This window comes from Pseudooceanicola profundi (assembly GCF_050897955.1).
Taxonomy (GTDB): Bacteria; Pseudomonadota; Alphaproteobacteria; order Rhodobacterales; family Rhodobacteraceae; genus Pseudooceanicola.
This window is the reverse complement of sequence record NZ_JBPAXZ010000001.1, coordinates 1-55,701: the sequence shown is the minus strand read 5'-3', so window position 1 is coordinate 55,701 and position 55,701 is coordinate 1. Positions and strand designations below refer to the sequence as shown.

At 62.6% G+C, this 55,701-nt stretch carries 58 protein-coding genes, 2 tRNA genes and 1 pseudogene (1 of these 61 only partly in view); 40 read left to right on the top strand and 21 right to left on the bottom strand.

Annotation, left to right across the window (positions count from 1 at the left end; genetic code table 11):
• The 4 genes from ACRARG_RS00305 to ACRARG_RS00290 all read left to right on the top strand — a co-directional run.
• A protein-coding gene (locus tag ACRARG_RS00305; protein ID WP_432687984.1) for an ABC transporter ATP-binding protein crosses the window boundary here: on the top strand, positions 1–862 show its 3' portion. Its footprint begins 209 nt before the window's first position; 862 of the gene's 1,071 nt are visible here — the last part of the coding sequence; its start codon lies beyond the left edge, outside the window; the stop codon is at positions 860–862.
• On the top strand, positions 859–1,725 hold the full coding sequence (locus ACRARG_RS00300; protein WP_432687983.1) for an ABC transporter permease: 867 nt from the start codon (positions 859–861) through the stop codon (positions 1,723–1,725). The genes ACRARG_RS00305 and ACRARG_RS00300 overlap by 4 nt, the downstream gene beginning before the upstream one ends.
• 4 nt (positions 1,726–1,729) lie before the next feature.
• Entirely contained in the window at positions 1,730–2,581 is an 852-nt protein-coding gene (locus tag ACRARG_RS00295; RefSeq protein WP_432687982.1) for an ABC transporter permease, read from the top strand.
• A 170-nt stretch (positions 2,582–2,751) separates the two neighbouring features.
• The gene (locus tag ACRARG_RS00290; RefSeq protein WP_432687981.1) at positions 2,752–2,901 is read left to right on the top strand and encodes a hypothetical protein; all 150 of its coding nucleotides are present in this window, start codon (positions 2,752–2,754) and stop codon (positions 2,899–2,901) included.
• Positions 2,902–2,925: 24 nt separating this feature from the next.
• Here the strand turns inward: ACRARG_RS00290 and ACRARG_RS00285 are convergent, their stop codons facing one another.
• From ACRARG_RS00285 to ACRARG_RS00275, 3 genes are all read right to left on the bottom strand, one after another.
• Positions 2,926–3,417 carry a hypothetical protein gene (locus tag ACRARG_RS00285; RefSeq protein ID WP_432687980.1) on the bottom strand — a complete coding sequence of 164 codons (492 nt, stop codon included), beginning with the start codon at positions 3,415–3,417 and terminating at the stop codon, positions 2,926–2,928.
• Between the two features lie 90 nt (positions 3,418–3,507).
• Positions 3,508–3,582, bottom strand: a tRNA-Asn gene (locus ACRARG_RS00280).
• Positions 3,583–3,664: 82 nt separating this feature from the next.
• A complete protein-coding gene (locus tag ACRARG_RS00275; RefSeq protein WP_432687979.1) occupies positions 3,665–4,594 on the bottom strand; it encodes an MBL fold metallo-hydrolase in 930 nt (309 codons plus the stop codon).
• Between the two features lie 52 nt (positions 4,595–4,646).
• Between ACRARG_RS00275 and ACRARG_RS00270 the strand changes: the two genes are divergently transcribed.
• The gene (locus tag ACRARG_RS00270; protein ID WP_432687978.1) at positions 4,647–5,939 is read left to right on the top strand and encodes an ATP-binding protein; all 1,293 of its coding nucleotides are present in this window, start codon (positions 4,647–4,649) and stop codon (positions 5,937–5,939) included.
• Positions 5,940–5,942: 3 nt separating this feature from the next.
• Here the strand turns inward: ACRARG_RS00270 and ACRARG_RS00265 are convergent, their stop codons facing one another.
• The 3 genes from ACRARG_RS00265 to ACRARG_RS00255 form a co-directional block, all read right to left on the bottom strand.
• Entirely contained in the window at positions 5,943–7,508 is a 1,566-nt protein-coding gene (locus ACRARG_RS00265) for a cisplatin damage response ATP-dependent DNA ligase (protein ID WP_432687977.1), read from the bottom strand.
• Complete coding sequence (locus tag ACRARG_RS00260) at positions 7,505–8,512, bottom strand: ligase-associated DNA damage response exonuclease (protein WP_432687975.1); 1,008 nt, start codon at positions 8,510–8,512, stop codon at positions 7,505–7,507. The genes ACRARG_RS00265 and ACRARG_RS00260 overlap by 4 nt, the downstream gene beginning before the upstream one ends.
• Positions 8,513–8,541: 29 nt before the next feature.
• A tRNA-Ile gene (locus ACRARG_RS00255) sits at positions 8,542–8,617 on the bottom strand.
• 297 nt (positions 8,618–8,914) lie between these two features.
• Here ACRARG_RS00255 and purM point away from each other — a divergent pair.
• The 3 genes from purM to rnd all read left to right on the top strand — a co-directional run bounded on the left by purM (position 8,915) and on the right by rnd (position 11,796).
• Positions 8,915–9,961 carry a phosphoribosylformylglycinamidine cyclo-ligase gene (purM, locus tag ACRARG_RS00250; protein WP_432687973.1) on the top strand — a complete coding sequence of 349 codons (1,047 nt, stop codon included), beginning with the start codon at positions 8,915–8,917 and terminating at the stop codon, positions 9,959–9,961.
• Positions 9,958–10,554, top strand: coding sequence for a phosphoribosylglycinamide formyltransferase (gene purN / locus ACRARG_RS00245; protein WP_432687971.1), 597 nt, complete (start codon positions 9,958–9,960; stop codon positions 10,552–10,554). Before purM ends, purN begins: the two co-directional genes overlap by 4 nt.
• An 84-nt stretch (positions 10,555–10,638) precedes the next feature.
• Complete coding sequence (gene rnd / locus ACRARG_RS00240) at positions 10,639–11,796, top strand: ribonuclease D (protein ID WP_432687970.1); 1,158 nt, start codon at positions 10,639–10,641, stop codon at positions 11,794–11,796.
• Here rnd and ACRARG_RS00235 read toward each other — a convergent pair.
• The gene (locus tag ACRARG_RS00235) at positions 11,793–12,284 is read right to left on the bottom strand and encodes a hypothetical protein (RefSeq protein WP_432687968.1); all 492 of its coding nucleotides are present in this window, start codon (positions 12,282–12,284) and stop codon (positions 11,793–11,795) included. The two genes, rnd and ACRARG_RS00235, sit on opposite strands and share 4 nt — an antisense overlap.
• A 120-nt stretch (positions 12,285–12,404) precedes the next feature.
• Here ACRARG_RS00235 and ACRARG_RS00230 point away from each other — a divergent pair, with 120 nt between their 5' ends.
• Positions 12,405–12,812 carry a SufE family protein gene (locus ACRARG_RS00230; protein ID WP_432687966.1) on the top strand — a complete coding sequence of 136 codons (408 nt, stop codon included), beginning with the start codon at positions 12,405–12,407 and terminating at the stop codon, positions 12,810–12,812.
• A 1-nt stretch (position 12,813) separates the two neighbouring features.
• On the opposite strand, the gene ACRARG_RS00225 is transcribed toward ACRARG_RS00230, so the two are convergent.
• From ACRARG_RS00225 to ACRARG_RS00215, 3 genes are read right to left on the bottom strand one after another with little or no spacing between them, the layout of a single operon-like run.
• Positions 12,814–13,323, bottom strand: a complete 510-nt coding sequence (locus ACRARG_RS00225; RefSeq protein ID WP_432687965.1) for a hypothetical protein — start codon at positions 13,321–13,323, stop codon at positions 12,814–12,816.
• Positions 13,320–13,955, bottom strand: a complete 636-nt coding sequence (locus ACRARG_RS00220) for a DUF1638 domain-containing protein (protein ID WP_432687964.1) — start codon at positions 13,953–13,955, stop codon at positions 13,320–13,322. The genes ACRARG_RS00225 and ACRARG_RS00220 overlap by 4 nt, the downstream gene beginning before the upstream one ends.
• A 28-nt stretch (positions 13,956–13,983) precedes the next feature.
• Complete coding sequence (locus tag ACRARG_RS00215) at positions 13,984–14,688, bottom strand: cobalamin B12-binding domain-containing protein (RefSeq protein ID WP_432687963.1); 705 nt, start codon at positions 14,686–14,688, stop codon at positions 13,984–13,986.
• On the opposite strand from ACRARG_RS00215, the gene ACRARG_RS00210 reads away from it, so the two are divergent.
• Together ACRARG_RS00210 and ACRARG_RS00205 are read left to right on the top strand one after the other, a co-directional pair.
• Positions 14,687–14,815 (top strand): hypothetical protein, encoded by a 129-nt coding sequence (locus ACRARG_RS00210; RefSeq protein ID WP_432687962.1) that lies wholly within the window; start codon positions 14,687–14,689, stop codon positions 14,813–14,815. The two genes, ACRARG_RS00215 and ACRARG_RS00210, sit on opposite strands and share 2 nt — an antisense overlap.
• 121 nt (positions 14,816–14,936) lie before the next feature.
• Positions 14,937–16,019, top strand: a complete 1,083-nt coding sequence (locus tag ACRARG_RS00205) for a PA0069 family radical SAM protein (RefSeq protein ID WP_432687960.1) — start codon at positions 14,937–14,939, stop codon at positions 16,017–16,019.
• Positions 16,020–16,022: 3 nt separating this feature from the next.
• Here the strand turns inward: ACRARG_RS00205 and arsC are convergent, their stop codons facing one another.
• The gene (gene arsC / locus ACRARG_RS00200) at positions 16,023–16,442 is read right to left on the bottom strand and encodes an arsenate reductase (glutaredoxin) (RefSeq protein ID WP_432687959.1); all 420 of its coding nucleotides are present in this window, start codon (positions 16,440–16,442) and stop codon (positions 16,023–16,025) included.
• Positions 16,443–16,454: 12 nt separating this feature from the next.
• Complete coding sequence (locus ACRARG_RS00195; RefSeq protein WP_432687958.1) at positions 16,455–17,423, bottom strand: GlxA family transcriptional regulator; 969 nt, start codon at positions 17,421–17,423, stop codon at positions 16,455–16,457.
• A gap of 176 nt (positions 17,424–17,599) precedes the next feature.
• Here ACRARG_RS00195 and ACRARG_RS00190 point away from each other — a divergent pair, with 176 nt between their 5' ends.
• On the top strand, positions 17,600–18,967 hold the full coding sequence (locus ACRARG_RS00190) for a class II 3-deoxy-7-phosphoheptulonate synthase (RefSeq protein WP_432687957.1): 1,368 nt from the start codon (positions 17,600–17,602) through the stop codon (positions 18,965–18,967).
• A 90-nt stretch (positions 18,968–19,057) separates the two neighbouring features.
• Here the strand turns inward: ACRARG_RS00190 and ACRARG_RS00185 are convergent, their stop codons facing one another.
• On the bottom strand, positions 19,058–19,813 hold the full coding sequence (locus ACRARG_RS00185) for a PAS domain-containing protein (RefSeq protein WP_432687956.1): 756 nt from the start codon (positions 19,811–19,813) through the stop codon (positions 19,058–19,060).
• A 256-nt stretch (positions 19,814–20,069) separates the two neighbouring features.
• Between ACRARG_RS00185 and ACRARG_RS00180 the strand changes: the two genes are divergently transcribed.
• The 12 genes from ACRARG_RS00180 (at position 20,070) to ACRARG_RS00125 (ending at position 31,741) form a co-directional block, all read left to right on the top strand.
• The gene (locus ACRARG_RS00180; RefSeq protein ID WP_432687954.1) at positions 20,070–20,948 is read left to right on the top strand and encodes a YicC/YloC family endoribonuclease; all 879 of its coding nucleotides are present in this window, start codon (positions 20,070–20,072) and stop codon (positions 20,946–20,948) included.
• A gap of 84 nt (positions 20,949–21,032) precedes the next feature.
• Complete coding sequence (gmk, locus tag ACRARG_RS00175) at positions 21,033–21,683, top strand: guanylate kinase (RefSeq protein WP_432687953.1); 651 nt, start codon at positions 21,033–21,035, stop codon at positions 21,681–21,683.
• On the top strand, positions 21,680–22,207 hold the full coding sequence (locus ACRARG_RS00170) for a gamma carbonic anhydrase family protein (protein WP_432687952.1): 528 nt from the start codon (positions 21,680–21,682) through the stop codon (positions 22,205–22,207). Before gmk ends, ACRARG_RS00170 begins: the two co-directional genes overlap by 4 nt.
• 16 nt (positions 22,208–22,223) lie before the next feature.
• Entirely contained in the window at positions 22,224–23,264 is a 1,041-nt protein-coding gene (locus tag ACRARG_RS00165) for an ATP-binding protein (RefSeq protein ID WP_432687951.1), read from the top strand.
• Between the two features lie 236 nt (positions 23,265–23,500).
• A complete protein-coding gene (locus tag ACRARG_RS00160) occupies positions 23,501–24,541 on the top strand; it encodes a substrate-binding domain-containing protein (RefSeq protein ID WP_432687950.1) in 1,041 nt (346 codons plus the stop codon).
• 87 nt (positions 24,542–24,628) lie between these two features.
• Positions 24,629–26,092, top strand: coding sequence for a phosphate ABC transporter permease subunit PstC (gene pstC, locus ACRARG_RS00155; protein WP_432687949.1), 1,464 nt, complete (start codon positions 24,629–24,631; stop codon positions 26,090–26,092).
• Complete coding sequence (gene pstA / locus ACRARG_RS00150) at positions 26,089–27,453, top strand: phosphate ABC transporter permease PstA (protein WP_432687948.1); 1,365 nt, start codon at positions 26,089–26,091, stop codon at positions 27,451–27,453. The genes pstC and pstA overlap by 4 nt, the downstream gene beginning before the upstream one ends.
• A gap of 17 nt (positions 27,454–27,470) precedes the next feature.
• Positions 27,471–28,268: a phosphate ABC transporter ATP-binding protein PstB gene (gene pstB / locus ACRARG_RS00145; RefSeq protein ID WP_432687947.1), complete on the top strand. Its 798-nt coding sequence runs from the start codon at positions 27,471–27,473 to the stop codon at positions 28,266–28,268.
• Positions 28,269–28,299: 31 nt separating this feature from the next.
• Positions 28,300–29,025 carry a phosphate signaling complex protein PhoU gene (phoU, locus tag ACRARG_RS00140; protein WP_432687946.1) on the top strand — a complete coding sequence of 242 codons (726 nt, stop codon included), beginning with the start codon at positions 28,300–28,302 and terminating at the stop codon, positions 29,023–29,025.
• 18 nt (positions 29,026–29,043) lie between these two features.
• Entirely contained in the window at positions 29,044–29,730 is a 687-nt protein-coding gene (gene phoB, locus ACRARG_RS00135; RefSeq protein ID WP_432687945.1) for a phosphate regulon transcriptional regulator PhoB, read from the top strand.
• A 209-nt stretch (positions 29,731–29,939) separates the two neighbouring features.
• Positions 29,940–30,752, top strand: a complete 813-nt coding sequence (locus ACRARG_RS00130) for a LuxR family transcriptional regulator (RefSeq protein WP_432687944.1) — start codon at positions 29,940–29,942, stop codon at positions 30,750–30,752.
• A gap of 377 nt (positions 30,753–31,129) precedes the next feature.
• Positions 31,130–31,741 (top strand): DNA-3-methyladenine glycosylase I, encoded by a 612-nt coding sequence (locus tag ACRARG_RS00125; protein WP_432687943.1) that lies wholly within the window; start codon positions 31,130–31,132, stop codon positions 31,739–31,741.
• Between the two features lie 93 nt (positions 31,742–31,834).
• Here ACRARG_RS00125 and tsf read toward each other — a convergent pair whose 3' ends face one another.
• The 4 genes from tsf to ACRARG_RS00105 form a co-directional block, all read right to left on the bottom strand.
• Positions 31,835–32,716: a translation elongation factor Ts gene (tsf, locus tag ACRARG_RS00120; protein WP_432687942.1), complete on the bottom strand. Its 882-nt coding sequence runs from the start codon at positions 32,714–32,716 to the stop codon at positions 31,835–31,837.
• A gap of 93 nt (positions 32,717–32,809) precedes the next feature.
• Positions 32,810–33,577, bottom strand: a complete 768-nt coding sequence (gene rpsB / locus ACRARG_RS00115; RefSeq protein ID WP_432687941.1) for a 30S ribosomal protein S2 — start codon at positions 33,575–33,577, stop codon at positions 32,810–32,812.
• Between the two features lie 150 nt (positions 33,578–33,727).
• The gene (locus ACRARG_RS00110; RefSeq protein ID WP_432687940.1) at positions 33,728–35,344 is read right to left on the bottom strand and encodes an ABC-F family ATP-binding cassette domain-containing protein; all 1,617 of its coding nucleotides are present in this window, start codon (positions 35,342–35,344) and stop codon (positions 33,728–33,730) included.
• Between the two features lie 167 nt (positions 35,345–35,511).
• Positions 35,512–36,699 carry a HupE/UreJ family protein gene (locus ACRARG_RS00105; protein WP_432687939.1) on the bottom strand — a complete coding sequence of 396 codons (1,188 nt, stop codon included), beginning with the start codon at positions 36,697–36,699 and terminating at the stop codon, positions 35,512–35,514.
• On the opposite strand from ACRARG_RS00105, the gene ACRARG_RS00100 reads away from it, so the two are divergent.
• The 4 genes from ACRARG_RS00100 (at position 36,584) to ACRARG_RS00085 (ending at position 40,120) form a co-directional block, all read left to right on the top strand.
• Positions 36,584–37,492 (top strand): DUF4198 domain-containing protein, encoded by a 909-nt coding sequence (locus ACRARG_RS00100; protein ID WP_432687938.1) that lies wholly within the window; start codon positions 36,584–36,586, stop codon positions 37,490–37,492. The genes ACRARG_RS00105 and ACRARG_RS00100 overlap by 116 nt on opposite strands.
• 39 nt (positions 37,493–37,531) lie before the next feature.
• Positions 37,532–38,428, top strand: coding sequence for a PfkB family carbohydrate kinase (locus tag ACRARG_RS00095; protein ID WP_432687937.1), 897 nt, complete (start codon positions 37,532–37,534; stop codon positions 38,426–38,428).
• Positions 38,425–39,366 (top strand): pseudouridine-5'-phosphate glycosidase, encoded by a 942-nt coding sequence (locus ACRARG_RS00090; protein WP_432687936.1) that lies wholly within the window; start codon positions 38,425–38,427, stop codon positions 39,364–39,366. The genes ACRARG_RS00095 and ACRARG_RS00090 overlap by 4 nt, the downstream gene beginning before the upstream one ends.
• A gap of 70 nt (positions 39,367–39,436) precedes the next feature.
• Complete coding sequence (locus ACRARG_RS00085; protein WP_432687935.1) at positions 39,437–40,120, top strand: DUF502 domain-containing protein; 684 nt, start codon at positions 39,437–39,439, stop codon at positions 40,118–40,120.
• On the opposite strand, the gene ACRARG_RS00080 is transcribed toward ACRARG_RS00085, so the two are convergent.
• Positions 40,117–41,175: a patatin-like phospholipase family protein gene (locus ACRARG_RS00080; RefSeq protein WP_432687934.1), complete on the bottom strand. Its 1,059-nt coding sequence runs from the start codon at positions 41,173–41,175 to the stop codon at positions 40,117–40,119. The genes ACRARG_RS00085 and ACRARG_RS00080 overlap by 4 nt on opposite strands.
• A 3-nt stretch (positions 41,176–41,178) precedes the next feature.
• A complete protein-coding gene (locus ACRARG_RS00075) occupies positions 41,179–41,952 on the bottom strand; it encodes a 3-hydroxybutyrate dehydrogenase (protein WP_432687932.1) in 774 nt (257 codons plus the stop codon).
• Positions 41,953–42,404: 452 nt separating this feature from the next.
• Between ACRARG_RS00075 and ACRARG_RS00070 the strand changes: the two genes are divergently transcribed.
• From ACRARG_RS00070 to ACRARG_RS00025, 10 genes and pseudogenes are all read left to right on the top strand, one after another.
• Positions 42,405–44,225, top strand: a complete 1,821-nt coding sequence (locus ACRARG_RS00070) for an extracellular solute-binding protein (RefSeq protein WP_432687931.1) — start codon at positions 42,405–42,407, stop codon at positions 44,223–44,225.
• Positions 44,226–44,274: 49 nt separating this feature from the next.
• The gene (locus ACRARG_RS00065) at positions 44,275–44,748 is read left to right on the top strand and encodes an arsenate reductase ArsC (protein WP_432687930.1); all 474 of its coding nucleotides are present in this window, start codon (positions 44,275–44,277) and stop codon (positions 44,746–44,748) included.
• A gap of 7 nt (positions 44,749–44,755) precedes the next feature.
• Positions 44,756–45,409: pseudogene (locus tag ACRARG_RS00060) on the top strand (aquaporin).
• Positions 45,410–45,486: 77 nt separating this feature from the next.
• Entirely contained in the window at positions 45,487–45,825 is a 339-nt protein-coding gene (locus tag ACRARG_RS00055; RefSeq protein WP_432687929.1) for a hypothetical protein, read from the top strand.
• A 94-nt stretch (positions 45,826–45,919) separates the two neighbouring features.
• Positions 45,920–47,440, top strand: a complete 1,521-nt coding sequence (locus ACRARG_RS00050; protein ID WP_432687928.1) for a class I adenylate-forming enzyme family protein — start codon at positions 45,920–45,922, stop codon at positions 47,438–47,440.
• A complete protein-coding gene (locus tag ACRARG_RS00045) occupies positions 47,437–47,862 on the top strand; it encodes a hypothetical protein (protein WP_432687927.1) in 426 nt (141 codons plus the stop codon). Before ACRARG_RS00050 ends, ACRARG_RS00045 begins: the two co-directional genes overlap by 4 nt.
• Positions 47,863–47,873: 11 nt before the next feature.
• A complete protein-coding gene (locus ACRARG_RS00040) occupies positions 47,874–48,527 on the top strand; it encodes a DsbA family oxidoreductase (protein WP_432687926.1) in 654 nt (217 codons plus the stop codon).
• A gap of 35 nt (positions 48,528–48,562) precedes the next feature.
• Entirely contained in the window at positions 48,563–48,967 is a 405-nt protein-coding gene (locus tag ACRARG_RS00035; RefSeq protein WP_432687925.1) for a GNAT family N-acetyltransferase, read from the top strand.
• A gap of 97 nt (positions 48,968–49,064) precedes the next feature.
• Complete coding sequence (locus tag ACRARG_RS00030) at positions 49,065–50,288, top strand: multidrug effflux MFS transporter (protein ID WP_432687924.1); 1,224 nt, start codon at positions 49,065–49,067, stop codon at positions 50,286–50,288.
• 105 nt (positions 50,289–50,393) lie between these two features.
• Positions 50,394–51,608 (top strand): NADP-dependent isocitrate dehydrogenase, encoded by a 1,215-nt coding sequence (locus ACRARG_RS00025; protein WP_432687923.1) that lies wholly within the window; start codon positions 50,394–50,396, stop codon positions 51,606–51,608.
• 88 nt (positions 51,609–51,696) lie between these two features.
• Here ACRARG_RS00025 and ACRARG_RS00020 read toward each other — a convergent pair whose 3' ends face one another.
• A complete protein-coding gene (locus tag ACRARG_RS00020; RefSeq protein WP_432687922.1) occupies positions 51,697–52,257 on the bottom strand; it encodes a type 1 glutamine amidotransferase domain-containing protein in 561 nt (186 codons plus the stop codon).
• A gap of 154 nt (positions 52,258–52,411) precedes the next feature.
• On the opposite strand from ACRARG_RS00020, the gene ACRARG_RS00015 reads away from it, so the two are divergent.
• Complete coding sequence (locus ACRARG_RS00015) at positions 52,412–53,038, top strand: YitT family protein (RefSeq protein ID WP_432687921.1); 627 nt, start codon at positions 52,412–52,414, stop codon at positions 53,036–53,038.
• Between the two features lie 96 nt (positions 53,039–53,134).
• Here ACRARG_RS00015 and ACRARG_RS00010 read toward each other — a convergent pair whose 3' ends face one another.
• On the bottom strand, positions 53,135–54,241 hold the full coding sequence (locus ACRARG_RS00010) for an anhydro-N-acetylmuramic acid kinase (RefSeq protein WP_432687920.1): 1,107 nt from the start codon (positions 54,239–54,241) through the stop codon (positions 53,135–53,137).
• 64 nt (positions 54,242–54,305) lie between these two features.
• On the opposite strand from ACRARG_RS00010, the gene tyrS reads away from it, so the two are divergent.
• On the top strand, positions 54,306–55,559 hold the full coding sequence (tyrS, locus tag ACRARG_RS00005) for a tyrosine--tRNA ligase (RefSeq protein WP_432687919.1): 1,254 nt from the start codon (positions 54,306–54,308) through the stop codon (positions 55,557–55,559).
• The last annotated feature ends 142 nt before the right edge of the window (positions 55,560–55,701 follow it).

Below are 55,701 nucleotides of genomic sequence, written 5' to 3'. Positions count from 1 at the left end.
GCCGCCCAACCGGCGCAATGTGAAGATGGTCTTCCAGCACCTCGCGCTTTTCCCGATGATGACAGTGGGCGAAAACATCGCCTACGGGCTGCGCTGCCGCAAGGAACCTAAATCGGAGATCGCGCCCAAGGTCAAACGCGTGCTCGACCGGGTCGGCCTCCCGGGGTCGGAGGACAAGCGGATCGACCAGCTCTCCGGCGGGCAGAAACAGCGGATCGCCATTGCGCGTTGCATGGTGCTGGAGCCGGACGTTCTGCTACTGGACGAACCGCTTGGCGCGCTCGATCTGAAACTGCGGGAGCATATGAAGATCGAGCTCAAGCAGCTCCAGCACCAGTTCGAGACGACCTTCCTCTACATCACCCACGACCAGTCCGAAGCGCTTGTCATGTCCGACAATGTCGCGGTGATGAATGCCGGACGGTTCGAACAGATCGGGCCGCCCAAGGCGCTCTACGATGCACCGGCCTCCGGTTTCGTGGCCGGATTTGTCGGCGATTCCAACATCCTGTCCGGCAAGCTGCTGGAGGTACGCGGGACGGAGGCGAAGGTGGAGCTTGAGGGCGGCACCCCCGTCATCGCCACGCTTCAGGACGGCGCGAAACCGGGCGATGCCGTAGAGCTTTTCCTGCGTCCCGAGGCGCTGCAACTGGGTGCGGGCGCCGAGGGCTGCACGCTGTCAGGCACCGTCGACAGCCTGCTTTTCAACGGTGCCAGCAGCCGGATCCTCGTCCGCTCCGGCGACCAGCTGATCGAGGTGGCCGATCCCGAACAGCGCAGCGGCGCGGCGCAGGGCGCACAGGTTCAGCTCTCCTGGACACCTGACCGCGCAAGGCTCTTCACCCGGAGGGCGGGCGCATGAGCCGCGACGCCAATCGACTTTCGTTAATACTTCTTTTCACACCGTTCATTCTGTGGATCGGCCTGCTGATCGTCCTGCCGCAGATCGGCATCGGCTATACCTCGCTGCGCGAAAAGATCACATACAACGAATATGAATTTGGCCTGAAGAACTACATGGGCTTCTTTGGCGAGCCGATCTACCGCAACACTCTGTTGCGCACCGCCTGGATGTCCATTCTTGTGACCGGCCTGGCGCTCGTCATGGGCTTTCCGATTGCCTATTACATCGCCAAGATCGCGAAGGAGCGCAGCCGTGCCGCTCTTTTCCTTATGTGCTTGATTCCCTTGTGGGTTTCCGACCTTGTGCGCGCATACGGATGGATCGTTCTGCTGCGCGAGACCGGGGTGATCTCCACCACACTGGTCAACCTCGGGATCATCCGCGCACCGGTAGAGATGCTCTACAATGACATGACCGTCATCATCGGCCTCGTCTATACCGTGATCCTCTTCATGATCGTCCCGCTCGTCTCCACCCTTCAGGGCATGGACGACGCGCTGCTGGAGGCCGGGTATAACCTCGGCGGCTCCCGCTTCACGGTCTTCCGCCGCATCATCGTGCCCTATGCCATGCCGGGCATCGTCGCGGGCTGTATCATCACCTTCATGCTGACGGCGGGCAGCTACCTGACGCCCATCCTGCTGGGCGGCAAAAACTCCAGTTGGTTCACCGAACAGATCTATAACCAATTCATCACCAGATATAACTGGGAGAGCGGATCGGCCTTCGGTGTCCTGCTGCTTGTCTTCACTTCCTTCGTGGTCTGGGCCGGGCTGCGCCTGACGGGACAGAGCCTCGCCACAACCGTGGCAAAGGAGTAAGCCGATGCAGAGCTCCCGTCCGCTCCTCTGGGTCTACCGCGCCTATGTGGTGATCTTCTTCCTCTACCTCGCGGCGCCGCTGATCGCCGCCGGGGTGTTTGCCTTCAACGATTCGATGTTCCCGTCGCTGCCCTGGCAGGGGTTCACCTTCGACTGGTTCTTTTCCCCCGAGTCGCCAAAGCTTGGCCTCTTCCACGACGACCGGCTGCTGCAGGGCATTGGCAATTCGCTCTACATCGGGGTGATCGTGGCGGCGCTCTCGGTCGCGGCGGGCACCTGCAATGCCTTCCTTTTTGAGCGGCGCGATTTCCCCTTCAAATCGGCACTCTACGTGCTGATGGTGGTGCCGCTGGTGATCCCGGGCGTGATCCTCGGTATCTCCATCCTCGTCTTCGCCTCCATGGTCGCGAATTTTGCCGACCAGCAGCTGGGTCTATTCCTGACCTGGCTGCGGCCCGGCATTCCGCTGGTCGTACTCGGCCAGTTCTCCTTCCTGACGACGATCACATCGCTGGTCATCGCCGCACGGCTGCAGAAATTCGACATCTCGCTGGAGGAGGCGGCGCTGAACCTCGGCGCCTCCCGCCTGCGGGTGCTGCTGACGGTGACGCTGCCCTTCCTGATGCCCGCGATGTTCTCGGCCTTTGTGGTGGCCTTCCTGGTGTCGTTCGAGAACTTCAACACAACGCTGATGCTGGTGGGCTCCGACGCGCCACTGACGATCACCATGTACGACCGCATGGTCAAGGTCGGCTCCACTCCGGTGCTGAACGCGGTCTCCGTGGTGCTGATGCTGGGCTCGGGGCTTCTTGCGCTGCTCTCGGTCGTGGCACAGCGGCCCCGCAAGACGGCCTAAGCCAAAACCCCGCGGCCTGTATGACAGGCCCGGGGTCACCCGATCAGGTTACATCTGGGGGATTTTGGCTCCGGCGGTAGGGATCGAACCTACGACCAATTGATTAATAGTCGCCGCAACCGATTGCGGCCATGATCGCGGAGGAAGCATCCGAGAGATTCGGGCTGGCCGTGAAACTGGACGTAATGCGGCCCCTGCAAGCCTTCGACGCGGGCGGACGGGCACGTGCGCTTGGCGCGGTGGTGCAGACCTTGGCCCTGGCGAAAGAGGCGGGCGTTGATCCGTCAGAGGCGCTGTGGCTGGTGGATTGGGCCGACTGATCTCTAGGACAATGTGAGTTGGTGCTAACTTGCCCAATTGGCGCTGGCGTCCCACTTGAGCTTTTTTCCGTAGTGTCGCATTCCCGCCGTATCCACGACGAAAGGGTGGATAGAAACCTTGCCCTGCAAGCCAGCGTCTCGGCATGCCTGACTGATTGCCGTGTATTCGTAAAATCTGTGTGCCAAATCGCCGTCGGCAAGTTTCGTAGGCGTTCGAGTATCCGGCACTCCCGAGAAGGCATCGGGGTTTAGCGTTGCAATGACGCGCTTGCCCGGAATTTCCAAGCCGATATTTGAGATGGTGACATCCCGATGACCCGAATTGGCTGCGACAACTTTCAGGAAGGGCGGCCCTATTTCACCGTTGTCGTAGGTGTGCATCGCCGTTTCCGCAAATACCCGCACCCGACGAATGCCTCGTCCTCGAGATTCGAGGAGGTTGTAGATCGACAAGCCCGTTCCAATGACCCCCAAAGCGAGTAACACGAGGTCTCGACCAATTTCAAAACCCGTCATTCGTTACCCCAGATGTTACACCCACAGAGGCAAATCAGGTAGCGCGTTACCAACGACGCTTTAGTATCTACCTGATTTTGTAAATAAATTTGGCTCCGGCGGTAGGGATCGAACCTACGACCAATTGATTAACAGTCAACTGCTCTACCGCTGAGCTACGCCGGAACACGAAGGCGCGTATAGCAACGGGGATTCCGGGCGTCCAGTGGGATTTGACATCTTTTCGTGACTTTTTCGCGCCCGCGGGTCAGGCCAATGAAAAGACGGAAGAAAAACTCAGTTCTCCCGCCACGGTCACCTTGTTTTTTCCCATGAGATCAATGAGCTGCGCCAGAACATTGCGCGCGGCGGCGGGCAGCATCTGCGGCGCGATGTCGGTATAGACCCGGGCGGCCAAATCGGAGGCTGTGCCGGGACCGGCCGCCAGCGCCTCCAGAATACCCGCCTCCCGGCCCAGACGATGGGCGATCAGCCAGTCGACCCGTGCCGCCGGATCGGCGATCACATCGCCATGGCCGGGCAAGTAGAGCCGGGCAGGGCGCGCACGCATCTTTGCGCAGCTCTCCATAAACTGGGTCAGGTCGCCATCCGGTGGCGAGACCAGCGAGGAGGCCCAGCCCATCACCAGATCGCCGCTGAAGATGGTGCCATAGCCCGCGCCCGCATCCAGATCGAAACAGAGGTGGTTGCAGAAATGCCCGGGCGTCCAGATCGCCTGCAGGCGCCAGCCGTCGCCCGAGATCTTGGCGCCATCGGGCAGGCTCTCGTCAGGGGCAAAGAGCCGGTCCGTGCCTTCGCCGCCGCCCAGATCAGCCTCTGCCGCGAGGCGCTGCATCACCTCCGACTGGCCCGCGCGGTAATCGCCATAGGCCAGAACCGGTGCGCCCGTGACATCGGCCAGAGGCCGCGCCAACGGAGAATGGTCGCCATGGGCATGGGTGACGAGGATATGGGTGATCTTTTCGCCCGGGGCGAGCGCGGCCAGAATCGCCTCCTGATGCAGCGCATCAAGCGGGCCGGGATCGATCACCGCCACGCCGCCGCCCTGGCCGACCAGATAGGTGTTCGTGCCGACAAAGGTATAGGGCGAGGGGTTGTCGCAAAGGATGCGCCGCACCCCGGGCGCGACCACCTCAGCTCGGCCGGGAATGGGAGAGAACGTGTCGGGCTGGTGCATTGCGGCGTCCTGTGGTTCTGTCCGTATCAGGCGGACCGGGACCACCCTAACCATGACCTTTGACTGGCTCAAACGATATGTGCCGCGCGGCATCTACGGGCGTGCGGCTCTGATCCTCGTGCTGCCGGTGGTCGTGGTCCAGCTGGTCGTCTCTGTCATCTTCATCCAGCGCCATTTCGAAGGCGTGACGCGGCAGATGACCCACTCCGTCAGTTCAGAGCTGGCCTATGTCGCCGCCGCCCCGCCGGAGCAGCGGGAGGAGATTGCCCGGGCGCTGGAGATCACGCCGACCCGAATTGCCGCCGCCGAGGCACCGGACCACGACAGCCGCCGCTGGTTCGACATCTCCGGACGCACCGTCATCCGCGTGCTGAGAGAGCGCGTGCCCGGCGTCATCGCCATCCGCCTGCCGGACGATTACGATGTGGATGTCTATGTAACGGCGCCGGACGGTGTGCTGAAGATGCGGCTGTCGCGCGGGCTCGTCTCCGCCTCCAACCCGCATCAGCTGCTGGTGAACATGGTGGTCTTCGGTATCCTGATGACCCTCGTCTCCTTCATCTACCTGCGCAACCAGCTGCGCCCCATCACCCGGCTCGCCGCCGCGGCGGAGGCCTTTGGCAAGGGCCAGACCTTGCCCTACAAACCCGGCGGCGCGACGGAGGTGCGGGCGGCCGGTCAGGCCTTTCTGGCCATGCGCGCCCGGATCGAACGGCATATCGAACAACGCACCCTGATGCTCTCGGGGGTCAGCCATGATCTGCGCACCCCGCTGACCCGGATGAAACTGGCGCTGTCGATGCTGGAGGATGAGGAGCGGGAGCCGCTGGAACATGATGTCGAGGAGATGCAGAAGCTCATCGAGGAATTCCTCGCTTTCGCCCGGGGCGCCGCCGCCGAACAGGTGGAGGAGACCGACCCGGCAGAGCTGGTCCGGGGCGCGGTGCAGGATGCCGCGCGGGGCGGCGCCGATGTGGCCCTAACGGAGGTTCAGGGCGAGGGGCGTCTGCAGCTTCGGCCCGTGGCCATGCGCCGGGCATTGGACAACCTGATCTCCAACGCCGCGCGCTATGGCAGCCGGGCCGAGATCTCCGTCATGCTGACCGACAAGTCGCTGCGTATCCGGGTGGAGGATGACGGCCCCGGCATTCCGCCCGAACGGCGGGAGGAGGCCACGCGCCCCTTTGCCCGGCTCGACAAATCCCGGAATCAGAACAAGGGGTCTGGTGTTGGGCTGGGCCTCGCCATCGCCACCGATATCGCGCGTGCCCATGGCGGGCTGCTGCGGTTGGGCGAATCCGAAAGGCTGGGCGGGTTGCAGGCCGATCTGATCATCGCCCGCTGAGGCTCAGGGCGCGGGCAGCATGGCCTGCAACGTTTCGATCCGGTCGGCATCTGCCACCGGTTTGTCGCGCCGGATCCGGGAGATCCGGGGGAAGCGCATCGCCAGCCCCGATTTATGTCGCTTGGACCGGTTGAGCCCTTCAAAAGCGATCTCCAGCACCAGCCCCGGCGCCACGGCGCGCACAGGGCCAAACCGGTCGGTCGTATTCTGCCGGACAAAGCGGTCCAGCTCTATCAGCTCCTCGTCGGTGAAACCGAAATAGGCCTTTCCGACCGGGACGAGCCGATCCCCATCCCAGACCCCAAATCCATAGTCAGAATAATAACCGGATCGCTTGCCATGCCCCCGCTGTGCCGTCATCAACACCGCATCAATCACCATCGGATCGCGCTTCCATTTGAACCAGTGACCCCGGATTCGGCCCGAAAGATAGGGGCTGTCCCGGTGCTTGATCATCACGCCCTCGATCACATCGTCGGGCGGATCGGCACGCAGGGCAGCGAGGTCGTCCCAGCTCCCGAACGGCAGCAGGGGCGACAGATCGAAGCGGTTGGGGTCCATCCCTGCCACGCGCTGTTCCAGAATGTCGCGTCTGGTCTCGGTCGGCTCCGCCCTCAGGTCTCTCTCCCCGTCGAACAGGATATCGTAGAACCGCAGCGCGGCGGGATGCGAGGCCAGCAGGGACTTCGGCGCCGTCTTCCGGTTCAGTCTTTTCTGAAGATCGCCAAACGGCGCCACCTGATCGCCGCGCCGCACCAGCAGTTCCCCGTCAAAACTGCCTTCGAAATCAATCGCCTCGATCAGATCGGGGAAGGCGGCGGAAATATCCTCCCCGGTCCGGGAATAAAGCCGCCTGAGACCCCGGTCCGACACGGCCTGCACCCGGATTCCGTCCCATTTCCACTCCGCCAGATAATCGCCGGGTGGCAAATCCTTCAGCCCGTCCAGATCATTGGCGGTCGAAAGCATCACCGGACGGAACGGCGCGCGCGCCGCATTCACCGGCTTTTCGCCGCCCTCCGCCCAGTCAAAAAGCGCGGTGTAAGGCGGGGTCAGCCCATGCCAGAGTTCCTCGATCTCTGCCAGCGGCAGGTCGCCGAACTGCGCCACCGCCGTCCGTGCAAGCCGCGCCGACACGCCGATGCGCATGCCGCCTGTGGCCAGCTTCAGATAGGCGTAACGCTCGCTCGGCGTCATCCGGTCGAGCTGGCGGGTGATGATCCCCGGCAGATCGGCCTTTCCGGCCCGCATCAGCTCTTCCACAAGCGCGGACAGCTCACTATCTTCCGGCGCCTCCGCCGCAGGCCAGATCAGCGCCATCGTCTCCGCCAGATCGCCGACGAAATCGTAAGACAGCTGGAAAAGCTCCGGATCGACCCGCTCCGCCGCCAATGTCCGCAAGAGGGAGGGGGTGACCTGCCGCAATTCCAGATCGCCTGTGATCGCGGCCAGCGCATAGCCGCGTTCGGGGTCGGGGCGGGTGCGAAAGAACTCCTCCAGCAGCCGCAGCTTGCCGTTGCGGGCGGGGGTGAAGGCCAGACGCTCCATAAGCATGGCAAAGGCCCTCATTCCGGCACCTCGTCCTCATAGCCTACCAGCCGCAGCGGGCGGCCCACGCGCTGCGTCATCTCGCACCAGCGCATCAGCGCATCCTCGCGGCCATGGGTGATCCAGGTCTCCTCCGGGTTCAGCTCCTCGATCGTGCGGATCAGGTCGGGCCAGTCGGCGTGATCGGACAGCACCATCGGCAGCTCAACCCCGCGCGCCTTGGCCCGGTTGCGGATCTGCATCCAGCCCGAGGCAAAGCTGACGACAGGATCGGGAAACCGCCGCGCCCAGGGCGTATTGGCGGCCGAAGGCGGGGCGACGATGATCTCCCCCGCGAAATCGGCCTTCTTCAGCCCCTTGTCGGTCGCGGGGCGCAGCTCTCCCAAAGCGATCCCCTCCGCCTCATGATAGGCGCAGAGCTTTTCCAGCGCGCCCTGGATATAGATCGGCCTGTCCCAGCCCGCCTGACGGATCAGCGCGATGACCCGCTGCGCCTTGCCCAGCGCATAGGCCCCGACCAGATGCGCGCGCTCCGGGAAATCCGTCAGAGATTGCATCAGCTTGGCGATCTCATCCTGAGGGGCAGGGTGGTGGAAGACGGGCAGGGCAAAGGTCGCCTCCGTCACGAAGACATCGCAGGGCACGGGCTCAAACGGCAGACAGGAGGGGTTGTCATGTCGGCAATAATCGCCGGAGACGACAAACCGCATGCCCCGATGTTCCAGAAGGATCTGCGCCGATCCCAGCACATGGCCCGCCGGATGAAAGCTAACGGTGACACCGCCGATATCGACCGGCGCATCGGCCACCTGACGGCGGCCGGTGAACCCCTCGCCATAGCGGATCGCCATGATGTCCAGCGTCTGCCGCGTGGCCAGCACCGCGCCATGCCCCGACCGCGCATGATCGGCATGCCCATGCGTGACCAGCGCGCGCGGCACCGGCACCACCGGGTCGATCCAGAAATCCCCAGGCGGACAATAGAGCCCCTCTGGCGTGGGGTGCAGGACGTCCTCGTAGCGCATAACGGGGATTTAGCGGAAGTGGGGGCGATTGGTAGGCCCGGCAGGATTTGAACCCGCAACCAAAGCGTTATGAGCGCTCTGCTCTAACCGTTGAGCTACAGGCCCGCCGACAGCGTGATTAGGCAAAGCGGGCACAAGCGTCAAGCATGACAGAAGGGGAGGGCAGGCAATGCGCCAGACGGAAAATGAGCCATTTTAAGAAAATTGGAGCAATATGATTTCATACGTGAAACTCAGTCGGCAAAAGACTTTCACATAGCGCACCAAAATATATGATCCTGAACATGTTTGCCGTGTTTGGCCATCACAATTCGAAAATCTTACAAACCGTCTTCTCTGCGCTCCCCCGTGGACAGCGTGCTCGCTCTGGTCTATCGGAACGCCAAGCAGCCGGAGAGCCAGATGACCGACAGAAAGAACGGGATCACCTATGCCGAAGCGGGCGTCGATATCGACGCGGGCAACGCGCTGGTGGAACGCATCAAACCAGCCGCCAAACGCACCGCGCGTCCCGGCACCATGTCGGGCCTCGGCGGCTTTGGCGCGCTCTTCGACCTCAAGGGCGCGGGTTATACTGATCCAATCCTCGTCGCGGCCACGGATGGCGTCGGCACCAAGCTGCGGATCGCCATCGATACCGGCAATGTCTCCACCATCGGGATCGATCTGGTCGCCATGTGCGTGAACGATCTGGTTTGCCAGGGGGCGGAGCCGCTCTTTTTCCTCGACTATTTCGCCACCGGCAAGCTGGAGCTCGATCAGGCGACGGCGATCATCGAAGGCATTGCTCTGGGTTGCGAGAAATCGGGCTGCGCGCTGATCGGCGGCGAAACGGCGGAAATGCCCGGCATGTACCATGACGGCGATTTCGACCTCGCGGGTTTTGCCGTGGGCGCGATGGAGCGCGGCACCGATCTGCCGGCCGGTGTGGCGGAGGGCGACGTGCTTCTGGGCCTCGCCTCTGACGGGGTGCACTCCAACGGCTACTCGCTGGTTCGCAAGATCGTCGAACATTCCGGCCTGCAATGGTCCGATGCCTGCCCCTGGGCCGACGGGACGCTGGGCGAGGCGCTGCTGGCGCCGACGCGGCTCTATGTCCGGCAGGTGCTGGAGGCGGTGAAGGCAGGCGGCGTCCATGCGCTGGCCCATATCACCGGCGGCGGGCTGACGGAGAACCTGCCGCGCGTCCTGCCCGAGGGCATGGGCGCTACGATCGACCTGGGCAGCTGGACCCTGCCGCCGGTCTTCAAATGGCTGGCCGAACATGGCGGTCTGGAGGAGAAAGAGCTCCTCAAGACCTTCAATGCCGGGATCGGCATGGTCGTTGTGGTCGACGCCACGCAGGCCGATGCGATCACGGCCATGCTGACCGCCGCGGGCGAAACGGTCTGCACCCTCGGCCATGTCACGGCCGGGCAGGGCGTCAGCTACACAGGCACCCTTCTTTGACCAAACGCGTTGCGATCCTGATCTCCGGCGGCGGCTCCAACATGGTGAAGCTGGTCGAGAGCATGGCTGGTGACCATCCGGCGCGCCCCGTTCTGGTGCTGGCCAATGATGCGGGCGCGGGCGGGCTGACACGCGCGGCAGAGATGGGCGTGCCCACGGCGGTGGTCGATCATCGGCCCCATAAGGGTGACCGTCCGGCCTTTGAGGCGGAGCTGATCCGCACCATCGACGCGGCGGAGCCGGATATCATCTGCCTGGCCGGGTTCATGCGGATCCTGACCGACGGGTTCACCAACCATTACGCGGGCCGGATGCTGAACATCCATCCCTCCCTCCTGCCGAAATACCGCGGGCTGCACACCCATGCCCGCGCGCTGGAGGCCGGGGAGGCAGAGGCGGGCTGCACCACGCATGAGGTGACGGCAGAGCTTGACGGTGGGCCGATCCTTGGTCAGGCGCGGGTGCCCATCCTGCCCGGCGATACGCCCGAGACGCTGGCGGCGCGGGTCCTGACCCGCGAACACCGGCTCTACCCCGAAACGCTGCGGCGTTTTGCGTCGGGTGACCGGTCGCGCTTTGATTTGCCGCTCTAGCCTGTTCCCCCCGCGCGGGGAATGGCCTATAGGGGATAGACCGGGGACAGCAGACAGCCGGTCAAAACAAAGCCGAAGGGCCATATGAGAACACTCACCACGACCGAAGAGCTTGCCGCCTTCTGCGAAGAGGCGGCCGGACATGATTATGTGACGGTAGATACCGAATTCCTGCGGGAACGGACCTATTATTCCCAGCTCTGCCTGATCCAGCTGGCCATGCCGGGCGAGGATGACAGCACCGCCGTGCTGGTTGACCCGCTGGCAGAGGGGCTGAGCCTTGAGCCGCTCTACACGCTCTTCCGCGACACCTCCGTGGTGAAGGTCTTCCACGCCGCCCGTCAGGATCTGGAGATTTTCTATGTTGATGCCGGGGTGATCCCCGATCCGCTGTTTGACACCCAGATCGCGGCCATGGTCTGCGGCTTTGGCGAACAGGTGGGCTATGAGACGCTGGTCAAGCGGATCGCCAAGGAACAGCTCGACAAATCCTCGCGCTTCACCGACTGGTCGCGCCGCCCGCTGACCGAGGAACAGAAGACCTATGCCCTGGCCGATGTCACCCATCTGCGCCGGATCTACGAATATCTCGCCTCCAAGCTGAAGAAGCAGAAGCGCGAGAAATGGGTGGAGGAGGAGATCTCCATCCTCACCTCGCCCGAAACCTATATTGTGCGCCCCGAAGAGGCCTGGCAGCGCGTGCGGACCCGCACCAACTCTTCCCGTTTCCTCGGTCTGGTCCAGCAGCTAGCCGCCTTCCGCGAAACCTATGCCCAGACCAACAACGTCCCCCGCAACCGGGTCTACAAGGATGACGCTCTGGTCGAGCTCGCCTCCACCAAGCCGCAGAGCCACAAGGACCTCGGCCGCTCTCGCCTGCTCCTGCGAGAGGCGCGCAAAGGTGACATCGCCGACGGGATCATTGCCGCCGTGAAAGCCGGGCTGGAGATGCCGAACGACGATCTTCCCAAGCCCGATCGCGAACGCGAAAAGATGCAGGTCGATCCGGCGCTGGCCGATCTGCTGCGCGTCCTGCTCAAGGCCAAGGCCGACAGCGCGGGCGTGGCGCCGCGCCTGATCGCGCCGACTTCCGACCTCGACGCGATGTCGGCGGGAAAACGCGACCTGCCGATGCTTACGGGCTGGCGGCGCGATGTGTTTGGCGAAGACGCGCTGCGTCTGTGCAATGGCGAAGTCGGGCTCGCCGCCCGCAAGGGACGGGTCGAGATTATCGCGCTTTAACGCCGGATCGTGATGGCGTTCTGGGCCCCGAGGACCTCGATCGTACGGATCCCGGCCAGCGCGTCATCCGTCAGATGCCGACCTACTGTCAGCGTGCGCGTCGGCTCTGTCCCCACCGCCCCGGCGGGCTGGCGGGCCACCAGCACAAAGCGCAGCACAGAATCGGGTACGGTCTCATCCTCGATCTGGCGCAGCCCGGCCTGATAGGCCCCCTGACGTGACGATACGCCCGTGACGCGCAGGATAGCCCCACCGGGATGCGGTTCTGCCACGACGCCCGCGACACGGGCCACAGGCGGCCGGTTGTCGACCTCTTCGGGGCGGGCGAAACTGCTGCGACGCGGGATCAGCGGATTGGTTTCCGATGCCGACAGCTCGCGGTTGCGACCACCGCCGAACCAGTTCAGCGGGTTGAACCGGCTCTGGGAAAACCCACAGCCCGAAACGATAAGGGCGACCACCAGGAGCAGCGGGAGAGACTTGCGCATGTCCAGACCTTTCTTGCTGGTCAATTGCCTAGCCGATTGATCGCCGGTTGAAAAGCCGTTCACGCGGCTGGACAAGGCAGGTCCCACATCTTACCTCGGCACAAAGCCGGAGGAAGACATATGGCACAGCCCGCATTCGAGGACATTGTCGGAGACTTTGAGTTTCTCGACGACTGGGAGGACAGGTATCGCCATATTATCGATCTTGGCAAAGACATGTCCGGCCTCGATCCCGCGCTGAAAGTCCCGGCCAATAAGGTTGACGGCTGCGCCTCCCAGGTCTGGCTATACCCGGAGATCGCCGGGGGAACATTCCGGTTTGCCGGTGAGAGCGATGCCATGATCGTCCGGGGCCTGATTGCGGTTCTCATGGCGCTCTACAACGATCTGGATGTCTCGGATGTCGGGCAGGTCGACGCACATGCCGAACTTGCCCGGCTGGGGCTTCAGGACCATTTGTCAGCGCAGCGGTCCAACGGGGTCCGTGCGATGATCGACCGGATCCGGAGCGTCGCGGCGGCCGCCTGACCTAGCGGCTCACATAGCGGCGCAGCCCGGTCACGAATCTGTCGATCTCTGTGCGCAATGCACTGCCGGGGAAGTCACGGACCGCCAGTTGGTCCATCCCGCCCGGCAAGAGCGGAGCGGTCAGCGCCACCAGGGCCGCCCGGTCCTGATCCGATAAGGGCAGAGCCTTGGCCGCCGTCAATTGCATCAGCCGCTCCTGCAGCTCTCTCATGCCGCGGAAGGCCGTGATCATCGGCCCGGTCAAAGCCGGCTCCGACTGCCAGGACTGGCCGTCAAACAGCTCCTGCGCGACCCGCTGGCCGGCGCCGTGGCAGCTGTAGCGCACGCAACCGCCAAAACCCGCATCCTCCAGCGTCTCATGTATGGAACAGCCATGCCCGTCCAGATTGGGACAGGCGACGCCTGCGGGCTTGTCGATGGCAAAATCGTCGCCCCGGTCAAATGCCAAAGCCAGACAGCACAAGGCGACGCAGCGGTCGCAATCCGCGTCGAACGAGGGCAGGGCGGTCACACCGCCTGCGCCTCCAGCGCCTGTGCAAGATCGCCATAGCCGGTAAAGCGCCGCTCGAACCGCAGGCCCAGCTTGTCGGCGGCCGCTTCTGCCAGCCGGGTGAGCCCCGGATCCTCTGTCTGCGCCAGATAGACCACCCGGGTGTAATGGCCGAAGATCATCGGCAAAAGCTGCGGATGACGGTCCAGTTTCAGCCCCTTCCAGACAAGCGTATCAAACTGCCGCGCCAGGAAGTCGGTCAGAAAGAACGCATCCATTTCATCACGTTCCGCAAAGGCCGCGAGCCCGTCGAAAAAGGCATAGCAATGCGGGCCGGCGATCATCGCAACGCCTATCTCGGCGCAGGCGGCCTCCAGCAGCCCACCGGTGCCGCAATCGGCATAGGCGACAAATATCCGGTCATAGTCCGGCTGACGCTCTGCCACGGCCCGACGGACCGCCTGCGGAATCTGGTCGGGCGTATTATGCAGCTTGGCCGGCAGACATTGCAGATCGACATGGTCCCAGCCATTCAGAGCGATCAGTGCAAGGATTTCCCGCGCCAGCGCGCCACAGGCCAGCACGAGGATGCGCCCCCGGCCCGTTGCAGACAGCCCGCTCTCGGTCAGTTCGGTATCGCTGGGTATCACCATCCTGCGCCCCGGTCAGGGACGCGCGAGCTCAGCCCGACACGCCCTGGTTATGCTTGCGCGCCACCATGGATTTGGCGGTTTCCACAGCCACCGCGGCGTCACGGCAATAGGCGTCGGCCCCGATCGCCTTGCCGAACTCCTCGTTCAGTGGCGCGCCGCCGACAAGCACGATGTAATCGTCGCGGATGCCTTTTTCCACCATCGTATCGATGACAACCTTCATATAGGGCATCGTCGTGGTCAGCAGCGCCGACATCCCCAGAATGTCCGGCTGCTCTGCGTCCATGGCGTCGAGGTATTTTTCAACCGCATTGTTGATGCCCAGATCGATAACCTCAAACCCGGCGCCTTCCATCATCATCGCGACAAGGTTCTTGCCGATGTCGTGGATATCGCCCTTGACGGTCCCGATGACCATCTTGCCCATGCGCGGCGCGCCGGTCTCGACCAGCAGGGGCTTCAGAATGGCCATGCCCCCCTTCATCGCATTCGCCGCCAGCAGAACTTCGGGCACAAACAGAATGCCGTCCCGGAAGTCATTGCCGACGATCGTCATGCCGCCGACCAGCGCCTTGGTCAGAATGTCGTAAGGCGTCCACGACCGCTCCAGCAGGATATTGACGCCTTCTTCGATCTCTTCCTTCAGCCCGTCATAGAGATCGTCGAACATCTGTTCGACCAACTCGTCGTCATTCAGCTCCGACAGGATGATTTCGTCTTCTTCGTCCGACATGCGCATCTACCTTGCTTTGGGCTTGCACCGGCACTGGGCCTATCCCGATATCGTGACCCTGTTCTGCGAACGTCACGTGGCCGATTGCGACACCACATTGCATGAGACCGACTTTAGGCACTTTTAAAAGGGGTGGAACCGAAAATTTCTGTGCGATCATGGGGTAATCCGGCGCGGTGCATCCGGGCTCTTGCGTATGTTCGCTATATGTTCCATTCTGCGCCGGTCTCCTCCATCAGGACTGCGCCATGACCGACCAGACCATTGCCCCGGATGCACGCCGTGGTCGCGCGGCCGCCACAAACCTGACCGGCCGATACGAAAGATACGACCGCGTGTCGGAGCACGACGGCTGGGACATCCCCGAAGAGGTGACGCCCCTCAGGACCGAAGTCCGGGAGGAGGTGGCGCGCTCCATCATCGCCTATAACAAATCGCCCGATCTGCCCTTTGACCGTTCGATCAATCCCTACCGGGGCTGCGAACACGGCTGCATCTATTGCTTCGCCCGGCCCACACATGCCTATCTCGGCCTGTCTCCCGGGCTCGATTTTGAAACCCGGCTCACCGCGCGGCCCAATGCTGCGGAGGCGCTGGAGCGCGAGCTGCGCGCGCCCCGTTACCGCGTGGCCACCATCGTAATGGGCACCAATACCGATCCCTACCAGCCCGTGGAACGGGATCGCCGGATCACCCGCGCGTGCTTGGAAATCTTGAGGGATTACAACCATCCAGTCGCCATTGTTACGAAAGGAACGGGCATTCTGCGTGACCTAGACATCCTGTCGGATATGGCGGCAAAAGGCCTCGCCGCGGTCGGCATCTCCGTCACCAGCCTCGACGCAACGCTCTGCCGGGCGATGGAGCCGCGGGTGCCGCGTCCGGAAAAACGCCTCTCCACGATCCGCGCCCTGACCGGGGCCGGCATCCCCACCCGCATCATGATCTCGCCGATCGTCCCGGGCCTCACCGATCCGGAGCTCGAACATATCCTCGAAGCCGGCCGCGACCACGGCGCAACCTCTGCCAGCTGGATCATGTTGCGCCTCCCGCGCGAGGTCGCGCCCCTGGTCGAGGACTGGCTGCGCCAGCATCATCCCAACCGCGCCGAGAAGGTCCTGAACCGTCTGCGCGAAATGCACGGCGGACAGCTCTACGACGCGCAATGGGGCCGCCGCATGCGGGGGGAGGGCGTCTATGCCAAAATGATCGCCACCCGCTTCGACGCGGCCGTCCGGCGCCTCGGTCTGGCCACCCGGTCCCATACCCTCCGCACCGACCTCTTCGGCCCGCCGCCCCGAAAGGGCGATCAGCTCAGCCTTTTTGGCTGAGGTTCAGCACCGATTGCCATCTTCGTCGATGATCATCTCGCCGTCTTCCTTGAAAAGGGGACCTGGCGGCAATCTATCCAGCAGATCCAGCACCGTCTCGCTTGGACGGCAAAGACGGACACCTTTGGGGCTGCAGACAATTGGCCGGTTGACCAGCACAGGCTCTCTCAACATGGCATCAAGAAGCGCCTCGTCCGGAACGGCAGGGTCCAGCAATCCAAGCGCTTCGGCAGGTGATTTGGTGGTACGCAATGCGGTGCGGGGCGTCAGACCCGCCGCAGCGAACAGCGCCAGCAGCTGCGGGCGCGTCCAGCCTTCGGTCAGATAGTCGATCACGACAGGCTCGGCCCCGGATTTCCGGATGATGTCCAGAACATTGCGCGACGTCCCGCAAGCGGGATTGTGATGTATGACGATAGCCACGACAACTCCGTATTAAATTGGCAGACGCGCCCCGTGCGACCCGCGCTCCCGATAGGGGGTAGTGTCATATTGTGCCCGATAACATTTGGAGAAATGTGACGGAGAGGAAAACCCGCAGGCCAGCGCCACATTGATCACCGACATATCCGTCTGCATCAGCAGGTTGCGCGCCTTCTGCAGCCGCAGCTCCATATAATACCGCTTGGGCGAGCGGTTGAGGTAGCGACGGAACAGCCGTTCCAGCTGCCGGGTCGACATGCCAACCTCCGTCGCCAGCACGGCCGGGCTGATTGGCTCCTCGATATTGCGTTCCATCATCTGGATGACCAGGCTCAGCTTGGGATGGCGGACCCCGATCCGGGTCGGCACGGACAGCCGCTGTGTATCCTGATCGGTCCGGATCGAGGAATAGATCAGCTGATCGGCAACGGAATTGGCCAGATCCTCGCCGTTCTTATCCGCAATCAGCTTCAGCATCAGGTCGATCGACGCGGTGCCGCCCGCTGTCGTCATCCGCTGACCATCGACCGTGAATACGGATTTGGTCAGGATGACATCTTCAAATTCCTCGGCGAAACTGTCGTGGTTCTCCCAATGGATCGTCGCCCGTTTGCCATCCAGCAGCCCCGCCGTCGCCAGAACATGGCTTGCCGTGCACAGGCCCCCGATCGCCAGCCCGCGCCGCGCCTCGCGGCGGATCCAGTTCAGCATCACCTTGGTGCAGGCCTTCTGAACATCCAGACCGCCGCAGATGAGCACGGTATCGTCCCGGTTTAGCTCTCCAAGCGCATTGTCCGATGCAAATGTCGTCCCGGCCGAGCAGGAGACATTGGCGCCGCCCTCTGTCTGGATCTCCCAGCTATAGATCTTGCGCGCCGCCATGCGGTTGGCGATGCGCAGGCATTCTATGGCCGAGGCAAAGGACAGCAGCGAGAAATTGTCCAGAAGAACGAAAACGAAGTGATACTGCTTGTCCGACATCGGCTGGCCCGACACCCTGAGTAGTTGAACGATCCAAAATTCCTGTCACGCGTCTTAAACGACCGCAAGTGTCGTTTGCGGCCTTCCGACGTGCCAATGGCGATTTTCGCGGTAGCGCTCCCATCTTGCCTTGTCTATAACCCCGCGCACCAAGCAATCCGGCGGAGGAGCCCGACATGGCAAGCTGGCACAAGACCGACTGGCGCAAGAAACCACGCGTGCAGATGCCCGACTATCCCGACCAGGCCGCTCTCGAAGCGGTCGAGGCGAAGCTGTCGAAATATCCCCCGCTGGTTTTTGCGGGCGAGGCGCGCCGGTTGAAAGAGGCGCTCGGCCAGGCCGGCCGGGGTGAGGCCTTTGTCATGCAGGGCGGCGATTGCGCCGAAGCCTTTGACCAGTTCTCCGCCGACAGCATCCGCGACACCTTCAAGGTGATGCTGCAGATGGCCATGGTGCTGACCTTTGGTGCCAAGGTGCCTGTGGTGAAGATCGGCCGCATGGCTGGCCAGTTCGCCAAGCCGCGGTCGGCCCCGACCGAGGTCATCGATGGCGTCGAACTGCCCAGCTACCGTGGCGACATCATCAACGAGCTCGACTTCACACCCGAGGCGCGGATCCCGAACCCGGAAAAGATGCTGCAGGCCTACACGCAGGCGGCGGCGACGCTGAACCTGCTGCGCGCCTTTTCGACCGGCGGTTATGCCGATGTGAACGAGGTGCACCGCTGGACGCTGGGCTTTACCGAGTCGGACGAGGCCGAACGGTTCCGCGACATGGCCAACCGGATCACTGACACGCTGGATTTCATCCGCGCCGCGGGTGTGCATTCCGAACGCCAGCATGCGCTTCGCCAGGTGGATTTCTATACCTCGCACGAGGCGTTGCTGCTGGAATATGAAGAGGCGCTGGCACGAGTGGATTCCACCACGGGCAAATGGCTCGCGGGTTCGGGTCACATGATCTGGATCGGCGACCGCACCCGTCAGCCCGACGGGGCCCATGTCGAATTCTGCAGTGGTGTGCAGAACCCGATTGGCCTGAAATGCGGTCCGTCCATGACGGGCGATGACCTCAAGCTGCTGATTCAGAAGCTCAATCCGACCAATGAGATGGGCCGGCTGACCCTGATCGCACGTTTTGGCGCGGGCAAGGTCGGCGATCATCTTCCCGGTCTGATCGAAACTGTCCGTAGTGAGGGCGCCAATGTCGTCTGGGTCTGCGATCCGATGCACGGCAACACGATCAAGTCCAATTCCGGCTACAAGACCCGGCCGTTCGATGCGGTCCTGCAGGAAGTTCAGGGCTTCTTCGGGGTTCACAAGTCGATGGGCACCATCCCGGGCGGCGTGCATTTCGAAATGACGGGGCTGGATGTGACCGAATGCGTGGGCGGCCTAAAGGAGGTCACCTACGAAGACCTGAAGGATCGCTATCACACCGCCTGCGATCCCCGGCTGAACGCTTCGCAATCGCTGGAGCTGGCCTTCCTGATTGCAGAAGAACTGACCCAGATCCGCGAGGATCGTGTCGTCCGGGCGGGCTGAGCAAACCAGAAAGTAATGGCCCCCGGGGCAGGTTTAGGCCCCGGGGGTAAGATCTCGTCGGCGGATCACCGCGCCGTGACGGCGGTCAGATCAGCTTTCTGCGTCATGCACCAAGCGCAGGTAATGACGCCGCGTGGCGCGGCGGGCAGATGGCTCTGACCCTCGTCCGGCCTCTCCGGCAAAGGGCGCGCCTGTTTCTGCGAAACCGCCCGAAGGCGCCGTCTCGGGCTTGCGCGCCTTTGGGGCCGAACGCCCGGCAATATCGGCATCCTCTGCACCGTCATCGGGGATATGGGCATCCCCCAAAAGCGGCGACACCGACACATTGGTGATGCCAAACCGGCGCGGCGCCCGCCCGATCGTGCCACGGGTCACGAAACAGCCCAGAACCCTGGAAATATCGCCCAGATCGCTTTTCAGCGGCAGAAGGATCAAGCGTCCCTCCAACCCAGGTTTGCCCAGGGCGGTTTCCGCAACCACGTCGACAGTGACCCGGGCGGGATCGGAAAAGGCGGCCTCCAGTACATCAGCGATATCTCCACGCGCCTCCGGCGTGAAAAACGCTGAAAACGGCATGCCGCGAACTTCCATCCCCAGCAGGTCCGTCAGATGGGTGCCGGCAATCCGCAGCCGCCCCATCCCGGTGGCGATACGTTCCAGCACAAAGGCGTATTGCAACGCGTTTTCCATGCCGCGCGGGTCGACGTCAGACCGGCGCGGTACAAGCCGCCCGGCCCGCAGCGCGGTCCAGTACGCTTCGACTTCTCTGAGGGGCTGATAGTGAGCGTGGGAGGCGAACTGTGTCATTTCGACGACCGTGCCTGAACCGGATTTGTCCTGAGCCATGTCCTGAATCTTCCGTATTAATCCCGCAAAGTCATCTGTCTCGCCCCCGCAGACGTTAACAACCTAGCGCATAAGTATTGACTGATCATGAATATGCCACATTGCGGCCTTATTTGGCGAAATTCCTGTGCAAATGGTTAACGCATCGTCATCGCGGGGCTGGCCGGCGCGGCGATTAAGAATTTTCTGGACCGGTCAGGGGGCAGCGGTTAGCAGTCAAATAATAGTCTGAAAGTTAATTTTGATGCACCATTCGATGACCGGATTTGCGGCCACGCGGGGCGGCAACGATACTTATGGCTGGAGTTGGGACCTCAGGTCCGTCAACGCCAAGGGTCTCGACGTCCGGTTTCGTATCCCGGACTGGTTACCCGGGCTGGAGGCGCGGCTGCGCGCCAGGACGGCCGAGCGGATGGCGCGCGGCGGTATTACGGTGTCTCTGCGCATATCCCGTATATCCGTGGCGCCGGCCTATCAGCTGAACCAGGAAATTCTGGATCAGCTTCTGTCGACCCTGTCGCAGATCGAAGCCCGGGCAGGGGCGGCAGGGGTGGCGCTGACGCCGGCGTCGGTTGCCGATGTCCTCAATCAGCGGGGTGTCATGGAACAGGCCGCGGCCGAAGATGACACAACCGGGCTGATGGAGGACCTCATGTCCACCTTCGCCATCGCTCTGGAAGAGCTGGCGACGATGCGGGCGCAGGAGGGCCGGGTTCTGCGGGAACTCCTCCTTGGCCATGTCGCGCGGATCGAAACTCTGGTGGGCGAGGCCGTTGCCCTTGTCGTCGGGCGCCGCACCGATATCGCGGCCTCGACGCGGGAAGCGCTGCGCAAGGTTGCCTCTGCCGAGGTGCAGTTCGACCCCCAGCGGCTGGAACAGGAACTGGCCCTGATTGCCGTGAAGACCGACATCACCGAAGAGCTCGACCGGCTCACCGCCCATGTCGCCGCAGCGCGCGATCTGCTCGACAGCGACGGGCCCGCAGGGCGCCGGATGGATTTCCTGGCGCAGGAATTCAACCGGGAGGCCAACACGCTCTGTTCCAAGTCTCAGCACCCGGAACTGACCACGATCGGGCTCGACCTCAAGGCGGCGATCGACCAGATGCGCGAACAGGTTCAGAACCTGGAATGACCCGGCCTGCCGCCGCCGGGCGCTTGCGGTGATCTGCGAAAGATGCCAATGGCGGTGCAGGCATCATCTGGAAAGACTTCATCCATGACGAGCAAAGCGACGCGGCGCGGCCTGCTGATCATCCTGTCGTCGCCCTCCGGCGCCGGCAAATCGACCCTCGCCGGACGATTGCGCGCCTGGGACGACAGCATCGCCTTTTCCGTCTCTGCCACGACCCGCCCGCCGCGTCCGGGCGAAGTGGACGGGCGCGAATATCATTTCATGGACGTGGCGGCCTTCAAAAGCCAGGTGGCCAGTGGCGACATGCTGGAACATGCCCATGTGTTCGGCAACTTTTACGGCTCGCCCAGGGCGGCCGTGCAGGAGGCCATCGACGCAGGCCGTGACGTGCTGTTCGACATCGACTGGCAGGGCGCGCAGCAAATCAGGAATTCCGCTCTGGGTCAGCATACCCTGTCGATTTTCCTGCTTCCGCCTTCGATCACCGAACTTCATCGCAGGCTGAAGCAACGCGGTCAGGACAGCGAAGAGGTGATCGCCCGTCGCATGCAGAAAAGCTGGGACGAGATCAGCCACTGGGACGCCTATGATTACGTGCTGGTCAATGACGATCTGGACGCAACCGAGACGCGCCTGCGGTCCATTCTCAGCGCGGCCCGCCTGCGCCGCACCCAGCAGCCCGGTCTGACCGAACACATCCGTAAACTTCATCAGGAATTCGAGGAAACGAGATGACCCTATACGCCCTGGATGGACTGGAACCTGTTACGCCGGATGACAATGACTTCTGGGTCGCGCCCGACGCCAATGTCATCGGCCGGGTGATCCTGGAAAGCGGCACCTCGGTCTGGTTCGGGGCCACGCTGCGGGGCGACAATGAACCCATCCGCATCGGTCGCGGATCGAACGTGCAGGAAAACACGGTCATGCATACCGATGCCGGTTGCCCCCTGACGATCGGCGAGAACTGTACGATCGGGCACAAGGCCATGCTGCACGGCTGTACGGTCGGGGATAATTCGCTGATCGGTATGGGGGCGACGGTGCTGAACAATGCCGTCATCGGCAGGAATTGCCTGATCGGGGCCGGGGCACTGGTGACCGAGGGCAAGGTGATCCCCGACAATTCGATGGTTCTGGGCAGCCCCGGTCAGGTGGTCAAGCAGTTGGGCCCTGACTGGGAAGCGCGGCTAAAAGCCTCGGCGCTGCATTATCAGGACAATATGCGCCGGTTCCGCACCGGCCTGACCGCGCTCTGACGGCGGAGTTTCGAGGATGACAGAGGCGTTTCTGACCCAGCTGCTGGACGCGATCCCGCTGGCGGCGGTCCTGATCGGGCGCGGCGAGCGTATCCTGGCCAGCAATGCCCAGGCGCGCAGTCTTCTGGGCTCTGCCATTGTCGGGCGGCATTTTATCACCGCGATCCGCCACCCGGCGGTACTGGATGCGGTCGAAGGCTGCCTGCGGGACGGAAACTCGCGCCGGACCCGTCACCTGAGCAGCGAATCCGGCCGTGACCTGACCTATAACGTCACGGCCTCCCGGATTGATCTGGGGGTAGGGGAGGGCGTGCTTCTCTGTTACGAGGATGTCACCTCGTTGGAGCAGGCGGGACAGATGCGGCGGGACTTCGTGGCCAATGTCAGTCATGAACTGCGCACCCCTCTGACCGCTTTGCTGGGCTTTATCGAAACGCTGCGGGGACCGGCCCGCAACGATCCGGCGGCGCAGGACAGGTTCCTCACGATCATGGAACGGGAAGCGCACCGGATGGAGCGCCTTGTGCGCGATCTTCTGTCACTCAGCCGGGTGGAGGCAGAGGAACGTGTGCGCCCCAAGGACCGCGTGGATCTCGGCGGTCTGGCGACCTCGGTTGCGCGGGCTTTGGAACCTGTGGCGCAGGAATCGGACGTGAAGATCGAGGTCGATCTCGCCGGGGTCGACATGAAGATCCCCGGCGACGAGGATCAGCTGCGCCAGGTCATGACAAACCTCATCGAGAATGGTGTGAAATACGGTGGCCCCGGCAAAACGGTGAGCGTATCGATTTCCCGGGCCGAGGTCGTGCCGGCCCTCCGGGGCCCCGGGATCGAGATCACCGTGGCGGATCAGGGTCCGGGGATCGAGCTAGTCCACCTGCCGCGGCTGACCGAACGGTTTTACCGCGTCGATTCGCACCGCTCCCGTGAAATGGGCGGCACCGGGCTGGGTCTGGCCATCGTGAAGCATATTGTGAACAGGCATCGCGGCCGGCTCAGGATCGACAGTGAACCGGGGGCGGGCAGCCGTTTCACCATCTCCCTGCCGCTGGACTGAACCCGTTAATACTGCGTAAACGTTTCATGAATTTCGGCTTGCGTGACCCGTGACCCACGCGGAGGGCCGCGCGGAAATTCTTATGCCGGATCAGTAATTTTTGGCATTTCCGCAAGGTCATGCCGACTGTCGTAAAACTGTTACGTAACCGTCACAAAAGCATAATGCGCTGTCACTAGGACGGCACCAGGGTCACCGGGGATGGTGGCCAATACACACATGTCTGGGAGCAATCCATGTCCATGATGAAACTGACCGCCTCTGCCCTGGCGATCGCTGCTGTTTCCGCAACCGCCGCAACCGCCCGTGATCAGGTGCAGGTTGCCGGTTCCTCCACCGTTCTGCCCTACGCGTCGATCGTCGCCGAGGCCTTCGGCGAAAACTTCGACTTCCCGACGCCCGTCGTCGAATCCGGCGGTTCCTCCGCTGGCCTCAAGCGCTTCTGCGAAGGTGTTGGCGAGAACACCATCGACGTTGCCAACGCATCGCGTGCCATCCGTGAAAAAGAAATCAAAGCCTGCGCCGAAGCTGGTGTCACTGACATCATCGAAGTCCGCATCGGTTACGACGGGATCGTGTTCGCATCCCAGCTGAACGGCCCCGACTACTCCGCGTTTGAGCCCGCCGACATCTACAACGCCCTGGCGCCCAAAGTTGTCGTCGACGGCGAGCTGGTCGACAACACCTTCACCAAGTGGACCGACTTCAACGCCGATCTGCCGGACGAAGAAATCCTGGCCTTCATCCCGGGCACCAAGCACGGCACCCGTGAAGTGTTTGAAGAAAAAGTTCTGGCCGCCGGCTGTGAAGCCACCGGCGCACTGGAAGCCATGGTTGCTGCCGGCATGAGCGAAGACGACGCGGAAGATGCCTGCATCGCGGTCCGCACCGACGGTAAGTCCGTGGACATCGACGGCGACTACACCGAAACGCTGGCCTCCATCGACAGCAATGCAAACGGCATCGGCATCTTCGGCCTGGCGTTCTACGAGAACAACACCGACAAGCTGAAAGTCGCGACCATGTCCGGCGTAGCACCCTCGACCGAGACCATCTCGACCGGTGAATACCCGGTGTCCCGCCCGCTGTTCTTCTACGTGAAGAAAGCCCACATCGGCGTGATCCCCGGCCTGAAAGAATACGCAGAGTTCTTCGTCTCTGACGACATGGCAGGCCCCTCCGGCCCGCTGTCCGAGTACGGCCTGGTCTCCGACCCGGAACTGTCGGAAACCCAGTCGTCGGTGTCCGAAGAAAAGACCATGGGCTCCAACATGTAATTGGACCCCGGAGCGGCGCCTCATCGGTGCCGCTCCAGCCTCCGGCCTGGCCGGTTTCTGCTGTCTTATCCATCCGGGAAATATCTCATGTCGGCTTTCTGGACCCTTGTCATTGTTCTTGTTCTGGCCGCCATCGGATATGTCCTGGGACGGTCCCGCGCCATGACCTCTGCGGGCGGCGACGCGCGTCACCTGCATTCACTGCCCACCTATTACGGCTTCAACGCGGCCCTGTTCGTGATCATTCCGGCGTTTGGGTTGCTGCTGGTCTGGCTGCTTGTGCAGCCGATGCTCATCACCGGCCAGGTCCGGTCGCTGATCCCCGAAGCCAACTATTCCGACAGCGGCGGCCTGTCGCTGATCATGTCGGATGTCCGGCGTGTCGCCGAGGGCCTCGACCTTGCCGTGGAGCGCGGTGCGCTGACCTCTGATCAGGCCGGCTCCATCCGGACCGAATTTACCAATGTCCGCGATCGCCTGGGCGAGGTTGGCGTTGCCATCGGCTCTGACGTGCAGTCCTACGTGCTGCGCGCGGCGCAGAAATACCGGTCCATGAGCGCGACCGGCAATCTGATCCGGACCATTCTGGTTCTCGCCGTGGCGCTTGGTGGCCTGGCGCTGTCGCTGAAACGGACCGACAAGGATTTCCGCGCCCGCAATGTGGTGGAAAAGGTCGTCCTTGCGCTGCTGATCTTTGCCGCATCCATCGCCATCATGACCACGATCGGTATCGTCCTGTCGCTGGTCGGCAATACGGCCCGCTTCTTCACGCTCTACCCCTGGACCGAGTTCTTCTTTGGCGCCACATGGGCCCCGTCCTTCGGCGGCGGGTCAGAGCTGGGGATCATCCCGCTCTTCTGGGGCACGTTCTACATCTCGATCATCGCGCTCGCCGTGGCGGTTCCGATCGGATTGTTCGCGGCGGTCTACCTCTCTGAATATGCCTCGCCGGCGGTGCGCGCCTTTGCCAAGCCGCTGCTGGAGGTGCTGGCCGGGATCCCGACCATCGTCTACGGTCTGTTTGCCCTGCTGACGGTCGGCCCGGCGCTGGTGTCGATTTTCGGACCCAATGCGCTTGGCTGGATGGGCGGCTCCCGCGCGGTCATGACCGCAGGCCTCGTCATGGGCATCATGCTGATCCCCTTCGTGTCCTCGCTGTCCGACGATATCATCAACTCCGTGCCTCAGGCGATGCGCGACGGCTCGCTTGGGCTGGGCGCGACAAAATCGGAAACGATCCGCCAGGTGGTCCTGCCGGCCGCGCTGCCGGGCATTGTCGGCGCCATTCTGCTGGCCGCCAGCCGCGCCATCGGTGAGACGATGATCGTGGTCCTTGGGGCAGGCGCCGCGGCCCGGCTTTCCATGAACCCCTTTGAGGCAATGACCACGGTTACAGCAAAAATCGTGTCGCAGCTGACAGGCGATGCCGACTTTGCCTCGCCCGAGGCGCTCGTGGCCTTCGCGCTTGGCATGACACTGTTTGTGATCACCCTCTGCCTGAACATCTTCGCGCTCTGGATCGTGCGCAAATACCGGGAGCAATACGAATGACCGACGCCACCGTGACCCCCGGCGCTTCCGGTGCCGAACCGCGCAAGTCCTCCTCACTGCTGACCCTCGACGCGCGCGTCAAGAAGCGCAACGCGGCAGAGGCCCGGTTCAAGGCTTACGGCATTGCTGCCGTGTCCATCGGCCTGATCTTTCTGGTGCTGCTGCTCGTCGCGATCATCCGCAATGGCGTACCGGCCTTCACCCAGACCTTCATGACCATCCCGGTCGAGCTCTCGGCCGAGAAGCTGGACAAGGACGGCACCGGAGACCTGGAAAAGATCGCCAAAGTGTCGACCTTCGGCTACAAGCCGATCCTCGTCACCGCGATGGAGACGACGCTGGAAGCCCAGGGCATCGACATGCCCTTCGAGAAGGCGAGCGATCTGGAAAAGATGGTCTCCGCCTCTGCACTGGCGCAGATGCGCGACTACGTTCTGGCCAATCCCGATCAGATCGGCAAAACGGTCCATTTCCGGCTGCTGGCCTCGTCCCGCGTGGACGGCTACCTCAAAGGCCGCGTGTCCCGTGAAGACCTCGCCCGCGACAAGAACCTCGATGCAGAGCATCTCGACATCACCGATGCCATGGCCGAGGCCGGTATCCTGCAGCGCGAATTCAACTGGGATTTCATCCTGGGCGCGGATGCGTCGGAAAGCCGGCCGGAACAGGCAGGGATCGGTGTCTCGATGCTGGGCTCGCTCTTCATGATGCTTGTGGTGCTTCTGCTGGCTCTGCCCATCGGCGTCGCGGCCTCTATCTACCTTGAGGAATTTGCACCGAAAAATCGCTGGACCGACCTGATCGAGGTGAATATCTCCAACCTCGCCGCCGTGCCGTCGATTGTCTTCGGTATCCTGGGCCTCGCCGTTTTCATCCAGTTCGCCCATCTGCCGCAATCCGCGCCGCTGGTTGGCGGTCTGGTGCTGACGCTGATGACCCTGCCGACGATCATCATCTCCACCCGCGCCTCGCTGAAGGCCGTGCCGCCCTCGATCCGTGACGCGGCGCTTGGGGTAGGGGCCTCCAAGATGCAGTCGGTTTTCCACCATGTGCTGCCGTTGGCCATGCCGGGCATCCTGACCGGGACGATCATCGGTCTGGCGCAGGCCCTTGGCGAAACCGCGCCGCTGCTGCTGATCGGGATGGTGGGCTTCATCGCCTCCAACTACCCCGAAGGGCTGGCCTCCGGCTTCCTCTCGCCGAACTCGGCCATGCCGGCGCAGATTTACGAATGGGCCAAGCGGGCCGACCCGGCCTATTACGAACGGGCCTGGGGCGGCATCATTATCCTGCTGCTGTTCCTGATGACCATGAACATCATTGCTATCATCCTCCGTCGCCGGTTTGAGCGCCGCTGGTAAATATGGGAGAAGTAACCATGTATGACGCCCCCGCATCGGAGCAAAAAGTGACGACCAAGGAAACCAAGATCGCAGCCAACAAGGTGCAGGTCTATTATGGTGAGACCCACGCCATCAAAGACGTGGATGTTCAGATCGAAGACAAGACCGTGACGGCCTTCATCGGCCCGTCGGGCTGCGGCAAATCCACCTTCCTGCGCTGCCTGAACCGGATGAACGATACGATCGACATCTGTAAGGTGAAGGGCGAGATCCTGCTGGACGGAGAAGACATCTACGACCCCAAGGTCGACCCGGTGCAGCTGCGCGCCAAGGTCGGCATGGTCTTTCAGAAGCCGAACCCGTTCCCCAAGTCGATCTACGACAATATCGCCTATGGTCCCCGGATCCACGGTCTGGCCAAGAACAAGGCCGATCTGGATGAGATCGTTGAGAAATCCCTGCGTCGCGGCGCCATCTGGGATGAGGTGAAGGACCGTCTGCATGCCCCCGGCACCGGCCTGTCCGGCGGTCAGCAGCAGCGTCTCTGCATCGCCCGCGCTGTGGCAACGGAGCCCGAGGTGCTGCTGATGGACGAGCCGTGCTCCGCGCTCGACCCCATCGCCACCGGCCAGGTCGAGGAGCTGATCGACGAGCTGCGCGCGAACTACTCGGTCGTGATCGTCACGCACTCCATGCAGCAGGCCGCCCGCGTGTCGCAGAAAACCGCCTTCTTCCACCTGGGCAACCTCGTGGAATTCGGGGAAACCGGCCAGATCTTTACCAATCCGGTTGATCCCCGCACCGAAAGCTACATCACCGGCCGTATCGGCTGAACGCACGCCAAATCAGTCCTGGGAGGACACCATGGCAGAGCAGCATATCGCTTCCGCATTCGACCGCGACCTGGAAACCGTTCAGGCGCGGATCATGAAAATGGGCGGGCTCGTCGAGACCGCCATCCTCGACGCAGCCCAGTCGCTGGAAACCCGCGACGAAGAGCTGGCTGAAAAGGTCAGGGCAGGGGACAAGGCCATCGATGCCTTGGAAGAGATGATCAACGAAGAGGCCGCCCGCCTGATTGCCCTGCGCGCGCCCACGGCGTCCGATCTGCGGATCGTGCTGTCGGTGATGAAGATCTCGGCCAATCTGGAACGGATCGGCGACTATGCCAAGAACATGGCCAAGCGCACCTCGATCCTGTCGAACATGTCCCCGATTCACGGCTCCCAGGCGGCGTTGCGTCGTATGGCACGCGAAGTGAATGAAATGCTCAAGGACGCGCTGGACAGCTATATTCAGCGCGATGTGAGCAAGGCGCGCGACGTCATTGCCCGGGATTCCGATGTCGACCAGATGTATAATGCACTGTTTCGCGAATTCCTGACCTTCATGATGGAAGATCCGCGCAATATCACCGCCTGCATGCATCTGCATTTCATGGCCAAGAACACAGAGCGTATGGGGGACCACGTGACCTCTATCGCCGAACAGGTCATCTATCTGGTCACCGGGACCACGCCCGATGATTCCCGGCCGAAACAGGATTTGACCTCGACCGATCAGGCATTATCGCCGCAGCTCGGCTCGTAACAACGGAACCAACGAACCATGCCAGACCAGCCCACAGTCCTTGTGGTCGAAGACGAACCGGCACAGCGCGAAGTCTTGTCCTATAACCTCGAAGCGGAAGGCTTTGCCGTGTTCCGCGCCGAGAACGGAGAAGAGGCGCTGATGCTGGTGAATGAAGCTGCGCCAGACATCATTCTGCTCGACTGGATGTTGCCCAATGTCTCCGGCATCGAAGTCTGCCGTCAGCTCAAGATGCGGACCGAGACGCGCGGCGTTCCTGTGATCATGCTGTCCGCCCGATCCGAAGAGGTCGACCGGGTGCGCGGTCTTGAAACCGGCGCCGATGACTACGTCGTCAAACCGTATTCTGTGATCGAGCTGATGGCCCGCGTGCGCGCACAGCTGCGCCGGACCCGTCCGGCAACTGTTGGCGAACGGCTGGAATATGAGGACATCATCCTCGACAGCGAAACGCATCGCGTGACCCGTGACAGCCAGGTGCTCAAGCTCGGGCCGACGGAATTCCGTTTGCTGACGACTTTCATGGAAAAACCGGGCCGCGTCTGGAGCCGGGAGCAGCTGCTCGACCGCGTCTGGGGCCGTGACATCTATGTCGACACCAGAACCGTCGATGTCCATATCGGGCGTCTGCGCAAAGCTTTGTGCCAGTACGGTGGGAATGATCCTCTCAGGACCGTAAGGGGGGCCGGTTACGCCCTTGGCTGACCGGTTCATGACATCCTAGGTTAAACGTATAATTGGTATTATGGTAAATCAATTGCCCTGATGCCACGCGTGCAGTCAATTTTGACGGCCGCCGTGGCTCAGGCGACGAGAGACTTCATTTTCCTGTGAAACCGGGATAGCCTCTGCGTCAGAGCGCGCTGAGCTGTTGTGTAGCTCCCCCGCGCATGAATTCGAGAGCTTTGAAGTCAATGGGAATCGATACGGACCTGCCTCCGTCAGACCTGCCTGCCTCAGTGTCGTCAGCAGCGTCGCGGCGTGACTACCTTGAACGCCTGACCAACACCCAGAGCATTCAAGAGCTGTGGCAGCTTCATTGTGAGCAGATGGCGGCCTTTGGTTTCGACCGGCTGATCTATGGCTTCACCCGGTATCGCACCGCGACCTCGCTGGGCGATCCCGAGGATTTCGTGATCCTGTCCAACCACTCCGAAGAATACACCGATCATTTCCTCGGTGACGGCCTCTATTTCCACGCGCCGATGGTCCGCTGGGCGCTGGAACACGAAGGCGCCTGTTCCTGGGCGATCCTAGCGGAAATGGCCAACAGCGGCACGCTGACCGAAAGCGAACGGCGTGTGATCGAATTCAATCGCAAGCACGATGTAACTCAGGGATATTCCATAAGTTTTCGCTCGATCTCGCCACGCACCAAGGGCGCGATCGCGCTGACCGGGCGGGCCGATCTGAGCCAGGAGGACATCGACCAGACCTGGGCGCGCTATGGTCGCGATATCGTCGTGATGAACAATGTCGCGCATCTCAAGATCCTCACCCTGCCCTATGCCGGCCCCGCGCGCGGCCTGACGCCCAGACAGCGCGAAGCTCTGTCCTGGGTTGGCGACGGCAAGACAACCGCGGATATTGCGCTGCTCATGGGGCTGACCTCCGCCACGGTCGAAAAACATCTGCGGCTGGCGCGTGAAGCGCTGAATGTGGAAACAACCGCCCAAGCCGTGTTGAAAGCCGCATTCCTCAATCAGATGTACGTTCTGGAAAACTGATTAATTTCAGACTCTTGCGAGGAGTTCTTCGGATTCGTTCCGATCGGCTTTTACCAGATGGTAAGGATTCCCATACTTTTCTGACGTAGCGTAAATTGGCAAGTTGACCAAGTTCCGTGAGTGGTGGCAATTGAGCCATGGAACATGCAGCCCGCACCCCCCGACATTCCGGGGCTCTGCGGTGTTGTCCGGGAAACCGGAGCCGGTCGGGGATGTATTGGTCCGTTCCTGACCGGCATTCGGCTGGCCTCTTTCATCCCCGTTTCGGGGTCGGTCGACAAAGGCGGTGCCGTATGTCCACGGCACCGCCTTTTCACTTGAAATTCCGCGCAATAATCAGAAATATCAGAGTGTTACAGATTTGGGAAGATCGCGCCATGACGGCCAATCTGACACAGTCTCCGGATGGTCTGCACAGATGCGCCTGGGTAGCCCAGACCGAAGACTTCATAACCTATCACGACCTCGAATGGGGCTTTCCCATTGCAGATGACAGGCACCTGTTTGAAAAACTATGCCTTGAGAGTTTTCAGTCGGGCCTGAGCTGGCGCACCATTCTGTCAAAGCGAGAGAATTTTCGTTCTGCGTTTGAAAACTTCGACATGCAGGCGGTGGCTAAGTTCACGGATAAAGACAGAACGCGCCTTCTGAGCGATGCTGGCATTATCCGGCATCGGGGCAAGATAGACGCCGTCATCAACAATGCGCAGCGCGCGCTGGAGCTTGTGGCAGAGACAGGCACCCTCGCCGCCTATGTCTGGTCCTATGAGCCCAAACCGGAGGAACTGGGGCAGCCGCAGGCGCTGACCATGTCGGCCTCCTCCCATGCCATGTCCAAAGACCTCAAGAAGCGCGGCTGGAAATTCGTGGGGCCCACCACCGTTTTCGCTTTCATGCAGTCCATGGGCCTGCTCAACGACCATGCGGAGGGCTGCTGTATGCGTCAGCCTTGCGATGAGGCCCGCGCCGCGTTTCAAAGGCCGGTCTGATCACGTCAGACGGGCTGGACGCCGACACGCAGCACGCACCAATGAAAAAGGCCGGAGCATTGCCCCGGCCCTTCCAAATCCATGAAAGCAGGATCAGCCGCGTGCGGTGGCCGCAACTTCGGCTGCGAAATCCTCGACCTTCTTCTCGATGCCTTCGCCAACTTCGAGGCGGACATAGCCGAGGATCTCGACACCGGCCTCTTTGGCGGCGGCACCGACGGTCAGGTCGGGGTTCACGACAAACGCCTGATTGACCAGCGTGATTTCGGCCAGGAACTTCTTCATACGGCCTTCGATCATCTTCTCGATCACAGCTTCCGGCTTGCCGGATTCGCGGGCGATATCGATCTGGATCGAACGTTCTTTCTCCACGACAGCCGGGTCAACATCGGCTTCGGTCAGCGCCTGCGGGCGCGGGTCGGCGGCGGCCACGTGCATGGCAACCTGACGGCCGAAATCTTCGTTGGCACCGCTCAGCGCAACCAGAACACCGATCTTGCCCATGCCGTCAGCAGCGGCATTGTGCACGTAGGACACGACCTGCGCGCCTTCGACGGCTTCCATCCGGCGCAGGGTCATGTTCTCGCCGATGGTGGCGATCTTGTCGGTGATGGTGTCCTCGACGCTCTTGCCGCCCAGGTCCTTGCCCTTCAGGTCTTCGACGTCGGAGGCGGTCAGCGCGGCACCGGCAATGGCTTTCACCATGGTCTGGAACTCTGCGTTCTTGCCGACGAAGTCGGTTTCGGAGTTCACTTCGACAGCGACGCCTTTGCCACCGTCAACCGCCACGGCAACGAGGCCCTCGGCAGCGGTACGGCCAGCTTTCTTGGCGGCTTTCGCCAGGCCTTTGGTGCGCAGCCAGTCAACGGCGGCGTCCATGTCGCCATCGGTCTCGGTCAGCGCTTTTTTCGCATCCATCATGCCTGCGCCGGTCATTTCGCGCAGTTCTTTCACCTGTGCAGCAGTGATCGCCATATCGGCTCTCCTCAAGTCTCTGAAATAGGTATTGGTCGCGGGCGTACCCGCGACCGGTGACGGTTGTATGACGGCTCCGCCCTGCCCTGAGGCTTACGCCTCTGCAGCTTCCTCGAGGGTTTCCTCTTCCGGAGCTTCCTCAAACGCGCCGACATCGACACCGGCGGCGCCCAGCTGGGCGGTCATGCCGTCCAGAGCGGCGCGGGAGGCCAGGTCACAGTAGAGAGAGATCGCACGGGCCGCGTCGTCATTGCCCGGGATGATGTAATCCACGCCATCGGGGGAGCAGTTGGTGTCGACCACGGCCACAACCGGGATGCCCAGCTTGTTGGCTTCTGCGATCGCCAGCTGCTCTTTCTTGACGTCGATGACAAACAGCAGATCGGGAACGCCGCCCATTTCGCGGATCCCGCCGAGGGAGGCGGTCAGCTTCTCCTGGTCACGCTCCATGCCCAGACGCTCTTTCTTGGTCAGGCCTTCTGCGCCACCGGCGAGCTTCTCGTCGATTTCCTTCAGACGGTTGATCGACTGGGAGACGGTCTTCCAGTTGGTCAGCGTGCCACCGAGCCAGCGGTGGTTCATGTAGTACTGTGCGCATTTCTCGGCGGCTTCGGCGATCGGCGCGGAGGCCTGACGCTTGGTGCCGACAAACAGCACGCGGCCGTTTTTCGCGACGGTTTCGCGGATGACATTCAGAGCAGCGTCCAGCATCGGGACGGTCTGCGTCAGGTCCATGATGTGGATGCCGTTGCGCGCACCGTAGATGAACTCGCCCATACGGGGGTTCCAGCGCTGCGTCTGGTGGCCAAAGTGAACGCCGGCTTCAAGCAGCTGGCGCATGGTGAACTCGGGAAGAGCCATGTCCTATATCCTTTCCGGTTTTCGCCTCGGCGGGGGTAGACCTGTTGGTCAACCGGTGGACCCTCGGGGATGTCTCCCCCTCGGGCCCGACCCCGCCTGCGGAGTTGAGTGGCGGTGCCTTACCCCCGGATCACCGCCTTGGCAAGCATCTTATCCTGGTTTCGCAGGCTTTCCCTCAGGTTTTCGCGGGAAATCGAGGGATATCTGCCGCGTCACCCCGATTTTACCGAGGAAGACCGGGTCATGACTGACCACGATCAGCGCCCCGTCATAGGGGCCAAGCGTGCTCTCCAGCTCCTCCATCGCCCGCAGATCGAGGTGGTTGGTCGGCTCGTCCAGCAGCAGCAGATCCGGCGCCTGTGCCCCGCCGAACGCGGCCGCGAGGCCCAGGCGCAGCCGTTCACCGCCCGACAGCACCGCAAGATCGCGCGTGCCGGCGCCGGCACGGAACCCGAACCGGGCCAGTGTCGCGCGGACCTCATGGGCCGACAGATCCGGTCTGCAACGGGCCAGAACCTCATGCAAAGCACCACCCTGCCCCAGCCGCGCCAGATCCTGATCAAGCCAGGCAATCCGGCGGGCATGGCGGGTTACACTGCCCCGGGATACGGCGATCTCTCCGGCAATCAGCCGCAGGAGTGTCGACTTGCCAACCCCATTGGGCCCGGTCAGCGCCAGACGCTCCGGTCCCGTCAGGGTCAGGGACCACGGGCCCAGATCGTGACCGCCAGCCGAAACGACCGCCTCTGACAGCTCCAGCATCCTGCGCCCGGGCGGCACATCGGCCGACCCAAGCGCCATATGCAACGGCAGCAACCGCTCCACAGCATCGGCGGCCTCCCGCAGCGCCGCGTCTGCCTTCTCTATCGCGGCCTCGGTTTTCAGCCCGGACCGACCCGCGGTCTGTTGTGCACGCTCCATCTGCCGGTCGTGCCACATCTTGGGCATGGACCCTGTGGCGCGCGCCTTCTGGCCGCGCCCATCCCGCCGGGCCTGCCGTTCCCGCGCGGTCTGCTGCGCGGCTCGGGCCGCGCCGAGCACTGCCTCCGCCTTTGTCTGGGCGGCGACGGCCCGCGCGCGACGGGCCTCCCGCTCAGCTGCATAGTCGGACCACCCGCCGCCGTAGACCACCGCAGGCTGGGCATCCAGATCGACAATCCGGTCGACCTGATCCAGCAGCGCCCGGTCATGGCTGGCAATCAGCACCGGGCCGGCCCAGCCATCGATCAGCGCCCGCACCAGCGCCCGCCCCTCGGCATCCATATTATTCGTCGGCTCGTCCAGCAGCAGGATATCCGCGCCGGAGAGCCACGCCCCGGCCAAAGCCACGCGCATCTGCTGCCCGCCGCTGAGGGTGGCGATCGGCCGCTCAGCCGCGACGCCCTCCAGCCCCGCACGGAACAGCGCCTGATCCAGCCGCTCCGGCAGGGTCCAGTTGGCCTCCGCTGCATCTGCAACACTGCCCCGTCCGTCTGCCAAGCGCTCCAGTAGGGCGAGCGGCCCGGTCAGGCCAAGGCTCCCGGCGACGGTCTGCGACGGATCCGTCTGGGTCTGGCGCATCAGATGCACCGGACCGGACCGCGCAATCGCACCGGATGAGACCGGCCTTTCGCCAGCAATCATATTGAAAAGCGTAGACTTCCCACAGCCGTTCCGCCCGATGACGCCATGGCGTCCGGGGCCGAAAGACAGGGTGAGTTCGGAAAGAAGCGCCTGAGTGTCAGGCGTGGTGACGACGACTCCGTCGAGGGTAAGAAATGAGGGCATGAGACATCCGTGCAACCGTGGAAACGAGGGGTTTTCCAAAGGTCTGGATGTTCATTGATGCCTCCGTCACAGCTCAGTCACCGGGCGCCCGTCCGGCGCCATGCGTCAGATATGGGATAGATCGCGCTCAGGTCAACCGGGCCGGTCCAACGACCAAGGGACGGCGGTCAGAGGAATGTCCGCTCCACCGCCCAGTAAAGCCCGATACAGGCGATAACGGTCGAACAGGGAATGGCGATCGCCGGACGGTACCAACCCTTTTCCCGGAACCACGCGCCGACCAGCAAAAACGCCGCGGCGATCACCGTGAGCTGCCCCAGCTCGACCCCGACGTTAAAGCCCAGCAGCGCCGGGATCAGCTGAGATTGCGGCAGGCCGAACTCCTGAAGGACGCTGGCAAAGCCCAACCCGTGCAAGAGCCCAAAGAGGAATACGACCACAGGCCGCCACCGGTGAAGTTTGCTTGAAAAGATGTTTTCGACGGCGACATAGGCAATCGACAGGGCGATCAGCGGCTCCACGATAGAGCCTGGAACATTCACCCAGCCAAGCGCCCCAAGCGCCAGCGTCACGGTATGGGCAACCGTAAACGCCGAAACCTGCCAGAGCAGCGGCCGTATGGCGGGCGACAGAAAGAACAGGCCCAGTACGAACAGGATGTGATCCAGCCCCTTGGGCAGGATGTGATCGAAGCCGACCGGCACATAGTTGATGAACGCTCTGAGCGCCGTCATGCCCTGCTTCCCGTTCAGCGCGATCGGCGGGCTGGTTTCGCCCCCGTTCAGATAGTCGGCATAGCCGTCCTCACTGGATTCGAAGCGCAGCGCGATCGTGCCGTGCCCCGCAGGCCAGGTCAGCCGCAGCGTTTCGGCATTGTCCGGCAGTGTCCCCGTCAGAATGATCCGCGACGGCCGCGCAACCTCAACATCGCCGATCTCGCTCACATCGACATCACCGAGTTGCAACGGAACAGGGGTGCCCCTGCTCTCTATCTCCAGCCCGGCACCGATACGGGCCCAGTTTTCCCGGATGCGCGACGCCAGCGCAGACGGCGCCAAGGCCCGCAGAGTGTCGTAGCTTTGCGATTCAGGGCTGGCGTTGGTGTCTTCCAGCCCGTCGAGGTCGATCCCCGCAACAAAGGCCTCGGCATTGATCCGGAGCTCAAGCGTCACCTCCTGCCCCGCAACCGACAACCGGCCGACCGAGGGCAGAACCTCATGCGCCTGCAAACCCGTGGACATGGCAGATGACCACAATACTGTGATCGCCAGCAGGGTCAGGGCGTGCAAACTTGACTTTGCCTGCCGGATCCGCAGCTTGAGCCCGATGACCCGCCCCAGAAACCTTTGCCGCATCCTGCCACTCCTGCTTGTCTTTCTGTGCACTCCGGCACATGCGCATGAATTGTGGCTTGAACCAGCGGATTATCAAGCGGATTCCCGCGCGCCGGTGGAACTCTCCGTCCGCAACGGTCAGGATTTCAAGGGCACCGAACTGTCATGGTTCGACGCCCGCATCGCGCGCGCGGCGACGGCCACTGAAGGTCAGATCACACCCTATCAGGGGCGCCCGGGCGATCTGCCCGCGATCACGGTCGCACCGTCCGATGGGCTGACTACGGTCATCTATGCCTCGACGATGAGCAAACTGACCTATGATAGCTGGGACCTGACGCTAAGCTTTGCCCGCCACAAGGACATTCCCTGGTTTCAGGACCGGCACGCCGCGCGCGGCCTGCCGGAGGACGATGTGACCGAAGGTTACTGGCGCTATTCCAAGGCGCTGATTGCCAGATCTCCGGGTGGCGCCGATCAGGACATGGGCATGGAGACGGAATTCATCGCCCTGACGAGTCCCGCCGACGGCGGCACTGACATGCAGGTCAGACTGATCTACCAGGGCGCCCCGCGTGCCGATGCGCAGGTCGAGGTCTGGGACAAATCCACAACCGACACAGACCCCGAAGTGTCAAAAACCCTTCTCCGCACGGATGCCAAAGGCGAAGTCACCTTCCCCGTGGCGCCGGGCCGGGCCTATATGCTGGATGCCGTTGTCCTGCGGGAACCGGCCTCGCCCGAGGCGGTCGCGGCGGGCGTGATGTGGGAAAGCCTCTGGGCTAATCTGACCTTTGTGACCCCAGAGCGATAGCCGCTTGCCCCGCCCGCACGTCACGGGCATGTAGGCAGCATGACATCAGGGCCTGACATCCTTTGCATTGGCGCGGTCCTCTGGGACATCATCGGCCGTTCCGCCAGCCATCTGCGTCAGGGATCGGACGTGCCCGGACGGATCAGCCGGCTCCCCGGCGGGGTGGCCATGAACATCGCCATGGCCGCCGGGCGGTTCGGGCTGTCGCCGGCGCTGCTGACGGCTGTCGGGCGGGATGCCGAAGGCGACGAGCTGATCCGGGCCTGCGAAAGCCTCGGCATGGATCTGCGCCATGTCTATCGGTCCGACGATCTGCCCACCGACAGATACATGGCCGTCGAGGGCGCCAATGGCCTGATCGCCGCCATTGCGGACGCGCATTCCCTCGAAGCGGCGGGCGACAAGATCCTGCGCCCGCTCATTTCCGGCCCGCTCGGATCGGACGCAGACCCCTACGAAGGCTGTGTCGCGCTGGACGGGAACCTGACCCAAAGCCTGCTAGAGTTCATTTCCGCCTCTCCTGCCTTCGCCCGGGCGGATCTGAGGGTTGCGCCCGCCTCACCTGGCAAGGCCGACCGGCTGCGCCCGTTTCTGACACGGTCCCGCGCCATGCTGTACGTCAATCTGGAGGAGGCCGGCCTGCTCTGCCAGACCACCTTCCCGGATGCGGCCACTGCGGCCCGCGCGATGATCGCCCATGGTGCCGCGCGGGTGTCCGTCACCGATGGCAGCCGGTCCGCCGCCGAAGCCGTCGCCGGCGGCGATATCGTGACAGGCTGTCCGCCCGAGGTTCTGATCACCCGCGTCACCGGCGCAGGCGACACCTATATGGCGGCCCATATCGCCGCCGAACGCGATGGCGCCACCCGGCAGGAGGCGCTCGACAGGGCGCTGGCCGCCGCCGCGCAATATGTTTCAGGAGAAATCCCACTATGACGCCCCCGCCCAAATTGCCCCTCACGCTGGCCCCGGAGGTCGCAGACGCGCTGCAGGCCGGCCAGCCCGTGGTGGCGCTGGAAAGCACCATCATCACCCATGGCATGCCCTATCCCCAGAACCTCGAAACCGCGCTGGCCGTAGAAGCCGACGTGCGACAGGCCGGTGCGGTTCCGGCCACGATTGCGGTGATCAAAGGCCATCTGCACATCGGCCTGACCGAGGAGGCGCTCGCAGATCTCGCCCATGCCAAGGATGTGGCAAAATTGTCCCGCGCGGATATGGCCGTCTGCCTTGCCCAGGGTGGCACCGGCGCCACAACTGTGGCCGCGACGATGATCGCGGCCCGCACGGCAGGTATCCATGTCTTTGCGACGGGCGGCATCGGCGGGGTGCATCGCGGCGCGGCCCAGACGATGGATATCTCCGCCGATCTGCAGGAACTTGCCCAGACACCGGTCACCGTCGTCTGCGCCGGTCCCAAAGCGATCCTCGATATCCCGCTGACGCTCGAAGTTCTGGAAACCATGGGCGTGCCGGTCATCACCTATGGCCAGGACAATCTGCCCGCCTTCTGGAGCCGGGACAGCGGCCTGCCCTCGCCTCTCCGGCTGGACACTCCGGCAGAGATCGCGCGCGCCGCCACGCTCCGCGCTGCGCTGGACCTTCCCGGCGGGCAGCTGATCGCCAACCCCGTCCCGGTCGAGCACGAGATCCCGCGCGATGAGATCGACCCGATCATCCTGGCGGCCCTGGCCGATGCCGACCGCCGTGGCATCAGCGCCAAACAGGTCACGCCATTTCTGCTGGACCGCATCTTCGCCCTGACCTCCGGCCGGTCGCTCGATACCAATGTCGCGCTGGTCCGGAACAATGCCAAGCTGGCCGCTGCAATTGCACAGGAATTCGCCAGCGCGCAAAAATTTCCATCGAAATGAGGCCCATGTGCCATTGTCGCCCGGCCGTGCGCTGCTTAGTTTCACAGCCGAGCCGATGGAAAGAACCTAAATGAATGACCCGTTGAAAGACACCACCCCGCGGCCCGGCGTCTTTGCCCGCCTGCGGTCGAGCTTCCTGACGGGCATCGTGGTCATCCTGCCGGTTGGCCTGACGATCTGGCTGCTCTGGACCCTTGCCGGATGGGTGGATGGCGTCGTTCTGCCGCTGGTGCCGAATACGTTCAATCCGGAAAAATACATCGGCATAAACCTGCGCGGCGTCGGGATCATCTTTTTCCTGATCTTCACGATCATCGTCGGCTGGATCGCCAAGGGCCTGATCGGCCGGTCGCTGATCCGCTATGCCGAAACGCTGGTCGACCGCATGCCCTTTGTTAGGTCCATCTATTCCGGGGCCAAACAGATCGCCGAAACCGTCTTTGCCCAGTCCGAGCGGAGCTTTGAAAAAGCCTGTCTCGTACAATACCCGCGTAAGGGCATCTGGGCTGTCGGCTTCATCTCGACCGAGGCGAAGGGAGAGATTGCAACACGCGCCGAAACCGGATCCCGCCTGCTGTCGATCTTTGTGCCCACCACGCCCAACCCGACCTCTGGCTTCCTGCTTTTCTTCCCGGAGGAAGACGTGATCGAACTGGAGATGTCGCTGGAAGAGGCGGCCAAGCTCGTGATCTCTGCCGGGCTGGTCTATCCCAACCCCAAAGATCCGACAAAGCCGGCGATCGACCTACGTTAATTCAGCATTTCTGCCAGATCGACCGTCGACGCCTGCCCGAGAGACGCCTTGTGGTCCTTCAGGAACCGGTCCGCAGCCGCCCGTCCGGCGGATTTCAGCGTCGCCATGATGGTTGGGTTCGGCACCATTTTGGTCGCCACCGACAGCTCCCGCATCAGCGCATCATCCGCGATCATGTGAACCAGCACATTCTTCATCTTGCCCTGCTTGACCGTCCCCTCCTCCAGCAGGCGTTTCACAAAAGCAATCGCGCGAAGTTCCCGGAGCAATGAAGAGTTAAACGTGATCTCATTGACCCGGTTGGCAATCTGCTGCGGCGTCACCGGCACCTCATCACGCTCCAGCGGATTGATGTTCACGATCACGATGTCATCGGGCAGCGACGGGTCGAACAGCGGGAAAAGCGGCGGATTGCCGGAATATCCTCCGTCCCAGTAGGCCTCCTCCCGGTCGCTGAACGGGTCGTGGATTTTGACCGCCTGAAAAAGCTCCGGCAGGCAGGCAGAGGCCAGGATCGCCTCCGTCGTAATCTCTTCCCGGGTAAAGACCCGCACCTTCCCGGTCCTGACATTGGTTGCGCAGATGAACAGGCGAGGTCCGTTGGCGGCGCAGACATCGGAATAGTCGAATGCCTCGACCACAGGCTCCAGCGGATTGCTGTAAAACGGCCCGTAGGAATAGGGCGAAGCGACCTGCGACACTGCATTGGCGGCCAGAAAGGGCGGCGAATATTCCATCATGACGGCCAGATCGGCGGTCGGCGGCGTGAACATCTTTTCCGCCACCGCAAACGGGGTCATCATCCAGGCCGGCAGCCGCAGGTCATTGGTGCCCGACATCCGCGCCCAAAGCGCATCAAGCGTTCGCTTCGCCCCCTCGCGGCCGTCATGGACCCAGCCCGCCTTGTAGGCCGCCCCGTTCAGCGCCCCGGCCGAGGTTCCCGAAATACCGGCGATTTCAATCTCTTCGTCTTCAAGGAGGCGGTCCAGCACACCCCATGTATAGGCGCCATGCGCCCCGCCTCCCTGCAACGCGACATTGATGCGAATGGTCATGTTTCAGGCCGCGGTCCAGCCGCCATCCATCGCAATCGGCTGGCCGGTCAGCTGATCCGCCGCCGGCGAGCACAGAAAGATCGCCATGTCACCGATCTGTTCGACGGTCACAAACTGTTTCGAGGGCTGTTTGGCCAGGATCACCTTTTCGACGACCTCATCCTCGGACATTTTGTATTCCTTGGCCGTATCGGGGATCTGCGCCTCCACCAGCGGCGTCAGCACGTATCCCGGGCAGATCGCATTGCAGGTGATCGGGTCTTTGGCGGTTTCCAGCGCCACGGTTTTCGTCATGCCGACAACCCCGTGCTTGGCCGTGACATAGGCGGATTTGTAGGGCGAGGCACGCAGACCATGGGCTGAGGCCACATTGATGATCCGTCCCCACCCGGACTTGCGCATCCCCGGCAGCGCCGCCGCCGTGGTGTGGAAGGCCGAGCTCATGTTGATCGCGATGATCGCATCCCATTTATCGACGGGAAATTCGTCGATCGGCGCCACGTGCTGAATACCGGCATTATTGACCAGGATATCGACCTGACCGGCCTTTTCGATCAGCGCGCGGCACTGGTCGCCCTTGGACATGTCGGCCTGAATATAGCGCACCCCGACCCCGAACTCTTCGGCAAGCTGCTTTGCCAGGGCATGATCCTCGTCGCGGTCGGTGAAGGAGTTCAGGACGATATTCGCCCCGGCCCCCGCCAGAGACCGTGCCACACCCAGACCGATCCCTGAATTGGACCCCGTGACAACGGCGGTTTTCCCGTTCAGCGACATAGCGACACCTCATTGATGATTGAATATCCGCAGCATAAGTGCTGCATCTGCGAAATAAACCGCCAATTTGCCCGGCCGGTTCCGGTGCTGAGGCGAAACGCCGCGACCGGTCCGGCAAAGCAGGCGCCAACCGACAGGCAGGAGCCTCTGCGTTAACCACCTAAAAGCAGATGTAATATTCCGCTCCCTGCGCCGATCGGATGTGTCGCGGCGAATCGCAGACCGGGTTGCCGGGATGAGGGGGCTTAAACCGCCTTTAACCAAAAAAAACGCCGGCACGAAGCCGGCGTTAAGTTATTGAGGCAGGTTTCATACAGGCAAGAAACCTATCGAGCAGTGACCCCTTTATAGGCCTTCTCGCCGGACGTTCCAAGTTAAAAGTTTGATAAAGCGGGAAACCGTCGGTAGCGTCCCCGTCAACAATCACAAGACGAGCAGGGACTGTTGCCAAAATGAGGCCACACTTTTTCGATATTCGACTCGCAGCGCTTGTTTTTTCCGTCGCGACCTCTGCGGCGCAGCATGCCGGGGCAGAGCCTGCCCATGGCATAGCTATGTATGGCGACCCGGCACTCCCACCCGATTTTGTGTCACTGCCCTACGTCAATCCAGAGGCTCCGAAGGGCGGACGCCTGATCGATGGCAACGAAGGCGCCTTTGACAGCCTCAACCCCTACACCATCACCGGCAATCCGCCCTGGCAGTTGCGCTTCCTGATTTCGGAAAGCCTGATGTACCGGTCGCAGGACGAACCCTTCACCGTCTACGGGCTTCTGGCCGAATCGGTCGAGGTGCCGGAGGACCGTAGCTGGGTGGAATTCACCCTGCATGAGGGCACCCGATTCTCCGATGGCTCCCCCCTGACGGTGGAGGATGTGATCTGGAGTTACGAAACTCTCGGAACGCAGGGAAATGCGCGCTATCGGGGATTGTGGTCGTCGATTGGCAGCGTCACTCAGACCGGCCCGCGCTCTGTCAGATTCACCTTCAATCGTGCCGACCGCGAACTGGCGCTGATTACCGGACTTCAGCCCATACTGAAAAAAGCGCAATTCGCGGATCAGCCCTTCACGAAGCTATCCCTGCAGGAGGCGCCGCTGGGCAGTGCCCCCTATTCCGTCACCGCCTTTGAACCCGCCCGCTCTGTCACCCTGACCCGCAACCCGGACTATTGGGGCCGCGATCTGCCCATCCGTCAGGGCACCGCGAATTTCGACGAGATAAGGATCGAATTCTACGGCGACAGCGCCGTCCTCTACGAGGCCTTCAAAGGCGGAGAACTCAGCTATATCAGGGAGTTCAACGCCGAAAAATGGAATCGCGACTATGATTTCCCGGCGGTCCGCAGCGGCGAGATTGTCAAAAGCGAGATCCCGACCGGCCGCCCGTCCGGGATTACCGGGCTGGTGATGAACACGCGGAAGCCGCCCTTTGACGACATCCGAGTCCGCGATGCCATGATCCACGCATTCAACTTTGAATATATCAACGAAACGCTGACCGGGGGTCGCCAGCCGCGCATCACCTCCTATTTCTCAGGTTCGGATCTGGGCATGCGAGACGGGCCTGCAACCGGGCGCGTCGCACAGCTGCTGGACCCTTTTGCCGCCGACATCCCCCAAGGCGCGCTGGAGGGATACGCCCTGCCCGTCTCTGACGGCTCCCCGCGCAACCGGGCCAATATCCGCAAGGCGATGCAGCTGCTGCAAGAGGCCGGCTACACGGTTGAAAACGGTGTCATGACAGCGCCGGACGGCCAGCCCCTGAGGTTTACCCTGCTGCTGCGCAATGGCGCGACTGAATTCCAGACCATCGCGGATCTCTACGGCAAGGCGATGGAGCGGCTCGGCATCCAGATGGATGTGGAACAGGTCGATGGCGCGCAATACCAGCTGAGGATCGAGAATTTCGACTTCGACATGACCGATATCCGGCGTCAGTTCTCGCTCTCTCCCGGCAATGATCAGCGCACCTACTGGGGCACCGGCACCGCCGACCGCCCGGGCTCGCGCAACCTGATGGGCGTCACCAGCCCGGCCATTGACGCGATGATCGACGCCATGATCGACGCCCGCTCGACCGAGGATTTCACCGCCGCCACCCGTGCGCTGGACCGGCTGCTGACCGCCGGGCGCTATGTCATCCCGATTCACAGCTTCGATACGGGCAGGATCGCGCATGTGAAAGAACTGACATATCGTGAGGATGCGGTGCCGCTCTACGGCGATTCGGTCTACTTCCTTCCGGAGGTCTGGTGGATGAAAGACGAATGACCAAAAGCAGTCACGCTACTGTTACATTCACCACCTAACTGCGCTCATCATGAACATACTTGTCCTCTGCACAGGCAATTCGGCACGGTCCATCCTGCTGGAAGCCATCCTGAACGATCGCGGCATGGGCCGCGTGACGGCCTATTCCGCCGGCTCTCAGCCCGCCGGCCGCGTCCATCCGCAGTCGTTGAAACTGCTGGAGGAGCTGGGCCACGATACATCCCAGGCCCGCTCAAAATCCTGGGATGAATTCGCCGGGGATGATGCGCCAGAAATGGACATGGTCATCACCGTCTGCGCCTCTGCTGCCGGTGAAACCTGCCCGATCTGGCCCGGTGCTCCGGTCCGCGCCCACTGGGGTGTCGAAGACCCGGCCGCCCTGCCCGAGGACCAGTGGGAGGAAGGCTTCCGCGAAGCCTATGACATCCTTGGCAATCGCGCCGACCGCCTGCTCAAACATGCGATCGAGACAATGGACAGTGGCGAGCTGAAGGCCACGCTGGACCGTATCGCCAAGAAGTGATCCGCCGATGACAAGAGCTTACGTTGCAGAGTTCCTCGGCACGGCGATGCTGCTGATCGGGGTGGTCGTCTCCGGCATCATGGGAGAGACGCTGGCAGGCGGAAATTCTGCCATCGCCCTTCTCGCCAATGCTATCGCCACCGGCGCCATGCTCTATGTCATCATCACGGTGCTCGGGCCGATCTCCGGCGCGCATTTCAACCCCGCAGTGACCCTCGCCTTTTTCCTGAGGGGAGAGATCACCTCCGGCGCCGCGATCCGGTAAGTCCTGCTCCAGATCGCCGGCGGCCTCCTTGGCGTCTGGCTGACCCATCTGATGTTCGACATGGCCATCTTCCAGACCTCTGCCACGATGCACCGTAGCGGCATGGCGCAGTGGTCGTCGGAATTCCTCGCCATGGCGGGGCTGCTCTTTGTGATTTTTGGCGGCCTGCACAGCCGGGATGAGGCCGTGCCAACCCTCGTTGCGCTCTACATCACCGGGGCCTACTGGTTCACGGCCTCCACCAGTTTTGCCAATCCGGCCGTGACCATCGCCCGCAGCTTTTCCGACACCTTCGCCGGCATCTACCCCGGCCATGCCCCGATGTTCATCCTCGTGCAGCTGGTGGCGACGGTCATCGTCGGTCTGGCCCTGCCCAGGCTGTTCCCGAAAGCCTGACCCCGCACCCTGCCCCGGAACCAGCCCCCCTTTTGTGCCGTTGATCCCACAACGGAAGCAGTAAAGGAGGCCATCCCATGAAATGGCAGATCATAAGCGAAAACTGGCACGCCTACACGCCCGCGGTCCTGGACCGCTGGCCGGAGGCAGAGGAAGAAGATGTCCTGGCGCTCGACGGCAGTCAGACCGGCCTTGCCATGTATCTCTCTCAGGTTACCGGCGCGCCGGCGACAGATGTTCTGGCCCAGATCGAGGACTGGCGCATGGGGCATATCCCCTCCGACGTGCGCATGGACCCGTCGCGGGACAACCGCAACATGGACGGCAGCGCCGCGCTTCTTGGCGCCGGAGAGGAGCCGATGGATCGCGACGACATATTCGGCGACGACAGCCGGTCCTCTGTCTCTGCGCCCTGAGACCGGCCGGGCGCCGGGCCGAAGCAATTCGCCCGGTGCCCTGTCCCGGCGTCCACCCTTGCACGCAGCGATGAACATGCCTAACGCTTGCGCCATGATGTCCGTCTTCGATCATGGTGCGCCCCTGCCCTGTCCGGCGCCGTTCAACATGGCCGCGCATGTGCTGGCACAGGCGGGACGGCTTCCCGACAAAATCGCCCTGTCGATCGTCGGACTGTCCGGCGCCGAACGCTGGCGCTATGACCGGCTCGAATCCGCAGTACGCGGCACCGGCACAGGTCTGTTGGAGCATTTCCAGCCGGGCGACATCCTGATGATGCGGCTGGGCAATTCCGTCGATTTCCCTATTGTCTATCTGGGCGCCATTGCAGCCGGTCTGATACCTGTCCCGACATCGTCGCAACTGACGGCCCCCGAGGTCGGCAAGATGATCGCGCAGCTCGGTCCGGCGGGCATTCTGGGCGGCGGAGAGGTGGCCGTGCCCGACTCGGACCTGCCTGTGCTGGGGCTCGACACGCTGCGCGCCATGCGCGACCTGCCACCCGTCGACTATGACATGGGCGATCCGGACCGTCTGGCCTATATCGTGTTTACCTCCGGAACCTCCGGCGCCCCGCGCGGCGTCATGCATGCGCATCGCGCGATCTGGGCGCGGCGGATGATGCATGACGGCTGGTATAGCCTGACCGAACAGGACCGCCTCATGCATGCCGGCGCCTTCAACTGGACCTATACGCTGGGCACCGGGCTGATGGATCCCTGGTCGGTCGGCGCCACGGCGGTCATTCCCGCCGAAGGCACCCCGAGCGAGGCGCTGCCGCTCCTCATGCAGCGCCATCAGGCGACGATCTTTGCAGCCGCGCCGGGCGTTTACCGCAAGATCCTGCAACACCATTCCCAGCTTTCCCTCCCGCATCTGCGTCACGGATTGACGGCTGGCGAAAAACTCTCCGATGCCATCCGGACCGCATGGTCCGACGCCGGCGGCGGGCAGCTTTACGAAGCCTTTGGCATGTCCGAATGCTCCACGTTCATCTCCGCCTCGCCGGACCATCCGATAGAGCCGGGCAAGCTCGGCCGGCCCCAGATCGGCCGCCGTGTCGCAATTCTGGGCCCCGACGGTCAGCCGGTTCCGCTGGGCACCGAAGGCGTCATTGCCATCAACCGTCAGGACCCCGGCCTCATGCTGGGCTATTTCGGCGCCCGGTCCGAGACGGAAGAGCGCATGCAGGGCAGCTGGTTCCTGACCGGGGATCATGGCGCAATGGATGCCGAGGGTCAGATCGAATATCTCGCCCGCGCGGATGACATGATGAATGCCGGCGGCTACCGCGTCTCTCCGATCGAGGTTGAGGCCGCCCTGCAGGATATTCCCGGCATTCACGAAATCGGCGTCATCGATTGCGAGGTCAAGGCAGATGCCCGGCTGATCATCGCATTCTACACATCCGACACCCCGCTGGACGAATCCCAGCTCCTGCAGCTCTCCGGCGAACGTCTTGCCCGGTACAAACAGCCGCGCGCCTTCCTGCGCCTGCCGTTGCTGCCCCGCAATCCCAATGGCAAACTCCTCCGCAAAGCGCTGCGTGATGAATACAGGGCCCGGCATCCATGACCCATGCCAAGACAATCGACCGGATCATCGCCCTGCACGGCGAAACCGGCGCGGCACCTACCCGGCGCGACTGGGAATCCATCATGGCGCTGCCGGACGGAACACCAGTTCTGATTCTTAACCTGTTGAAATTCATACCGGACACTGGCGTGTTGGCCTACGGAAAATTCGTCGGAAAAGTTGGGCCGGCCTTTCGCGCCGCAGGTGGCCGGCAGATATTCTACGGGCCGGCACAATCCTGCTTTGGCGTCCATGGCGCTACAGACTGGGATGCCGCGATCCTGTCCGAATACCCCTCCGCCTCGGCACTTGCCCAGATGTGGCTGCACCCGGGGTTCGTAGAAGCGAATAAATCCAGAATGGACGGGCTGGAAAACAGCCTCGTCATGGTCATCAGGCGTGACCAGGCAAGATTTCCATAAGGAACAGTAAGTTGGTCGTAAAACTTGATATTCTGTCAGATCCGATCTGCCCCTGGTGCTACATCGGCAAGGTTCAATTGGAAAAAGCGCTGGCCGAACGTCCCGACCATCCCTTTGTGATGGAATGGCACCCCTTTCAGCTGAACCCCGACATGCCGCGGGACGGTATGGACCGGCGGGAGTATCTGGCCGCCAAGTTCGGCGGTGCAGACGGCGCTCATGCCGCTTATGCCGGGGTGCGACAGCATTTCAGCGACCTTGGGATTGACGCCGATCTGGACGGAATCCGGCGCACGCCCAATACGCTTGATGCCCATCGGCTGATCCACTGGGCTGGTATCGAAAGCAAGCAAACCCAGATCGTCGACGCGCTGTTCGAGGCGAATTTCCTGCATGCGCGCGATATTGGTGATCGTGAGGTTCTGGCCGATCTGGCGGACAGTCAGAATCTGGATGCCGCGGCGATTGCACGGCTTCTGGACAGCGACGTCGACGAACAGACGATCCGGGATCGCGATACCCATTCACGCAATATGGGCGTCACGGCGGTGCCAACCTTCATCGTCGCCGCGCGTCACGCAGTGCCGGGCGCCCAGCCGGCCGATCTCTGGCTCAAGGTCATCGACGAAATCGCCTCCGGGCCAATGGAAGGCTCCGCAGGGTGAGGACCTGGGTCGCCACCCAGCAGGACATGCCCGCGGTGGCCCGCATCGTGACGCAGGCCTATACACCCTGGATCGATATCATCGGTCAGAAGCCCGGGCCGTTACTGGACGATTATTCGACGCCGGGAGATGACAGAACCATACTTCTGATTGGCGCGCCAGATCCTGATGGACTGATCATTCTGAAGCTGCAGAGCGACGCCCTGATGATTGATAATATTGCGATTTCACCGGAATCACAGGGGCGCGGCCATCTCCGCAGACTTCTCAGTCTGGCGGAGCGCCACGCGCGAGATGCGGCGCTGCCCCTGCTGCGTCTCTATACCCATGTGAAAATGCAGCGGAACAGAGATATCTACGCCCATTTCGGCTTCATCGAGACGCATATTGTGGAAGAAGCCGGGCGCGCCCGCGTCTATATGGAAAAACAACTCAGCTAAGCCGATCACCCGCCCTTGCCATTTTGCAGCGCAGCGATGCGTGGCGCTGCCCGCAGCGACGTGATAGCGCTGCGCTGATTGCAGGACAAAGACACTGATGCGGCCCAAACTTTCCCAGACTGAATTCGTCGCCATGATGGCGATGATGGTGGCAACCGTTGCCTTCTCTATCGACAGCATGCTGCCCGCGATGCCGGATATCGCCGCAGACCTCAGCCCCGAGGATCCGAACCGCGCGCAGCTGGTCCTGTCGAGCTTCATCATCGGCATGGGTCTTGGCACGCTGATCACCGGACCGCTGTCGGACACCTTTGGACGCAAGTCCATCGTCGGTCTGGGTGCTGCTCTCTATATTCTGGGCGCCACGCTGGCCTGGGCCGCCCCCTCGATGGAGCTGATGGTGGCCGCGCGCCTGATGCAGGGCATCGGCGCCGCCGGTCCGCGCATCGTGTCGCTCGCCATGGTGCGGGACCTCTACGCGGGCAGGGAAATGGCGCGGCTCGTGTCCTTCATCATGCTGATCTTTACGCTGGTGCCAGCACTGGCGCCGCTGCTGGGCATGATCGTCATCTCCATCGGCGGCTGGCGAGGGATATTTGTCTCTTTCATCCTCTTCTCCGTCATCTCCGTCACCTGGCTCATGACCCGGATGGAGGAGCCGCTCCCTGTCGAAAAACGCCGACCCTTCCGCGCCGCCGCCCTCTGGTCCGCCACAAAAGAGTTGATGTCCCTGCCGATGGTCCGCAATTCGATCTTCGTGCAGACGATGATCTTTTCGGTGCTGTTCACCTCGATCTCGCTCATCCAGCCGACCTTCGACGTGATTTTCGATCGTGAGGCGCAGTTCGTATATTACTTCTTTGGCATCGGTATCTTCTGCGGCACCTCCTCGATCGTGAATGCCACCTTTGTCATGCGCTACGGCATGCGGGCGATCATCACCCTCTGCATCACTGTCGTCCTGATCATCACCGCCATCATGCTGGCGCTCACGCTTTTCGAGCGGGAGGCCGGCATCTATTTCTGGCTCTACGTCCTCTGGCAGACCTGCATCTTCTACCAGATGGGGCTGACCATCGGGAATCTGAATGCCCTCGCGATGGAGCCGGTGGGCCATATCGCGGGCCTTGCCGCCTCCATCACCGGCGCGATCTCGACCGTGGGCGCCGGCATCATCGCGACGATCATCGCCCAGGTGTTCAATGAAACAACGCTGCCACAGATTATTGGATCACTCGTTCTGCTTGCCGCCAGCTATCCGGCGCTGATGCGGATGCGCAAACTCGACAGGCCGAAGGACGCCGTGGCGCCCGCGGATTAAGCTCTCGGCCACCTTCTTGCGGTATACCGTTGCATACATTCTTCCCCGCCGGGGCGGAATCCGCTATCACGCCAGTATGTTCACCGCAGCCAGAGGGAGCGGCCCATGTCCAAGATCAAGGTAGATAACCCCATCGTCGAAATGGACGGCGACGAGATGACCCGGATCATCTGGCAGTTCATCAAGGACAAGCTGATCCAGCCCTATCTCGACCTGGACCTGCTCTACTACGATCTGGGGATCGAGGAGCGAGACCGGACCGAGGATCAGATCACTATCGACGCCGCGCTCAAGACCAAAGAGGTCGGCGTCGCCGTCAAATGCGCCACGATCACGCCGGATGAGGCGCGGGTGGAGGAATTCGGCCTCAAGAAGATGTGGAAATCGCCCAACGGCACGATCCGCAATATCCTCGGCGGCGTCGTCTTTCGCCAGCCGATTATCTGCCGCAACGTGCCGCGTCTGGTCCCCGGCTGGACCAAGCCCATCGTGATCGGCCGCCACGCCTTTGGCGACCAATACAAGGCCACGGATTTCACCTTCCCCGGCGCCGGCAAGCTGACGATGAAATACGAAGGCGCCGATGGCACGGTGATCGAGAAGGAGGTCTTCGATGCCCCCTCCGCCGGGGTCTATCAGGCGATGTACAACCTCGATGACTCCATCCTCGATTTCGCCCGCGCGTCGTTCAACTACGGGCTGATGCTGGGCTGGCCGGTCTACCTCTCGACCAAGAACACGATCCTCAAGGCCTATGACGGCCGGTTCAAGGACCTCTTCCAGAAAGTCTTTGAGGAGGAGTTCGAGGAAGAGTTCAAAAAGAAGAAGATCTGGTACGAACACCGGCTGATCGACGACATGGTCGCCTCCGCCATGAAATGGAGCGGCGGCTTCGTCTGGGCCTGCAAGAACTACGATGGTGACGTCCAGTCCGACACCGTGGCGCAGGGTTTCGGCTCTCTCGGCCTGATGACCTCCCAACTGATGACCCCCGATGGCAAGATTGTGGAGGCAGAGGCGGCGCATGGCACCGTCACCCGCCACTATCGCCAGCACCAGAAGGGGGAATCCACCTCCACCAACTCCATCGCTTCCATCTACGCCTGGACCGGCGGGCTGAAGCACCGCGCCAAGCTGGATGAGAACACGGCGCTGATGGCCTTTGCCACCACACTGGAGAAGGTAATCGTGGAAACGGTCGAGTCGGGCTTCATGACCAAGGATCTGGCGCTTCTGGTCGGCCCCGATCAGGGTTGGCTGACCACCATGGGTTTCCTTGAGAAGATCGACGAGAACTTGAACAAAGCGCTCGGCGGCTGACTGGAACGTCCGGTCTGTAGATCGAACGTTCCCGAAAGAAACGGCAGCCGGATCAACCGGCTGCCGTATTGCTTTAAAGTTGCCTTAATCAGGCCGCGCGTCGTTCGTGACGCCCTTCCTCAATCTCTTCGATGATCTTCGCCACAAAGGCATCCAGATCACCGGGGTTCCGGGACGTCACGATCCCCTGATCGGCAATCACCTCCCGGTCGACCCATTTGCCGCCCGCGTTCTCCACATCCGTCCGGATCGACGGATAAGAGGTCACCTCGCGCCCCTTCACAATCCCGGCTTCCACCAGCATCCAGGGCCCGTGACAGATCGCGGCCACCACTTTACCGGAATCATGAAAGGCTCTGACCAGGGCCACCGCCTCGGCATGGGTCCGCAGGATATCCGGATTGATCTGACCGCCGGGCAGCACAATCGCGTCGTAATCACCGGCGGTTACATCGGCGAGCCCATGCTGAACCTCGGCCTCCCGGCCCCAATCCTTCTGATCCCAGCCCCGGATCGCCTTGCCATCGGGTGACACGACATGCACCTCGGCCCCGGCCTCCCGCAGCTTGTCACGCGGCACTTCCAGCTCGCTCTGCTCGAACCCGTGGGTGGCGAGGATCAGGATGCGGCTCTGTTTGATATCAGTCATAATGACCTCCTTCTGTTCATTCGGGGGACCACCCCCGTCTCGCCAGACCAACGGATCCGCGCCTGCCTTGTTCCTGAGCATTCTCCATGCGCCATCTTCCGCCGCCGCCACGGCAATCTCGACAGCGCCGTTCACCGCGGCATAACGTCCGCCTATGCCAGCGCCGATCCCGATACCCACCGAATACCGCCACAAACATTCCTGGTTGGAGGATGTGCAGGGCTTTGCCATCTCGCTCATCGCGGCCTCAGTGGGAATCGTCTTTCTCTCCTCCCTCGGCTTTATCACCGGCCAGACCGCTGGCGTCGCGCTGATCATCTCCTACGTCACAGGCTACAGCTTCGGCCTGGTCTTCTTCCTCGTGAACCTGCCCTTCTATGCCTTCGCCTGGAAACGGCTCGGCGCGGAATTCACGCTGAAATCCATCGCTTGCGTGATCCTGCTCTCCCTCCTGGTCGACTATCTGCCGCTTGGCATGCATTTCGACTATCTCAACCCGGTGCTGGGTACGGTGATCTTCGGTGTTCTGACCGGCTTCGGCCTGCTCGGCACCTTCCGCCACAAGGGCTCTCTCGGCGGGCTCGGGGTTGTGGCGCTGCTGATTCAGGACCGCACCGGCTTCCGCGCGGGCTATGTCCAGCTGATCGTCGACGGCATGATCTTCCTAGTCGCGCTCCTGCTCTTCGACCTCTCCACCGTGGCCTATTCGCTCTTCGGCGCCGCTGTTCTGAACGCCGTCATCGCCTTCAACCACGACAAGGACCGCTATATCGCGGACTGACCCGCTCCCGGCTTTTTCTTGCAGAAAATATCCCGGGGGGAGTCGCGTCAGCGACGGGGGGCAGCGCCCCCGACCCCGCCCGCCGCAGGCGAAATCTCAGGGCCGGCTCACCTGCCCGCCCCCCACCGACATCCGTACGCCCGTTGTCGAGGGACAGGAGGTCGCCATCCCCCGCGACACACGCACCGCCAGATAGGCAAAGGCCTGCGCCTCCAGCATATCGCCATCGAGGCCCACCTCCTCCACCGGCAACACCGGACAGTCCAGCGCCACCGACAGCATCTCCATCAACACCGGGTTGCGCCGCCCGCCGCCCGTCACCAGCAACTGGGAGGGCGGTTCCGGACAATGCTCCATCCCGCGCAGGACAGAGGCCGCTGCCATCCCGGTCAGTGTTGCGGCCGCATCGGCATCCCCCAGCTCCCGCACCAATGACATCATCTCGGGAAACGCATTCCGGTCCAGTGACTTAGGCGGTATTCTTGAGAAATACGGATCATCCAGAAACAGCTCCAGCGCCCCGGTTTCCACCTTGCCCGTCATCGCCAGCTTGCCGTCCTCGTCATAGTCCAGCCCCCGCCGCTCCAGCAGCAGATCGTTGATCGGCGCATTGGCGGGCCCGGTATCAAAGGCCAGCACGGCGCCCTCATCTTCTGGCAGAGCCACCCGCGGATCGACCCAGGTCATATTGCCGACACCGCCGAGGTTCAGGAAAACCAGCGGCGCCTGCGCCCCGATCCAGCGCGCGCAGGCATGGTGGAAGAACGGCACCAAAGGCGCGCCCTCGCCGCCCAGTTCCACATCTGCGCTGCGGAAATCCCAGACCACCGGCAGGCCCAGATCGGCGGCCAGAATATCGCCGTCCCCCACCTGATGCGTCCCCCGCCCGCGCGGCTCATGCGCCAGCGTCTGACCGTGAAATCCGATCAGCTCCACATCCCGGAACCGCGACAGCAGTTCCTGATGCGCCTCCATGACAACCCGTTTCGCCGCAGCCACGTCCGGATCATTGGGCCATTGCCCGAGCGCCCGGTGCAGAATGGCCCGCTCCTCGGGCGTGTAGCTGCGGTAATCACATTCGGCAAAGCCAAGGATATCAATGCCATCCGTGACGACCACCGCCGCGTCCACCCCATCGAGAGAGGTGCCCGACATGGCGCCCAGGGCCCGCACCGGCCCTTTCTTCGCCCCCGTCTGTCTCATGCTCTTTTCCTTTGCCTGCCTGACACCTATAGAGTGCCGTGCACATCAACCCGGGACAAGAGACATGACCTACCATCCCAAGTCCGATTTCATGGCCACAATGATGCAGCGCGGCTTTGTCGCCGACTGCACCGATTATCAGGCCCTGGACGATGCTCTGACCAAGGGGATGGTGACGGCGTATGTGGGCTATGATGCCACGGCCAAATCGCTGCATGTCGGGCATCTGATGAACATCATGATGCTGCGCTGGCTGCAGAAGACCGGGCATCAGCCGATCACGCTGATGGGCGGCGGCACGACCAAGGTGGGCGATCCCTCCTTCCGCTCCGAAGAGCGCCCGCTGCTGACGCCGGAGGCGATCGACGGCAATATAACCGAGATCCAAAGGGTCTTTGCCCGCTTCCTCAGCTACGATCAGGCCGGCAATCCGGCGCTGATGCTAAACAATTCCGAATGGCTGGACCACCTCAATTACCTGGAATTCCTGCGCGATATCGGGCGGCATTTCTCGATCAACCGGATGCTGTCCTTTGAATCGGTCAAGTCGCGGCTCGACCGGGAACAGTCGCTGAGCTTTCTAGAATTCAACTACATGATCCTGCAGGCCTATGACTTCCTGGAGCTGAACCGGCGCTACGGCTGTCTGGCGCAATTCGGCGGGTCGGACCAGTGGGGCAATATCGTCAACGGGATCGACCTGACACGCCGGGTGATCGACCGGGAGATCTACGGGCTGACCACCCCGCTTCTGGCGACCTCCGACGGGCGCAAGATGGGCAAATCCGCCAGCGGCGCGGTCTGGCTGAACGGTGACATGCTGTCGCCTTATGAATACTGGCAGTTCTGGCGCAATTCGACCGATGCCGATGTCGGCCGGTTCCTGAAGATCTTCAGTGAACTGCCGGTGGAGGAGTGTGACCGTCTGGGCGCGCTGGGCGGGTCGGAGATCAACGATGCCAAGGTGATCCTCGCCAATGAGGCCACCACCCTGCTGCATGGGGCGGAGGCTGCCGTGGCCGCAGAGGCTACTGCGCGCGAGGTCTTTGAGAAAGGTGGCATCGGGGATGATCTGCCGACGGTCGAGCTCTCGGCCGAGGAGGTTGGCGGCGGGATTTCCGTCGTGCAGCTGCTCGTACGGACGGGCCTGGCCAAGACCGGCAAGGAGGCCAAGCGGCTGATCGCCGACAATGGCGCCCGGATCGACGATGCTCCGCTGACCGATGCGGGGCTGATGATCGACGCCGCGGCGCTCTCCTCTCCGATCAAGCTGTCGGCGGGCAAGAAGCGGCATGCTCTGGTAAAACTGGCGGCTTAACAATTTGGTGCCGCGCCTCTGGCGCGGCCCGGCGGGGGGGGGGGGGGGGGGGGGGGGGGGGGGGGGGGGGGGGGGGGGGGGGGGGGGGGGGGGGGGGGGGGGGGGGGGGGGGGGGGGGGGGGGGGGGGGGGCGGGGGCGGGG

Bases quoted from the DNA above. Each gene is read 5' to 3' on its own strand.
- ACRARG_RS00110 (WP_432687940.1), bottom strand. From the start codon at position 35,344: ATGCCCTCATTTCTTACCCTCGACGGAGTCGTCGTCACCACGCCTGAC.
- ACRARG_RS00095 (WP_432687937.1), top strand. From the start codon at position 37,532: ATGACATCAGGGCCTGACATCCTTTGCATTGGCGCGGTCCTCTGGGAC.
- tyrS (WP_432687919.1), top strand. From the start codon at position 54,306: ATGACCTACCATCCCAAGTCCGATTTCATGGCCACAATGATGCAGCGC.
- ACRARG_RS00190 (WP_432687957.1), top strand. From the start codon at position 17,600: ATGGCAAGCTGGCACAAGACCGACTGGCGCAAGAAACCACGCGTGCAG.
- ACRARG_RS00160 (WP_432687950.1), top strand. From the start codon at position 23,501: ATGTCCATGATGAAACTGACCGCCTCTGCCCTGGCGATCGCTGCTGTT.
- phoU (WP_432687946.1), top strand. From the start codon at position 28,300: ATGGCAGAGCAGCATATCGCTTCCGCATTCGACCGCGACCTGGAAACC.
- ACRARG_RS00080 (WP_432687934.1), bottom strand. From the start codon at position 41,175: ATGACCATTCGCATCAATGTCGCGTTGCAGGGAGGCGGGGCGCATGGC.
- ACRARG_RS00285 (WP_432687980.1), bottom strand. From the start codon at position 3,417: ATGACGGGTTTTGAAATTGGTCGAGACCTCGTGTTACTCGCTTTGGGG.
- ACRARG_RS00205 (WP_432687960.1), top strand. From the start codon at position 14,937: ATGACCGACCAGACCATTGCCCCGGATGCACGCCGTGGTCGCGCGGCC.
- purM (WP_432687973.1), top strand. From the start codon at position 8,915: ATGACCGACAGAAAGAACGGGATCACCTATGCCGAAGCGGGCGTCGAT.
- ACRARG_RS00185 (WP_432687956.1), bottom strand. From the start codon at position 19,813: ATGGCTCAGGACAAATCCGGTTCAGGCACGGTCGTCGAAATGACACAG.
- ACRARG_RS00075 (WP_432687932.1), bottom strand. From the start codon at position 41,952: ATGTCGCTGAACGGGAAAACCGCCGTTGTCACGGGGTCCAATTCAGGG.
- ACRARG_RS00170 (WP_432687952.1), top strand. From the start codon at position 21,680: ATGACCCTATACGCCCTGGATGGACTGGAACCTGTTACGCCGGATGAC.
- ACRARG_RS00130 (WP_432687944.1), top strand. From the start codon at position 29,940: ATGGGAATCGATACGGACCTGCCTCCGTCAGACCTGCCTGCCTCAGTG.
- ACRARG_RS00125 (WP_432687943.1), top strand. From the start codon at position 31,130: ATGACGGCCAATCTGACACAGTCTCCGGATGGTCTGCACAGATGCGCC.
- ACRARG_RS00010 (WP_432687920.1), bottom strand. From the start codon at position 54,241: ATGAGACAGACGGGGGCGAAGAAAGGGCCGGTGCGGGCCCTGGGCGCC.
- ACRARG_RS00265 (WP_432687977.1), bottom strand. From the start codon at position 7,508: ATGAGGGCCTTTGCCATGCTTATGGAGCGTCTGGCCTTCACCCCCGCC.
- ACRARG_RS00030 (WP_432687924.1), top strand. From the start codon at position 49,065: ATGCGGCCCAAACTTTCCCAGACTGAATTCGTCGCCATGATGGCGATG.
- ACRARG_RS00295 (WP_432687982.1), top strand. From the start codon at position 1,730: ATGCAGAGCTCCCGTCCGCTCCTCTGGGTCTACCGCGCCTATGTGGTG.
- ACRARG_RS00090 (WP_432687936.1), top strand. From the start codon at position 38,425: ATGACGCCCCCGCCCAAATTGCCCCTCACGCTGGCCCCGGAGGTCGCA.
- ACRARG_RS00270 (WP_432687978.1), top strand. From the start codon at position 4,647: ATGACCTTTGACTGGCTCAAACGATATGTGCCGCGCGGCATCTACGGG.
- ACRARG_RS00195 (WP_432687958.1), bottom strand. From the start codon at position 17,423: ATGTCGGACAAGCAGTATCACTTCGTTTTCGTTCTTCTGGACAATTTC.
- ACRARG_RS00045 (WP_432687927.1), top strand. From the start codon at position 47,437: ATGACCCATGCCAAGACAATCGACCGGATCATCGCCCTGCACGGCGAA.
- phoB (WP_432687945.1), top strand. From the start codon at position 29,044: ATGCCAGACCAGCCCACAGTCCTTGTGGTCGAAGACGAACCGGCACAG.
- ACRARG_RS00025 (WP_432687923.1), top strand. From the start codon at position 50,394: ATGTCCAAGATCAAGGTAGATAACCCCATCGTCGAAATGGACGGCGAC.
- pstC (WP_432687949.1), top strand. From the start codon at position 24,629: ATGTCGGCTTTCTGGACCCTTGTCATTGTTCTTGTTCTGGCCGCCATC.
- ACRARG_RS00165 (WP_432687951.1), top strand. From the start codon at position 22,224: ATGACAGAGGCGTTTCTGACCCAGCTGCTGGACGCGATCCCGCTGGCG.
- pstB (WP_432687947.1), top strand. From the start codon at position 27,471: ATGTATGACGCCCCCGCATCGGAGCAAAAAGTGACGACCAAGGAAACC.
- tsf (WP_432687942.1), bottom strand. From the start codon at position 32,716: ATGGCGATCACTGCTGCACAGGTGAAAGAACTGCGCGAAATGACCGGC.
- ACRARG_RS00235 (WP_432687968.1), bottom strand. From the start codon at position 12,284: ATGCGCAAGTCTCTCCCGCTGCTCCTGGTGGTCGCCCTTATCGTTTCG.
- ACRARG_RS00260 (WP_432687975.1), bottom strand. From the start codon at position 8,512: ATGCGCTACGAGGACGTCCTGCACCCCACGCCAGAGGGGCTCTATTGT.
- ACRARG_RS00215 (WP_432687963.1), bottom strand. From the start codon at position 14,688: ATGTCGGACGAAGAAGACGAAATCATCCTGTCGGAGCTGAATGACGAC.
- ACRARG_RS00015 (WP_432687921.1), top strand. From the start codon at position 52,412: ATGCCAGCGCCGATCCCGATACCCACCGAATACCGCCACAAACATTCC.
- ACRARG_RS00105 (WP_432687939.1), bottom strand. From the start codon at position 36,699: ATGCGGCAAAGGTTTCTGGGGCGGGTCATCGGGCTCAAGCTGCGGATC.
- ACRARG_RS00300 (WP_432687983.1), top strand. From the start codon at position 859: ATGAGCCGCGACGCCAATCGACTTTCGTTAATACTTCTTTTCACACCG.
- ACRARG_RS00085 (WP_432687935.1), top strand. From the start codon at position 39,437: ATGAATGACCCGTTGAAAGACACCACCCCGCGGCCCGGCGTCTTTGCC.
- ACRARG_RS00065 (WP_432687930.1), top strand. From the start codon at position 44,275: ATGAACATACTTGTCCTCTGCACAGGCAATTCGGCACGGTCCATCCTG.
- ACRARG_RS00230 (WP_432687966.1), top strand. From the start codon at position 12,405: ATGGCACAGCCCGCATTCGAGGACATTGTCGGAGACTTTGAGTTTCTC.
- ACRARG_RS00050 (WP_432687928.1), top strand. From the start codon at position 45,920: ATGATGTCCGTCTTCGATCATGGTGCGCCCCTGCCCTGTCCGGCGCCG.
- ACRARG_RS00275 (WP_432687979.1), bottom strand. From the start codon at position 4,594: ATGCACCAGCCCGACACGTTCTCTCCCATTCCCGGCCGAGCTGAGGTG.
- ACRARG_RS00100 (WP_432687938.1), top strand. From the start codon at position 36,584: ATGGCAGATGACCACAATACTGTGATCGCCAGCAGGGTCAGGGCGTGC.
- pstA (WP_432687948.1), top strand. From the start codon at position 26,089: ATGACCGACGCCACCGTGACCCCCGGCGCTTCCGGTGCCGAACCGCGC.
- ACRARG_RS00070 (WP_432687931.1), top strand. From the start codon at position 42,405: ATGAGGCCACACTTTTTCGATATTCGACTCGCAGCGCTTGTTTTTTCC.
- gmk (WP_432687953.1), top strand. From the start codon at position 21,033: ATGACGAGCAAAGCGACGCGGCGCGGCCTGCTGATCATCCTGTCGTCG.
- ACRARG_RS00210 (WP_432687962.1), top strand. From the start codon at position 14,687: ATGCGCATCTACCTTGCTTTGGGCTTGCACCGGCACTGGGCCTATCCC.
- ACRARG_RS00220 (WP_432687964.1), bottom strand. From the start codon at position 13,955: ATGGTGATACCCAGCGATACCGAACTGACCGAGAGCGGGCTGTCTGCA.
- rnd (WP_432687970.1), top strand. From the start codon at position 10,639: ATGAGAACACTCACCACGACCGAAGAGCTTGCCGCCTTCTGCGAAGAG.
- rpsB (WP_432687941.1), bottom strand. From the start codon at position 33,577: ATGGCTCTTCCCGAGTTCACCATGCGCCAGCTGCTTGAAGCCGGCGTT.
- ACRARG_RS00020 (WP_432687922.1), bottom strand. From the start codon at position 52,257: ATGACTGATATCAAACAGAGCCGCATCCTGATCCTCGCCACCCACGGG.
- ACRARG_RS00055 (WP_432687929.1), top strand. From the start codon at position 45,487: ATGAAATGGCAGATCATAAGCGAAAACTGGCACGCCTACACGCCCGCG.
- ACRARG_RS00180 (WP_432687954.1), top strand. From the start codon at position 20,070: ATGACCGGATTTGCGGCCACGCGGGGCGGCAACGATACTTATGGCTGG.